Below are 56440 nucleotides of genomic sequence, written 5' to 3'. Positions count from 1 at the left end.
TTCTTGATCTCGGCGATCGCCTTGGCGGGGTTGAGGCCCTTGGGGCACGCGTTCGCGCAGTTCATGATGGTGTGGCAGCGGTACAGGCGGAACGGATCCTCGAGTTCGTCGAGGCGCTCGCCGGTCATCTCGTCGCGGCTGTCGGCGAGCCAGCGATAGGCCTGCAACAGGATCGCCGGCCCCAAGAACTTGTCGGCGTTCCACCAATAGCTCGGGCACGAGGTCGAGCAGCACGCGCACAGGATGCACTCGTACAGGCCGTCGAGCTTCGAGCGGTCTTCCGGCGACTGGAGGCGCTCCTTGCCCGAGGGCGGCGGGGTGACGGTCTGCAGCCACGGCTTGATCGACGAATATTGCGCGTAGAAATGCGTGAAATCGGGAACGAGGTCCTTGATCACGTCCATGTGCGGCAGCGGCGTGATCTGGACCTCGCCCTTGCAATCCTCGATCGCGGTGGTGCAGGCGAGGCCGTTCTTGCCGTTGATGTTCATCGAGCACGAGCCGCAGATGCCCTCGCGGCACGACCGGCGGAAGGTGAGCGAGGAGTCATGCTCGCTCTTCATCTTGATCAGCGCGTCGAGCACCATCGGGCCGGTGTCGTCGAGATCGAGCGCGAACGTGTCGTAGCGCGGGTTCTCGCCCGAGTCCGGATCGTAGCGATAGACCTTGAACGATTTCAGACGCTTGCTGTCCCCCGAACCCTGGCTCGTAGAGGCGTGCTTGACGCCCTTCTTGACGACGCTGTTTTTCGGGAGCGAGAATTCGGCCATTGCGAGCGGTCCGTCCGTGGTGTGATTATAGGTTATGGGAGCCGATACATGACAGCGGCCCTCCCCGCAAATGCTTAGCTTCGCGGGTGCAACATGGGTCACCACCGCTGTCGCGTCGCCTTTCGTGGCCTGTCAGATGATATCGAGGATGAGGCCGAGGTCGCGCGCCTCTTCCGCCTCGATGTACCAGTTGGAGGGGGCCTTCTTCTTCAACTCCTCGAGCGACACCTTCGAGCCTTCGACGATCGCGCGGAAGCCTTCCTCCTGGATTTTGATCGAGTCCTCGATCTCGTGGAGCTTGGCCTTGAGCGCGTAGGATAGCGTGTTGAGCGGGCCGTTGAGTTCGATCGTGCTCTGCATCTGGCGCTCGTGGATCATGATGCGGCTGCCGCGCGTCAGGAACCGGCTGTCGACCGGGAAGGCGGCCATGAACGTCGCGCCGGCGGAGTAGACCGCGACCTTGCCGAGGAAGAGCGTCTCGCGGCCGGTATATTCGCGGAGCAGGCGGATGTTGTCGCCCATTGCGCGCGCGACTTCGGGGTCGCCGCCGAGCGTGGTGATCGAGACGACGAGCGGGCCATCGGTGGGCGCGGCAACGAGTTGCGACTTGAAAGTGTCGTACATCGCGTCGTCGACGGGGCCGTGGAGGTGGATATGGGGGGGCGGCCAGCAGCGGGTAGTTGCGGGCGTTCGAAGCGGGGGATGTGTCGGTCATGCCGCGGCTAACTTTTGCGGGGGGAGTGGGTTCCGAGGTGGTTGCTGCATATCAACATCGTCAGAGCTGAGTTATAACATTGTTGGTACGGACTGTTCATGGTATCGGTCGGTAAAAGGAATTTACGATGCGGACGTCATTGCGGAAGATGGGCAATTCGACCGGGATGATCGTGCCGCGGTCGATCCTAGGGGCGATCGGTGTCACCACGGGGACGGCAATGGATTTGCGCGTGGAGGACGGCAAGCTGATCGCGACGCCGGCGGAGCGGATCGCGCGGGATGGTTGGGCCGAGGCTGCGGCCGGGCTTGCTGCGACCGGCGAGGAACAGGAATGGCTCGGCGTCGGCGTTGCTGACGACGCGACATTGACGTGGTGAGCGGCGCGTGAAGCGGGGTGAGATCTGGCTGGCGGCGCTCGATGCTACGGTTGGGAGCGAGATCCAGAAGACGCGGCCGTGCCTGGTCGTTTCGCCCGACGAGATGAACGATCATCTGCGGACGGCGATCGTCGCGCCGTTGACGACGGGGAGCCATCCGGCGCCGTTTCGGGTGGCTGTGACGTTCAAGGGGACGAGCGGGTTGGTGCTGCCGGATCAGATGCGGACGATCGACCGCGGGCGGTTGATCAAGCGGTTGGGGCGGATCGATGCGCGGACTCTCCGCGCGGTGTTGGACGTTTTGGGAGAGATGTTTGCGGTTTAGGCGCGCGACACTGCCGTTCTCCTGCGAACGCAGGAGTCCAGGGTTACGGAGCGCGGCGTTTGTGATCCTGGGCTCCTGCGTTCGCAGGAGAACAGCAACCGGTTAGCCAGCCTGCCTGGTGAGGCGCTTGTGCTGGAGGATCCAGCCTACCAGGCCGCCCGGTACTCCGCCTACGAGCGAGAATAGCGCGTAGAAGGTTATTGCGATCTTCTGGGGTTCTTCGCCGAGGGCGCGGGTTTCTATCCCGAAGACGTAGATCGCGGTCAGGATCGCGACGACCGCCGGCCACAAAAACCCGGCGATCATCGGTTGGAAGCGCGTCAGGAGCCCCACCGCGACGGGCACCAGGAACCCGATCGCGATGATGGCCCAAATCATCAGTGTAGCCGCTTCATCAATATACCCGCTTCTTGGGCTTGATGTAGTCGACGTCGTCGGTGAGCGTGTAGTCGTGGACCGGGCGGTAATCGATCTTGGTCTCGCCGCCCTTGCCGCCCCAGCCGTCGAAGGTGGTGATGGTGTGCTTCATCCAGTTCGCGTCGTCGCGCTCGGGGAAGTCCTCGTGCATGTGCGCGCCGCGCGACTCGGTGCGGTTGGCCGCCGAGTTCATCGTGACGACCGCCTGGCCGATCAGATTGTCGAGCTCCATCGTCTCGACCAGATCGGTGTTCCAGATCATGCTGCGATCCTTCACGCCGACGTCGGTCATCCGGTTGTAGATCCCGGCCATTTTCTCGACGCCCTGGTTCAGCAACTCGGTGTCGCGGAACACGGCGCAATGCTTCTGCATGGTCTGCTGCATGTCGAGACGGATCTGCGCGGTGGGCGAGCCGCCGGACGCATTGCGGAACGTGTCGAGACGCGTGAGCGCCAGTTCCTCGGAACCCTTGGGCAGCGGCGCGTGGGCCGTGCCGGGCTTCAGCGTGTCGCGGATGCGCAGGCCGGTCGCGCGGCCGAACACCACGAGATCGATCAGGCTGTTCGAGCCGAGGCGGTTGGCACCGTGGACCGACACGCAGGCCGCCTCGCCGACCGCGAACAGGCCGGGGACGACCGCGTCGGGGTTGCCGTCGACGAGGTTGACGACCTCGCCGTGGAAGTTGGTCGGGATGCCGCCCATGTTGTAATGCACCGTCGGCGTGACCGGCAGCGGCTGGCGCGTGAGATCGACGCCGGCGAAGACTTTCCCGGTCTCGGTGATGCCCGGCAGGCGCTCGGCGAGCACCTTGGGATCGATGTGATCGAGGTGCAGGAAGATGTGGTCGCCGTTCTTGCCGACGCCGCGGCCTTCGCGCATTTCGAGCGCCATCGAGCGGCTGACGACGTCGCGCGAGGCGAGGTCCTTCGCCGACGGGGCATAGCGCTCCATGAAGCGCTCGCCCTCGGAGTTGGTCAGGTAACCGCCCTCACCGCGCGCGCCCTCGGTGATGAGCACGCCCGCGCCGTAGATGCCGGTCGGGTGGAACTGGACGAACTCCATGTCCTGCAACGGAAGCCCGGCGCGGAGCACCATCGCATTGCCGTCGCCGGTGCAGGTGTGCGCAGACGTCGCCGAGAAATAGACGCGGCCGTAACCGCCGGTCGCGAGCACGGTCTGGTGGCTGCGGAAGCGGTGGATCGAGCCGTCCTCCATGCACAGCGCGATGACACCGCGGCAAACGCCGTTTTCCATGATCAGGTCGAGCGCGAAATACTCGACGAAGAAGTCCGTGTTGTACTTCAGGCTCTGCTGATACAGTGCGTGGAGCATGGCGTGACCCGTGCGGTCGGCGGCAGCGGCAGTGCGCTGGACCGGGGGGCCCTCGCCCATGTTCTGCATGTGGCCACCGAACGGACGCTGATAGATCGTGCCGTTTTCGTTACGGCTGAACGGCATGCCGGCGTGTTCCAGCTCGTAGACCGCCTGCGGGGCCTCGCGGCACAGATATTCGATCGCGTCCTGGTCGCCGAGCCAGTCCGAGCCCTTGACGGTGTCGAACATGTGCCAGGTCCAGTGATCCGGCGAGTTGTTGCCAAGCGACGCGGCGATGCCGCCCTGCGCGGCGACGGTGTGCGAGCGGGTCGGGAAGACCTTGGTGATGCACGCGGTCTTCAGGCCGCTCTCGGCGATGCCCATCGTGGCGCGCAGGCCGGAACCGCCGGCACCGACGACGACCGCATCATAGGTATGATCGATGATCTTGTAGGCAGCTGACATTACGCAGGGGCTCCGGAGAAGGCGACCTTCAGGATCGCGAACAGGGCGATGCCGCCCAGCGTGAAGGTGAACAGGTTGAGGAGGATCATCGACGCGACGCGGCTTTCGCCGTGCAGGTAATCCTCGATCGCGACCTGCAGACCGAGACGGAAGTGATAGAAGACCGACAGGATGAGCAGCGCCATCGGCACCGCAGCCCAGGCCGATTGCAGCCACAGATGGACCGCGGCGTAGTCATAGCCGGGCATCCGCGCGACCGAGATCATCAGCCACAGCATGAGGAACAGGTTCGCGCCCGCCGTCAGGCGTTGCTGCCACCAGTGATGCGCGCCGTGTTTCGCGCTGCCGAGGCCGCGGACGCGACCGATTGCCGTACCCGAACCCATTACTTGATCCCCATGTAGAGCCAGAACACGACCGTAAGAGCGACCGACACGACCATCGTCGCGATCGCGCCGACACGATTGCGCTTCAGTTCGTAGCCGGCGCCGATATCGAGCACGAAGTGGCGGATGCCGGTCATCATGTGCTGGAACAGCGACAGCGTCAGGCCAACGGCGATGACGTAGCCGAGGACGTTGAGGCCACCGGTGTCGGTGGTGAACACGTCGACGAAGGTCGCATAGGCCTGATCGCCCGACGCGATCGCGGCGAGCCACCAGACGAGCAGCAGGCTGCCGACGGTCGCCATCCCGCTGCCGGTCACGCGGTGCAGGATCGAGACCAGCATGTGCGGGCCCCATTTATAGACCTGCAGATGGGGAGAAAGCGGGCGTGCCGGGTTGCGCGATGCCAAGGGCGGAGTCCTCGAACCAGAAGATGACGAACCAAAATTATCTTGGTTCACAATATATAGATCGGGCGACCTATTAGCCACCGCGTGCTGCGATGCAACCCATTGGGAGCGGTCCGATAACCCATGACACCGCGAACCATGCCGCCGCCGGAGCCACGATGCCCGACGGAATTACCGGACGGGCCGGATGCGAAATGATTTTGCACGGAGGCCGCGGTGCGACCGATCCCTAACCCGGCCTTAAGACATACGCTGTAGCGCCAGATGCGCATACCCGATCCGGAGTCCATCGTCTTGACCACCACCGACCTGCCGGTTCCCGGCGCGATTGCGGCCTCTGTCGACCTCGCTGCACGGCTGCGGGTTTTCGACTTCGACGGATCGCTCAGCAGCGCGAGCCGCGAAGTCTGGGCGGCGCTGGCTCCCGAGATCACGCATGTCTCGAAGGCGTATTGGGAACAATGGCTGCGCTGTTTCTCCGACGAGCGGATCTGGGCACCGCACGAGACCGAGCAGATGATCGAGGTCGGCTGCACCTTCCTGCGCAATCGCTTCCTCGATACGAGCGGGCGCGCCTGGGTCGAGTCGGTCGAGCGCTCCGTCGCGGCGGCCTATGTCGCGGGTGTGTCGCCGATGGCGCTGCTGTCGATGATCAGCGCGAGTGACCGTGCCGCGCTGGAGGTGCTGATGCGGCGGGTCGACCGGTCGGACGCCAAGCTGCCGGTCTATATCGACACGCTGATGCGGCTGTCCGCGCTGGAAGGCGAGATTACCGTCGCGATCTATAATGCGTACAGCACGCACTCGGCGCGGGTCGCGCGCGACACGCTGGCGGCGGAATTTCGCGACGGGATCGCGGCGATGGTCGAGACCGCGACCGACGAGGGCCACATGCTCCGCGAACAGGCGATGCGGAGTTCGGCATCGACCCGCGCGGTGCTGGGCAAGGCGAGCGAAGTCGCCGCCGCCGCCGAGCAATCCGCGGTGGCGATGCGCGAGGCGGCACAGACCGCCGCCGGGCTGATCCGGGCGATCGAGGATGCGCGCACCGAAGTCGAAGCCGCCGCCGAGATCGCCAACCGCGCGTCGGCACAGGCGGGCCAGGCGGTCGGCATGTCCGAGACGCTCAGCGATCATGCGAAGTCGATCGAATCGATCCTGGGGCTGATCCGGGACATTGCCGGGCAGACCAACCTGCTCGCGCTGAACGCGACGATCGAGGCCGCGCGGGCGGGCGACGCCGGCCGCGGCTTCGCGGTGGTGGCGCAGGAGGTGAAGAGCCTCGCCAACCAGACCGCGCGGGCGACCGACGACATCGCCGCGAAGATCGCCGCGATCCAGTCCGCGACGCGATCGACCGTCGATACCAACGCCTCGATCAAGGCGACCGTGGCGGAGGTGCAGGAAAGCGCCGACCGTATCCGCTATGCGATGGAGGCACAGGCGCAGACGGTGACCGCGATCACCGCGGCGGTCGACGAGACCGCGCTGGCGGCGGACTCGATGTCGACCACGATCGCCGCGATCCGCGAGGATACCGAGACGGTCGCGACCGAGATCGACGGCGTCGGTCGCGGCTTCGACGTACTGGATACGCGGCTGGGCAACCTCAAGAACAGCGCAGGCGATTTCGTCGCGAAGGTCGCTGCATAACGGACCCTCAGGAGGGGGCGATGATCGAGCATCAGGAGAGGATTTCCAGCCCATCCGTCCAAGACGGGGGGCAGCCTGGCGGTTCCGAGGGGACACGTGAAGGCGCGCGCACGCCGGTCCGGAACTGGGGCGGCGACCAGCGGCCGCTGCGCGAACGCGTTCATGACTATGACTGGGACGGACTGATCGAGCCGGCCTGCGCGACGATCAGCGTATTGCTCGAACCGGCCGATCGCCGCGAAATCGCCGAGACCTTCTGGCGGCATTACCTGTCGCTGGAATCGGCGCGGCATATCCAGCAGCATTTCACGCCCGCGCTGCTCGAACAGCGGATCGCGTCGAGCGCGCAATATGTCCGGCTGAAATATATCTCGCCCAACGACGATGCGTGGAAGGCGATGGCGATCCGCCATGCCGAGGATTCGCATCGCTCCGGCATCCCCCTGCCCGCGCTGCTGTCGTCGCTGGCGTTTGCGCATAGCGTGACGCTGAACCTGCTCGCCGACCGATTGGGCGCGGACATGTCGGCGATGCGGACGCTCAGCGACGTGGTGCAGCGGCTGGCGCTGATCGAGGCGGACATCATGGCGTCGCATCTCGGCGCGAGCGATGCCGAGGCGGCGCGGGTCGAACGACAGACGCGCGCGACCGAGTTCCGGGGCAGCATCGCGGCGTCGATCGAGCACACCGCGGCGCTGGGGGCACGGATCCGGGTGCAGGCGGCGGGGGCATCGGCGTCGACCCGCGGCATGCTCTGCAAGGCGAGCGAGGTCGCGCAGACGGCGGAACAGTCCGCGGTGGCGATGCGCGAGGCGGCGCAGACCACCGCCGGGCTGATCCGCGCGATCGAGGATGCGCGCACCGAAGTCGAGGCGGCGGCGGCCATCGCCGACCGGGCCTGTACGCAGACCGGCGAGGCGGTCGGGGTGTCGGAGGCGCTGAGCGAGCATGCCAAGTCGATCGAATCGATCCTCGGGCTGATCCGCAGCATCGCCGGGCAGACCAACCTGCTGGCGCTGAACGCGACGATCGAGGCGGCGCGGGCGGGCGATGCCGGGCGCGGCTTCGCGGTGGTGGCGCAGGAGGTGAAATCGCTTGCCAGCCAGACCGCGCGGGCGACCGACGACATCGCCGCGAAGATCGCCGCGATCCAGTCGGCGACCGCGGCGACGGTCGCGACCAATGCGGGGATCAAGGCGACGGTGACCGAGGTGCAGCACAGCGCCGACCGGATCCGCCACGCGATGGAGGTGCAGGCGCACACCGTCACCGCGATCACCGCTGCGGTCGACGAGACGGCGCTGGCGGCGGATTCGATGTCGACGACGATCGCGACGATTCGAGCGGATACCGAGGCGGTGGCGGCGGAGATCGACCAGCTGGGGCACGCGTTCGGCGACGTCGACGACCAGCTTGGCGTGCTGCGCGGGGCGGCGGACGGGTTCTCGGCTAGTGTGGCTTGAGGGGGGGCCTTTAATCTGGGACGCGAGCGGAGAATGTTTCGCGCGGAGGCGCAGAGGACGCAGAGCATTGGGGGCTCGGAGAGGGAGCCACGGGTTCCGCAGTCAAGCCCGTCGCCCCAGCGAAAGCTGGGGTATCCATGTTTGAGCCGGGTGCCCGCCACGGGGATACCCCAGCTTTCGCTGGGGTGACGGACCGGGTTGGGTGACGGATACGGCCTGCGGCGCTAGAGCATTGGGATGACCATTCTTCTTACCGGCTCAAGCCGCGGTATCGGCGCGGCTATTCAGGCGGCGCTGACCGACGCGGGCGCTTCCGTTATCGGGCATGGGACCGCTAGCGGTATCCCGGCCGACTTCAGCGATCCCGCAGGACCGACTGCGTTGTGGAACGCGGCGCTGGAGCAGGCTGATGGCGCGATCGATGTGCTGATCAATAATGCGGGGGTGTTCGAGGCATCGCCCCTCGCCGACGACGACTGGACCGCGCAGTGGGAGCGGACGATGCGGATCAACCTGACCGCGTCCGCCGAGCTTTGCCGGTTGGCGGTGCTGCATTGGCAGGCGCGCGGGGTTGGTGGTCGGATCGTCAATATCGCGAGCCGGGCGGCGTATCGCGGGGATTCGCCGGCGCATTGGCATTATGCCGCGTCGAAGGCGGGGATGGTGGCGATGACCAAGACGATCGCTCGGGGGTATGCTCGGGAGGGGATTTTGGCGTTTGCGGTGTGCCCGGGGTTCACGATGACCGGGATGGCAGAGGACTACCTGTCGAGCAGGGGCGGCGATGCGCTGCTCGCCGACATTCCGCTCGGCAAGGTTGCCGATCCGGCGGAGGTCGCGTCGGTCGCACGCTATTGCGCGCTGGAGGCGCCGGCTTCGATGACGGGGTCGGTGATCGACGTGAACGGAGCGAGCTATGTCCGATAGTTGGAAACTCACCCTCCCCTGTACGCGGGCCGAGGCCGAGGCGATCGATGCGAGTGGCGAACTCACGATCGACGCAGTGTTGATGACGACCGAGGAGATCGAGGACGACGTCGAATCCTGGCGGCTCGACGCGTATTTCGAGCATGAGCCGGCGGCGGACACCGTGGCGGCGGTGCGCGCGCTGGTGCCGAGTGCGGCGGGGGCCGAGATCGCGGTCGAGCGGTTGGGCGATGCGGACTGGGTGACGATGAGCCAGGCTGGGCTCGAGCCTTTGTCGGTCGGGCGGTTCTTCGTGCATACGGGGGCGCATGCGGGCGCGGTGCCGGCGGACAAGCGGGCGTTCCTGATCGAGGCTAGCCGCGCGTTCGGGACGGGGCATCACGAGACGACCAGCGGGTGTCTGGCTATGCTCGACGGGTTGGCTGGCGAGACTTTCGCCAACGTGATCGATATCGGGACGGGGACCGGGCTGCTGGCGTTTGCGGCGGCGCATCTTTGGCCCGGGGCCAGGGTGATGGGGACGGATATCGATCCGGTCTCGATCGATGTTACGGCGGAGAATGCGGCGCTGAACGGGGTCTCGGGGATCGATCTGGTGGTCGCGGATGGGACGCTGGACGATGCGATCGTGGCGCGGGCGCCGTATGACCTGGTGATCGCGAATATTCTGGCGGGGCCGCTGGTGTCGATGGCGCCGGAGATCGCTTCGATTTCGGATGTGGGGGCGACGATCGTGCTGGCCGGGTTGCTGGAGACTCAGCGGGCTGGGGTTGTCGCGGCGTATGAGGCTTGCGGATGTTCGCTGGAGGCGGTCGATCGGCGGGGGGATTGGAGTGTGCTTCAGTTGCGGGCTGGGGCGGTGAGGTTCGTGGCGGAGGGGCCGTTCGATCCCAAGGGGCGCGATGGGTGGGCGCTGGATATCTAGTGTAGAAGTATGTTCCCCCGCGAAGGCGGGGGTCCAGTCTGGGCCCCCGCCTTCGCGGGGGAACAAGGTTGGAGGGGTTGCCCTCTACCCACTTCCGGCTCCACCCCGGCGGAGGCCGGGGCCCAGTTGGGTGAAGCCTTGAGATAGAACCGCGCCGCTATCCCAACTGGGCCCCGGCCTTCGCCGGGGTGGTAGCCTCTCGGGGGTGGCTTATGCGGGCTGGGCGGCCACCTTCGCGGTCGCATAGTCCTGCGTACCCTCAGTGATCACCACATCCCCCGGCTCGATCCGCGCCACCGGGATATCCGGGAGCGCCTTCAGTTCCTCGTAGAGCGGTGCGAAATCCGTCTCTACCGTCAGCCGCAGCAATTCGTCGAAGCTGGGGATCACGAAGTAGTTCTGCTGGAAATCGTCGATCCGGTACTCGGTCCGCATCACCCGGGCGAGGTCCAGCGCGATGCGGTTTGGGCTTGGATCGTCGAGCGCGAAGCGGGTCTCGGCGAAGCTGGAGACGATCCCGGAGCCGTAGATGCGCAGGCCTTCGGGTTCCGCGATCAGGCCGAACTCGACCGTGTACCAGTAGAGCCGGCCGAGATATTTCAGCGCGTCGAGCCCCAGCGCGCGCTGGCCGCCGCGACCGTACGCGGCGAGGTAATCCGCGAACACCGGGTCGGCGAGCATCGGCACGTGACCGAACACGTCGTGGAAGACGTCCGGCTCTTGCAGGTAGTCGAGCTGATCGGGCCGGCGGATGAAATTGCCGGCGACGAACCGGCGGTTGGCCATGTGGTCGAAGAACACGTCGTCGGGGACGAGGCCGGGGACCGCGACCACCGACCAGCCGGTCAGCTTCATGAGGCGCTCGGACAGTTCCTCGAAATCGGGGATGCCGGGCTTCGACAGCTTCAGCACGTCGAGCCCGCGCAGCCACGCGTTGGAGGCGCGGCCGGGGAGCAGTTTCGACTGGCGCGCGAACAGCGTGTCCCAGGTCGCGTGGTCCTCCGCGGTGTAGGCCGCCCAATTCTGCGGGATCGTCCAGTCGGGGGCGCCTTCGGGCGGGGTGCTCAGTACGTGCGTGTCATTGGCCATGCGGCTGGTCTAGCATGACGGCATGAAGACGGAAACGCGCTGGGTGCGGTGGATTTTAGGGGCCGTTACGGCGGTGTTCGGGGTGGTCGCGAGCTATGCGGTGGCGGGGCTGATCGGCGGGTCGATTCCCAGCAATCGCGACTGGCGGGCGCCTGCCGAGGGCGTGCATATCTTCGTCGAGAGCAACGGCGTGCATACCGGGATCATCGTGCCGAAGGTCGCCGCTGGGGTGGATTGGCGCGGGGTGGCTCGGGCGGAGGATCTAAGTGATCCGCGGTATGGCGCGTTCGATCATGTGTCGTTCGGATGGGGGGAGAAGGCGTTCTATCTGGAGACGCCGACCTGGGCGGACGTGAAGCTTCGGACGGTGGTTGCTTCGGCGGTGGGGAGCACGCGGACGTTGATGCATGTCGACCATCTGCCGAGGCCGCGGGCGGGGGATGGCGCTCGGGAGATCGTCGTGACGCCGGCGCAGTATCGGCGGCTGGCGGCGTATATCCGGGCGAGCTTTCGCGACGGGGGTGCGCGGTATCGGGGGTATGCCGGGTATGATGCGTTTTATGAGGCCAACGGGCGGTATAGCGCGGTTCGGACGTGTAATGCGTGGACGGGGGATGCGCTGCGGTTTGCCGGGGTGCGGGTTGGGTGGTGGACGCCGTTTCCGGTTACGGTGATGGGGTGGTTTTGAGGGCTGTTGCAAACCCCACGGCTTGTTCTCCTGCTTCCTTGTTCTCCCGCGAAGGCGGGAGTCCAGACTGGGCTCCCGCCTTCGCGGGAGAACAAGAAGGGGCGGGATTCGGTATCCCAATTCCTGAGCCTACCTCCCCGGCGGAGGCCGGGGTCCAGTTGGGGGACGTTGCTGACAGAGGGCAGCGCCCAGTTACTTCCGTTCGCCCAACTGGGCCCCGGCCTTCGGGGTGACGGTAGCTTGGTGGTTCGGAGGAGCCGCTCAGTTCCCCGCGCGATACCCTTGGTACTGCCCGCATTCCGGGCGCTGTGGGTCCTTCTTGCAGCGCTTCGCCAGTTCCTTGCGCTGCTTGCCCTCTTCGGCTTCCTGCTTGCGCATCTTCTTGCCGTAATTGCGGTCCGATTCTTCCTGGCTGGTGGTGGTCCAGTCGACCGCCTTGCCGGCGACCTGGAACGGCGCCTTCACGATCGAGGCCGCGGTGCTGATGCAGCCGCTTACGAGGAACGGCAGGACCGCGAGTACGGGAAGAACCTTACGCATTTACTTCACTCCTGCGCGCGACCGATCACGCGCCTGGGCCCCGTATAGCGGAAAATCGGTGAAGAAACCGTCGATACCTTGTGCAAGCCCTGCGTCGATCTCCGCGGCGATGTCGCCGTGGGCGGCGGGGTCGGTGCCGTGGCGGAAGCGGGTCGGTTCGAAATAGTTTTCGGCGCGGTAGGTCCAGGGGTGGACCCGCAGGCCTGCGGCGTGCGCGTCGGCGACCAGCGTCGTTGGGGTAGCGTCGGTCCAGAGCATCGCCTTGTCGGGGCCGATTCCGTAAGCGTAGGCGGCGACCGCCTTGAGGCCGGCGGGGGTGATCATAGCCGCATAGCTCGGCTCCGCACCATCGGCGGGGGCCCCCTCGCCGGCCATCAGCTGGATCAGGCGGACCTTCGTCAGCTTGTGGAGCCGCTGGAGGTTCTTCACCTCGAACGACTGGATGAACACCGGCGCTTTGGCCGAATCCCAGCCGGCTTCGCGCAGTTCGGCGACCAGTTTCGCGTCGGTCGGATGGCCGATCTTCGCGAAATAGGTCGGATGCTTGGTCTCGGGATAGATGCCGATCGTCCGGCCCGTGTCGGTCGTGCGGCGCTTGGCGAGCGCGATGATCTCGGCGAGCGTCGGGATCTGGAACTGGCCGTCATAGGCGGTGTTCGCCGGGCGGAGCTTGGGCAGGCGTTCCTTCGCGCGCAGCGTCTTCAGTTCGGCGAGCGTGAAGTCCTCGACGAACCAGCCGGTCATCGTCTGGCCGTCGATCGTCTTGGTGGTTTTCCGGCTGGCGAACTCGGGATGGTCGGCGACGTTGGTCGTGTCCGCGATGTTGTTCTCGTGGCGCGCGACGAGGACGTCGTCCTTGGTCGGCACCAGATCGGGCTCGATGAAGTCCGCGCCCTGGTCGATCGCGAGGGAGTAGGCCGCCAGCGTATGCTCGGGCCGGAGCCCGCTCGCACCGCGGTGCGCAATGACAATTGGAGGCGACAATCGGGGCGAAGCTGGGGTCATCGCGGCAGCTTGCCCGCTTGCTGCGACGAGCGCCAGCGCACCGATGTGTGAGAGCTTGTCGCAATAGGAAACGATCGGTCGCATCGGCGTTGAGTCCTCGAAATCCGTACATTCCCGGCACATTCAACCAGGGGCACCGCCATGCATTTCACGATCAATGGTCAATCATATGACGTCGAGCCCGATATTCGCACGTCGGTACTTGATCTATGTCGCGAACATCTTGGGCTGACAGGTTCGAAGAAGGGCTGCGATCATGGCCAGTGCGGGGCTTGCACGGTGCTGATCAATGGGCGGCGCGTCAATTCCTGCCTGACGCTCGCGGTGATGCATCAGGACGACGAGATCACGACGATCGAGGGGATCGGCCAGCCGGGCAATCTCCACGCGTTGCAGGAAGCATTCGTGCGGCATGACGGCTATCAGTGCGGATACTGCACGCCGGGGCAGATCTGCTCGGCAGTCGGCATGCTCGACGAGGTCAAGAAGGGCTGGGCCAGCCATGCGTCGGGCGACCTGACCGATCCGAAGTTCGACGATGCCGAGATTTCCGAGCGGATGAGCGGCAATCTGTGCCGCTGCGCCGCGTATCCGAACATCGTCGATGCGATCCGCGAAGTCGGTGGTGCCGAGCCCGCCGGCCGGACCGCGGACGAGAAGGACGCGGCGATGGAAGCCAATGCGCGTGGGGAGCTGGTGGCATGAAGACCTTCACCTATGAGAAGGCCGCGACCCCCGAGGCTGCGGTCAAGGATATCGATACGAGCGGCGCCAAGTTCATCGCTGGCGGCACCAATTTGCTCGACCTGATGAAGTTGCAGGTCGAGACGCCGGACAAGCTGGTCGACATCTCGCGGCTCGATCTGGCCAAGATCGAGGAGCGTGAGGATGGCGGGCTGACGATCGGTGCGCTCGTGCCGAACAGCGACCTCGCCGCCGATCGTCGTGTCGTCGCGAAGTACGAGGTGCTGAGCCGCGCATTACTCGCTGGCGCGTCGGGGCAGTTGCGCAACAAGGCGACTACCGGGGGCAATTTGCTCCAGCGGACGCGGTGCTATTATTTTTACGACACGGCGGCCGCGTGCAACAAGCGCGAGCCGGGTAGCGGCTGTTCGGCGATCGGCGGCTTCAACCGCATCCTCGCCGTGCTGGGGACGAGCGAGCATTGCATCGCGACGCACCCGAGCGACATGGCGGTGGCGATGCGCGCGCTCGACGCGACGATCGTGACCCTCAAGGCGGACGGCGATCGGCGGCGGATCTCGATCCACGATTTCTATCGCCTGCCGGGCGATACGCCGCAGATCGAGAACGCGCTCGAAGCGGGTGAACTGATCACGCACATCGAGTTGCCGGCGCCGCCGAAGGGCAAGCAGGAATACCGCAAGGTTCGCGATCGTGCGTCGTATGCGTTCGCGCTCGTGTCCGTCGCGGCCGTGGTCGACGTGCAGAATGGCGTGATCGCGTCGGCCTCGCTCGCGTTCGGTGGCCTTGGGCCGATGCCGTGGCGGAACCCCGCGGTCGAGGCCGCGCTGGTCGGCAAGGCGCCGTCCGATGCCGTGTTCGAAGCTGCGGCGACCGCGCTGCTGGCCGATGCCAAGGGCTATGGCTCGAACGACTTCAAGATCCCCCTCGCCCGTCGCACGCTGATCGCGACGCTGCGCAACGTTACGGGAGCGTGAGCATGTTTGGTCTTGGCACCACGAACAGCCTGACGATGGACAAGCCGCATCCGGACAGTCTTCTGGATACGGGCGTCCAGGGCGTCATCGGCAAGCCGCTCGACCGGATCGACGGGCCGCTCAAGGTTACCGGTACGGCGACTTACGCCGCGGAATACCAGTTCGCGAACATGGCGTATGGCGTACTGGTCGGCACGAAGATCTCGGCGGGGAAAGTCGTCTCGATCGACGTCGACGCGGTGAAATCGATCCCCGGCGTGATCGACGTCGTGACGGATTTCGACCGGTTCATCCGCGTCGCGGCGCAGGGTGGCGCGACCGATGCACCGACGCAGGGCGTAAAGGACATCGCGTTCTTCGGCCAGATCGTCGCGATCGTGCTCGCGGAAAGCTTCGAGGTCGCGCGCGATGCGGCGGCGCGGCTGCCGATCGTGTATGACGAGGCCAAGGGCCAGTACGACTTCGCCGCGCACCGCGACGAGACGCGGACGCCGCCGGACGACGCTACGCCCGCGCATTTCAAGCAGGGCGACGTCGACAAGGCTATGGCCGAGGCGGCGGTGACGATCGACTCGACCTATGTCACGCCGAGCCAGAACTCGGCGGCGATGGAGTCGCATGCTTCGACTGCGGTGTGGGAAGAGGACGGCTCGCTGTCGCTCTACGGCGCGTACCAGATGCCGACGTCGGATGCGCAGCAGCTCGCGAAGTCGCTGGGGCTGTCCGAGAAGAAGGTGCGGATCATCGCGCGGTATATCGGCGGCGGGTTCGGGTCGAAGCTCGGCATCGCGCCCGAGAGCGTCGCGGCGGCGATCGCGGCGAAGCAGCTTGGCCGGCCGGTCAAGGCGGTGATGTCGCGGCCGCAGGTGTTCGAGGCGACCGTGCGGCGGTCGAATACCGAGCAGCGCGTGCGGCTGGCGGCGGATGCGTCCGGCAAGCTGTCGGCGATCGGTCACGAGACGCTGGCGTCGAACCAGTCGACCGAGGATTATTTCGAGCCGGCCGGGATCGGCACGCACATGCTGTACGGCGGTGAGAACCGGCTGATCACGCATGAGCTGGTCGATATGAACTTCGTCGTGTCGGGCTCGATGCGCGCGCCGGGCGAGGCGGTCGGGATGCTCGCGCTCGAGGGCGCGATGGACGAGCTGGCCGAAAAGCTGGACATGGATCCGATCGAGCTGCGCAAGCGCAACGATCCGAAGATCGACCCCGAGAAGGACGTGCCCTATTCGTCGCGCAACCTGACGCGCGCGCTCGACGAGGGCGCGAAGAAGTTCGGATGGGACAAGCGGCAGAAGGCCGGGACGCGGCGCGAGGGCGAGTGGCTGATCGGCATGGGCGTCGCCGGTGCGGTGCGCGGCAACATGCTGATGGAATCGTCCGCCAAGGTCGAGATCCACCCGGATGGCTCCGCGACCGTATCGTCGGCGATGACCGATATCGGCACCGGCAGCTACACGATCCTGGCGCAGATCGCGTCGGAAATCCTGGGAATCCCGGTCGCGAACATCACGATGGCGCTGGGGGATACCAACGATCCTCCGGCGGCTGGGTCGGGCGGGTCCTGGGGTGCGGCGTCTTCGGGGACGGCCGTGTATCTGGCGTGCGAGATGCTGCGCGGGAAGCTGGCCAAGGCGATGGGCGTCGACGAGGGCAGCCTGACGCTGAAGGACGGCAAGGCGATCGGCGACAACCGCTCGACGCCGATCGGCGAGCTGGTCGGCCAGGGGCTGGAAGCGACCGGGCACGTCAAGCCGGGCAAGCAGGAGAAGGAAACGACGCAGGCCGGGTTCGGCGCGCATTTCGCGGAGGTCGCGGTCAACGTGGTCACCGGCGAGACGCGGGTGCGGCGGATGCTCGGGTCGTTCGCGGCGGGGCGTGTGCTCAACGCGAAGACCGCGCGGTCGCAGTGCCTTGGCGGGATGACCTTCGGGATCGGCACCGCGCTGACCGAGGACCTCGTCCACGACACGCGGACCGGCAAGCTGGTGAACCACGATCTCGGCGAATATCACGTGCCGGCCAATGCGGACGTGCCGCAGATGGACGTCCACTTCGTCGACGAGCGCGATATCCATGCGAACCCGATCCACGCCAAGGGGATCGGCGAGCTGGGGATCTCGGGAGCGGGCGCTGCGGTGGCGAACGCGGTGTATAATGCGACGGGGATCCGGGTGCGCGAGTTCCCGATCACGCTAGACAAGCTGCTGGATCAGTTGCCGGCTGTTTGAGGGGCTTAGGATACCATAATCGGCTACCTCCCCGGCGAAGGCCGGGGCCCAGTCGGGGGACGAAGATAACGAAGGATTGTCTTTCGTTATCAAGACCTTCCCAACTGGGCCCCGGCCTTCGCCGGGGTGGCGGCTAGGGTTGAGGTGAGTCAAGCTCCAACCCTCGTCAAACGTACCCGCCCTACCCATATCCTTCCCTCCACCCCGAGGACCGCAGAATGAACGAACACGTGATGGATGCGGCGTTTCGACCGGCTGGTCTTGATCGCGCGAAACAGGGCGTTCTCGGGCTCGGGCTGGACCGAATCGAGGGGCCGGCGAAGGTCACCGGCGTGGCAGACTATGCGTATGAAGGCACGCCCGACGGCATCGCCTACGCCGCGATCGTCGGCACGCCCGTAGGCAGCGGGCGCATCCTCGGTATCGACGTCAGCGCGGCCGAGGCTCTGCCCGGCGTCATCGCCGTCATCCACGACGATCCGCGCATACCCGCCGGCGAGTCCAATTCGCGGGCGATGCCAAAGTTGAACACCGACATCATCCTCCACCTCGGCCAGCCGGTCGCGATCGTCGTTGCGGAGGATCAGGCGATCGCGCGCGATGCCGCCGCGCTGGTCGTGGTCCGCACCGAAGCCGGCGAGGACCGGTTCGACGTCGACGCGCAGCCGGTCGATACCGCGCCGAAGATCGGCTTCCTGCCACCGATCGATAACGGCGATCTCGACGCAGTGATGGCGGATGCGGCGGTGACGCTCGACCGGACCTACACGACGCCGGTGCATTTCCCCGCCGCGCTGGAGCCGCACGCGACCACCGCGTGGTGGGACGGCGACAGGCTTACCGTCCGCACCAGCAACCAGGTGATCGGCGGCGCGCGGAAGACGATCGCCAAGGCGCTCAAGATCGATCCCGACAAGGTGCGCGCGCTCGCTCCGTATGTCGGCGGCGGGTTCGGCGGGAAGACCGGCGTCGGCGCGGAGGCGATGCTCGCGGCGATCGCGGCGGAGGTCGTCGGGCGGCCGGTGAAGATCGCGCTGCCCCGCCGCCAGACCGCGTACATGGTCCACCACCGCTCGCACACGACGCAGCGGATCCGCATCGCCGCCGACGAGCACGGCGTGATCCTCGGCATGGGGCATGAGAGCGTCGTCGCGCAGAACGACGATGGCGAATTTCTCGAGCCGGTGCCGTTCGGGACGTTGCCGCTGTACCGGTGCGATGCGCGGCGGTTCAAGACCGGCCTCGTCCGCGTCGACCTGCCCGAGACGGGCGCGGTGCGCGCGCCGGGCGAGGCGGTCGGCACGTTCGGGATCGAGTGCGCGATGGACGAACTGGCCGAGCAACTGGGGATCGACCCGATCGAACTGCGGCGGCGCAACGAGCCCGAGACCGATCCGGTGAGTGGCAAGCCGTTCTCCACGCGGCGGATGCTGGATTGCTACACGCAAGGGGCGGAGCGGTTCGGCTGGCCTGCGAAGGTGCCGACGCCGGGCTCGGTGCGCGAGGGCGAGTGGCTGGTCGGGATCGGGATGGCGGCGAGCCTGCGTGGCAACTTCACCGTCGAGGCGCAGGCGCGCGTGCGGCTGGAGGCGGACGGCCGCGCGACGGTCGAGTGCGACATGACGGATATCGGTACGGGGACGTACACTATTCTCGCGCAGACCGCGGGCGAGATGTTGGGGCTGCCGGTGGCGGACGTGACCGTGCGGCTCGGCGATAGCGACCTTCCGGCGAGTGCGGGGTCGGGCGGATCGTTCGGGGCTGGCAGCGCGTGTTCGGCGGTGGTGCTGGCGTGCGAGGATATCCTTGGCGAACTGGCGCTCAGGATGAACGCGGCGCCCGAGGATCTGAGCCTGCGCGACGGGTGCGTCAGCGCCGGTGGGCGATCGGTGAGGCTCGCCGATCTGGTCCGCGGCGAGGCGATCGTCGCGATGGGCAAGACCGGGCCGGGTGCCGAGAGCAAGCGCACCAGCCAGGCGAGCCACGGTGCGCACTTCGTCGAGGTCGCGGTGAACGCGGTGACGGGCGAGACGCGGGTGCGGCGGATGCTCGGGGTGTTCGACGTTGGCCGCGTGCTCAATCGCAAGACGGCGACCAGCCAGATCACCGGCGGGATGGCGTGGGGGATCGCCTATGCGTTGAGCGAGGAGGGCATCGTCGACACGCGGACGGGGGCGTTCGTGAACCCCGATTTCGGCGAGTATCATGTGGCGGTGAATGCCGACATTCCGCAGCTGGAGGTGCATTTCATCGAGGAGATCGACACGTCGGCGAACCCGGTGGGGGCGAAGGGCGTTGGTGAGCTTGGGATTTCCGGCGCGGGGGCTGCGGTGGCGAATGCTATCTATAATGCGACGGGGGTGAGGGTTCGGGACTTTCCGGTGACGCTCGACAAGCTGCTCGAAGGTTTGCCCGCCATCTAATCCTCCCCGGCACGGGGAGGGGGACCGCGCCTCTTGGCGTGGTGGAGGGGGCTCCCCCCAAGCGTAACGTTTGCGGCTGGCCCCCTCCACCAGCTGCGCTGGTCCCCCTCCCCGCATGCGGGGAGGATTAGAAAGAAAACGAAGACATGGCCGAAAACGACAGCGTGATTGCCGCCGCCAGGAGCTGGAAGGGTGAACCGATGGCGATCGCCACGGTCGTCTCGACCTGGGGATCCGCGCCGCGCCCAAAGGGGAGCCATATGCTCGTCCATGCCGATGGGCGGTTCGAAGGCTCCGTCTCCGGCGGGTGCGTCGAGAGCGACATCCTAGCCACCGCCGCGGAGGTGATCGCTGGTGCGCCGTTCCAGCTGCGCAACTACGGCGTGGCGGATGCGGCGGCCTGGGAAGTAGGCCTGCCGTGCGGCGGCGAGATCGCGGTGATGGTGCAGCCGGTGTCGGCCGAGGGGTTCGATCCCGAGCTGTTCGACCGGATCGCCGAGGCGCGCGACCAGGGCGATGCGCTGACCGTGACGACCGACCTCAAGACCGGGCACAGCGACGCGCGGCCGATCGAGACCGGCGAGGTGTTCGTCAATCGCTACGATCCGCCGCGCCGGTTGCTGATCGTCGGCGCGGTGCAGATCGCGCAGGCCTTGGCGGGCCTCGCGCGCGAACTCGGGATCGAGACGGTGGTGATCGATCCGCGCGCGCGCTTTCTCACCGAGGAACGCTTCCCCGGCGTGACGCTCGACGATCGCTGGCCGGACGAGGCGATTGCCGCTTATCGCCCTGGTCCGTCGACCGCGGTCGTGACGCTGAGCCACGACATCAAGATCGACGACCCCGCGCTGATCGCGGCGCTCGCGTCCGATGCCGCGTATGTCGGCGCGCTCGGCAGCCGCAAGAGCCACGCGGCGCGGAGGGAGCGGCTTGCCTCGGAGGGCGTTACGCCTGAGAACATCGACCGGATCGATGCGCCGGTCGGGCTCGACATCGGCGCGATCGGACCCTCGGAGATTGCGCTGTCGGTCGCGGCGGCGATGATAGGAGCGTTCAATGATCGCCGCTGAAGACGTCTTCCTCATCCTGCTCGCCGCGGGCCGTTCGGAGCGGTTCGGGATTCCGAACAAGCTCGAGGTGCCATTCCTCAACAAGCCGCTCGGGATGCACGTCGTCACCGCGTTCGAGAACATCCCGTTCAAGCGGCGGCTGGTGGTCACCGACGGATGCAAGCTCGACTTCCTCAGCCATCATTTCGAGGTGGTGCATAACGACGATCCGTCGTCGGGGATGTCGCAGTCGGTAAAACTGGGCGTGCAGCGCGCGAAGGACGAGGGGGCGCAGGCGGTACTGATCGCGCTTGCGGACATGCCGCGCGTAACCGCGGCGCATATCTACCGGATGCTAGATGCGGCCGACAGTGCCGATGCCGTCGTCGCGTCGAGCGATGGCGAGAAGCCGAGCCCCCCTGCCCTGTTCGGACGCGATCGGTTCGATTTCCTGCTGACGCTGGACGGCGATGCGGGCGCGCGCGACCTGGTGAAGGCGGGGCGGCACGTCGTGACCGCACCCGCCGAACTGATCGATATCGACACGCCCGAGGATCTGGACCGGCTGCAGGCGCTGGTCCACGATCCCAAGGCGGCGATCACTCGTGCCTTAACGCGTCGATAGGGTTCATTGCGGCGGCGCGGCGGGCGGGGAAATAGCCGAACACCACGCCGATCACCGCCGAGATGACGAACGCGAAGATGTTGATTTCGGGCACGAAGATCCACTGAACCTTGATCAATGGCGCGATGATCGCAATCGCCAACTGCGCGATGACGAGGCCGATGACGCCGCCGAGGCATGACAGCGCGATCGCCTCGACCAGAAACTGCATCAGCACCTCGCGCGCGACTGCGCCGATCGCGAGGCGGATGCCGATCTCGCGCGTGCGCTCGGTCACCGACACCAGCATGATGTTCATGATGCCGATCCCGCCGACCACCAGGCTGATCCCGGCGACCGCGGCAACGATGCCGGTCAGTCGCGTCGTGGTGCCGGTCAGCGTATCCGAGATCTGCTTGGTATCGAAGATGTTGAAGTCGTCTTCCTTGCCCGCGGTGATCGTGCGGCGTTCGCGGAGCAGGTCGGTGATCGAGGCCTGGACGGTCGCGGTCGAGAATTTCTGGTCGACGCCGACGAGCATCAGGCGGATATCGCGGCTCCCCGTGAAACGCCTTTGGACCGCCTTGATCGGCATGATGACGACATCGTCCTGATCGCCGCCGAACCCGGCCTGGCCGCGGGCGGAGAGGACGCCGACCACATCGCAGCTGATCGCGCCGATCCGCATCCGTAGGCCGACCGCGTCGCCGCCGCGGAAGAGGTTGGTGCGGACGGTGTTGCCGATGATGCAGACGGCCTTGCCCGCGGCTTCCTCGACCGGCGAGAAGATGCGGCCCGCGGCGAGCGGCCAGGGCTGGACCTGGAAATAGGCCGACGTGGTGCCGTTGATCGTGGTCGACCAGTTCGCGCCTTCGTAGATCGCGGTGGCGGTGGCCTGTGCCTGTGGTGCGACCGCGGTGACGCCGGCGATCTGGTTGGCGATCGCCTCGACGTCCTCGGGCTTGAAGTCGGGCGGACGCGGCCCGCCGCCGCCGCGGCCGAAGCCCTGGCCGGGGCGGACCTGGAGGATGTTGGTGCCCAGCGCGGAGATCGACTGCTGGACCGCCGCCGTCGTTGCCTTGCCGAGCGTGACCATCGTCACGACCGCGCCGACGCCGATGACGATGCCGAGGATGGTGAGGAACGACCGCAAGAGATGGCGGCGGATCGAGCGGAGCGCGAGGGATAGGGTGGTGCCGAACATTAGACTGGTTCCCCGCGCGAGACTTCTGCCCCCCCGCCCGCTTGCGGGAGGGGGTTGGGGGGTGGGCTCGCGGGTTCGGCCCATGCTGTCGTCGAGATGCGGGCGCGTGCTACGGCTGGCGTTGCGCTTGACGTGAGCGCGAGCCCACCCCCGGCCCCTCCCGCTTGCGGGAGGGGGGAAGAAAGCGCGCTCACGACTCCACCCTCTCGCCCTGACGGTGCTGGCTTTCGATGCGTTCGACCAGGCCGTCCTTGAAGTGGACCACCGTCCTAGCGAATGCGGCCATGTCGGGTTCGTGCGTGACCATCAGGACCGTGATGTTCTTCTCCGCATTCAATCGCGTGAGCAATTGCATGATCTCGACGGAACGTTCGCTGTCGAGGTTGCCGGTCGGTTCGTCGGCCAGCAGCACGTCCGGACTGGTCACCAGCGCGCGGGCGATCGCGACGCGCTGTTGCTGGCCACCGGAGAGTTCGGCGGGGGTGTGATCCCACCAGTCGGCGAGGCCTACGGTGTCGAGGCTCGCCATCGCCGCATCCCGGCGCGCGCGCTTCTCGTCACCGCGGTAGAGCAAGGGGAGTTCGACATTCTCCAGCGCGGAGGTGCGCGAAAGGAGGTTGAAGCCCTGGAACACGAAGCCGAGATATTTCCGCCGGAGCAGCGCGCGCTGGTCGCGGTCAAGCGTCTCGACATGGTAGCCGCGGAACAGGAAAGTGCCGTCGGTCGGCACGTCGAGGCAGCCGAGGATGTTCATCGTCGTCGACTTGCCCGACCCCGACGGCCCCATCACCGCGACGAAATCGCCCGCGGCGATGTCGAGGTCGACGCCCTTGAGCGCCTGGAACATCGTCGCGCCCTGCCCGTAGGTCTTGGTGACTCCCCTCAGGGAGATGAGGGGGTCGTTACTGGCCACCGCCCCCACCCTTGCTCGCGCCGCCCGAGCGGCGAGCGCCGCCGCCGCTGCGCTTGGTGTCGTCCGACCCGCTCGCCAGCTGTCCGGTGATGACCTGCGCGCCGGGCTGGAGATTGCCCGACAGGACTTCTGTCATCGTGCCGTTGGTGTCGCCGGTGGTGATCTGCACGGCTTGCGGCGTGCCGTCCGCACCCTTGACGTAGATCGTCTGCTGCGCGCCGCGGCCGAGCGTCGCGGTCCGCTCGGCCCCGCCGCCGCCACGACGTGGCCGGAAGGTCAGCGAGCCGGCGATGCCGCCACCCGCATCGCCGGTCGCCGCGGTCGGCTTGAAGCGCAGCGCGGCGTTGGGGACGAGCATCACGTTGCGCTTGTCCGACGTGACGATGTCCGCGGTCGCGGTCATGCCCGGACGCAGCGTCAGCGACGGGTTCGCGACGGTGAGGTCGGCCGCGTAGGACACGACCTGCCCAGTGGTCGACGTCGTGGTTGTGGTGCTCGACGAGGTCGCCGAACTGACCGTCAGGTTCGAGCCGAGATCGACGCGACTGATCGTCGCCGGGAAGGTCTGGCCGGGGAACGCGTCGACCGTGAAGCTGGCCTTCTGGCCGATCTTGACCTCGCCCACGTCCGCCTCGTCGATCGCGACCTCGAGCTTCATCTTGGTGAGGTCTTCGGCGATCACGAACAAAGTCGGCGTGTTGAACGACGAGGCGACGGTCTGGCCGGGATCGATCTGGCGCGCGAGCACCACGCCGGTGACGGGCGAGCGGATGATCGCGCGCGCACGTTGCGTCTGGTTCTGCGCGAGGAGCGCACGGCTGGCGGCTACGTTGGCCTCCGCGACCTTCTGAGCGGCGATGGCGCGCGCGTAGTCGGCGCGGCCGGTCTGGAGTTCGGTCTTCGAGGGGACACGACCACCCGAGAGGCGCGAGACTTCCTCGAGGCGGTTCAACTGCGCGCGCGCCTCGGCGACGGTGGCCTGTGCCTGCGCGACCTGCGCCTGGTTGGCGGCGAGCTGTGCGCTGGTCTGGCGGATCTGGTCGTCGAGCTGCTCGGGATCGATCAGCGCAAGCGGCTGGCCCGCGACGACGCGGTCGTTGACGTCGACGACGACCTTGGTGACGAGGCCCGACAGCTGCGAACCGACCGTGACCTGCGTGGTCGGCGCGAGCTTGCCGGTAGCCGAAACCGTGACCGTCAGATTGCCGCGCTGGGCGGCCTGCGTCGAATATTGCGTCTGCTCCTTCGCGCCGAAGCACTTGGCGAGCAGCAGGCAGAGCAGGACCACGCCGACCGCGATCACCACCCACTTTATGGAGCGTTTCCAGGGAGCCTGCGGCTTTACGCCGAGGAAGTCGTCGATCGATGCGTCGGCCATCAGCGTGCCTCTGGATTGGATATGGGCGCTTGCGGGATCACGGTGGAATCCCAGCCGCCGCCGAGCGCGGCATAAAGTGCGATCAACGCGGTCGCGGCATCGGCGCGCGCCTGCGTCGCCCCGTTGCGCGCGGACAGGAGCGCGGTTTCCTGCTGGTTGAGCGTGGTGAAATCGGTGAGGCCGGTGCGGTACTGGCTCCGGCTGAGGATCGCGGAATTGTTCGACGCGTCGAGCGCGATGGCGAACTGGCGCTCGCGTTCCTGCGCGGCCTGGAGCGCGACGACGGCGTTCTCGACGTCTTCGAGCGATGTGAGGACGGTCGACTTGTAGAGGGCCAGCGCACCGTCGGCGGCGGCTTCGCTGGCACGGACCTGCGAGCGCAGCCGGCCCCCGTTGAAGATCGCCTGCGTCAGGCCGGCGAACAGGCTGCCGGTGATCGCGTCGCCGATGCTGCCGATCGAGGTCGCGTTGGTGTTCAGGTTGCCGGTGATCGCGAGCGCCGGGTAAAGCTGCGCCTTGGCCACGCCGATCCGCGCGGTGGCGGCAGCGAGCGCGCGTTCGGCGGAGCGGATGTCGGGGCGCTGGCGCAGCGTGTCGGCGGGGATGCCGACGCCGACCGCGGCGGGGCCGGTCGGGATCGCCTTGACCGGCGCCATCAGCGGACGCAGCGCGCCGGGGGCCTGGCCGGTAAGGATGCCGATCCGCGCGACCGCGGCGGCATATTGCTGGTCGAGGCTGGGGATCGTCGCGGCGGTCTGCGCACGCTGGGCGCGGGCCTGTTCGGCGTCGACGCTGGAGACGAGCCCGGCCTGGACGCGGAAGCCGGCGATTTCGAGATTGTCGTCCTGGATCGCGAGCGACGCGCGGGCGTTGGCGAGCTGCTGCTGGTAGAGGCGCGCGAGGACGTAGTTGCGGGCGACCTCGCTTTCGACGGAAATGAGCACGGTGGCGTAGTCGTAGCCCGACGCGGCGTAATCCGCGCGGCTGGCCTCGACGGTGCGGCGGATCTCGCCGAACACGCCGACCTGGTAGCTGGCGCTGGCGCCAAGCGTGAAGCTGTTGGCGCCACCGCCGCCGGTGTCGACGACGGTGCCGTCGGGCAGCGTGAACGACCGCCCGCCGCCGCGAACGTTCTCGTTGCGCTGATAGCCGGCCGAACCGCTGAGCGTGGGGAGCAGCGACGCACGGTTCTGGAGAAGGCTCTCGCGGGCTTGGCGGAGGCGGGCGACGGATTGCGCGATGTCGAGGTTCGAGGCGGCAGCCTGCTCGACGAGCTGGCCGAGGACCGGGTCGTCGAACTTCTGCCACCAGCGGGTGAGGTCTTCGGGCTTGGTTTCGGGGGTGACCGAATAGGCGTCGGGAACGCCGAGTTCGGCCGCCGCCTTGGGGCGGTAGTCCGGGCCGACGGTGCAGCCGGCGAGCAGGACGCCTGCCGATAGGACGGGTGCGAGGAGGAAGGCGCTGACGCGGGACATGGGCGGCAGGCATGACCAACGGGCGTTTGCTAGTCCAGCGGTTTTGTGTCGCGAGGTGTCGCAGGTGGGGTGGATTGGAGGGGGTGTGGGGCGCCAAGCGATGCGTCGGCGTCGTTGGTTACTATCCTATCGCGGGGGTTGGAAGACGGGATCGGGGGAAGACGGGGCCCGTCTTTCTCCCCTCCCTGGAAGGGAGGGGCTGGGGGTGGGTCGGCCCGCTCGTGCCACTGGCGTTCCGTGACGCGGAAGCCGACCCACCCCCTACCCCTCCCTTCCAGGGAGGGGAGAAGATTCCCGAAGGTGGGCCGGCGCCGGATGTCGCTCCGCCCCAGTCATCCCGTCTACAGCCCCCCCGGCGAAGGTCGGGGTCCAGTTGGAACGTCTGGTGCAACGGGGCGCAGCGTGGATCATTAGCGCGCCCCAACTGGGCCCCGGCCTTCGCCGGGGTGGTGCCAGTGAGGTTGGTGGTGTCAGTGAGGTTGGTGAGGTTGGTGGGGTTGGTGGGGTTGGTGGGCTTGTCATGTCATTCATCCCATACACCGTTCTCCCGCGAAAGCGGGAGCCCAGGGTTAGGGGCGTATCGCTGCTTGATCCTGGGCTCCCGCCTTCGCGGGAGAACGGTAGAGGTGCGAGCCACGCCCTTTCCCCTTCCCCTTCCCCCCAAACCCCGACCAAAAATAATCGAACCGGCTCCGTTACAATTTTGCAGTGCAGCGGAACGTAGCGGCACCTCTGCGGGTTGGGGGTTCATGCTAGCCGAACGCCAGCCCGCGACTGATGTCCTCGCGCCGCCGCTTGCCGTGCTCGATCCGCCACCCGTGGCCCTCGACAATGTCAGTCTGTTCTTCGATTTCGACGGGACGCTCGTCGATCTCGCACCGACCCCCGATGCGGTCCTGGTCGATCAGCGCCTGCTCGACCGGCTCGATACGCTCGCCGAGCGCTTCCCCGGACGCGTCGCGATCATCAGCGGGCGCTCGATCGCACAGCTCGATGCGATGCTCGGCCGCCACGCACAGCTGTTCGCGGTCGCCGGGAGCCATGGCGCCGAACGTCGCACCCCCGACGACGGTCATGTCGCCGCCGACCGCCCCGCCTCGCTCGAAGCCGCCGCCGAGGCGTTGCGTGCCTTCGCCGACGCCAACGGCCTCGTCTACGAAGCCAAGAGCCTCGGCGCCGGGCTGCACTACCGCATGGCGCCCGCGTTCGAACCCGACGCCGTCCGCCTCGCCGAGGATCTTGCCGCCACCCACGGCCTCACGCTCCAGCGCGGCAAGATGATGGTCGAGCTGCGGACCCCCGGCGACAAGGGCGCGGCCTTGCGCGAATTGATCGCAGCGCCGACAATGACAGGAACCATGCCGTACTTCTTCGGCGACGACGTCACCGACGAAGACGGCTTCGAGGCCGCGCGCGCGCTTGGTGGCGCGGGCATTCTCATCGGCGAGCCGCGCGCGACTGCAGCCGCCTACCGCCTGAACGACGTTGCCGCGCTCCGTGACTGGATCGCCGCCATATTGGAAACACGATGACCGCACCCACGCTCAAAGCCGACATGAACCTTTGGCCGATCGGCAATTGTCAGGTCTCCGCGCTGATCGACAAGACCGGCACGTTCGTCTGGGGCTGCGTACCGCGCGTCGATGGCGACCCGGCATTCTGCGCGCTGCTCGGCGGCGATGCGCCCAAGACCGGGTTCTGGGCGATCGAACTCGAAGGCGGCGCGAAGACGACGCAGGCCTATATCCGCAACACGCCGATCCTCGTGACGCGGCACGAGGACGAGGCCGGCAACGCGGTCGAGGTGATCGATTTCTGCCCGCGCTTCGTCCGCGAAGGCCGCACCTATCGCCCGACCAGCTTCGTCCGGATCGTCAAGCCCGTCGCCGGATCGCCGCGCATTCGCATCCGGATGCGCGTCGCGACCAATTGGGGGAAGCCGACCGAGCATACGCAGGGGTCGAACCACATTCGCTTCCTGATGGACGACCAGACGCTGCGGCTCACCACCGATGCGCCGGTCGGGCATATCGTCGGCGAGAACTGGTTCCGGCTCGAGCGCCAGATGCACCTGTTCCTCGGGCCGGACGAGAGTTTCGCGGGCGTGCTGCACGAAGCTGCTGAAGCGATGCTGTCGCGGACCAAGGACGAGTGGCGGCACTGGGTGCGCGGGCTGGCGACTCCGGTCGAGTGGCAGGACGTCGTCATCCGTGCGGCGATCACGCTGAAGCTGTGCCAGCACGAGGAGACCGGCGCGATCGTCGCCGCGCTCACCACCTCGATCCCCGAGCATGAAGGGTCGGAGCGCAACTGGGACTATCGCTACTGCTGGATCCGCGACGCGTATTATACGGTGCAGGCGTTGAACCGCTTGGGTGCGCTTGACGTGCTGGAGGGCTATCTCGAATATCTGCGCAACATCGTCGATGCGTCGAAGGGTGGCCATGTCCAGCCGCTCTACGGCGTCGGCGGCGAGGCGACCCTGATCGAGCGGATCGAGAGCGACCTGCCCGGCTATCGCGGGATGGGCCCGGTACGCGTCGGCAACCAGGCATACGAGCAGATCCAGCACGACGCGTACGGCCAGATCATCCTGTCCGACGTGCAGGCGTTCTTCGACAAGCGGCTGTTCCGGATGTCGAGCGAGGAGGATTTCAAGAGCCTGGAACTGGTCGGCGACCGCGCGTGGGAGACGTACGATAAGCCCGACGCCGGGCTGTGGGAGCTGCGCACAAAGGCGCACGTCCACACCTATTCGGCGGCGATGTGCTGGGCCGCGTGCGATCGGCTGGCCAATGCCGCCGGAGTTCTCGGGCTCGAGGATCGCCGGACGTTCTGGGAAGAGCGCGCGAACACGATCCGCAACGTGATCGAGCAGTCGGCATGGCGCGAGGATACGCAGCGTATCTCGGCCACATTCGGCGGCGACGATCTCGATGCGAGCCTGATCCAGCTGCTCGACCTGCGATTCTTCGCGCCCGACGATCCGCGCTTCCAGTCGACGCTGAAGGCGGTCGAGGAAGGTCTGCGGCGCGGCAGCCACATGCTGCGCTATGCGACCGAGGATGATTTCGGCCTACCGCACACCGCGTTCAACGTGTGCACCTTCTGGTTGATCGAGGCGCTGCATGCGACCGGCCGGACCACGGACGCGCGCGAGCTGTTCTGCGAGATGGTCGCGCGGCGCACGCCGGCCGGGCTGCTGTCGGAGGATATCGATCCGAACACCGGCGAGCTGTGGGGAAATTATCCGCAGACCTATTCGCTGGTCGGGCTGATCAACTGCGCGGTCCTGCTCAGCAAGCCGTGGAGTGCCGTGCGATGAGCCGCCTCGTCGTCATCTCGAACCGAGTCCAGTCGGTCGATGCGCCTTCGGGCAACCAGGGCGGCCTTGCCGTCGCGCTGCTCGCCGCATTGCGAGAAAAGGGCGGCGTGTGGTTCGGCTGGTCGGGCGAGACCACCGAGACCTTCACCGGGCACATCAATTTCCAGCAGGGCAAGGGCGTTACCACCGCGACGATCGACCTCGAAGAGCAGGATTTCGACGAATATTATAACGGCTATGCGAACCGCACCTTGTGGCCGCTGTTCCATTACCGGATCGACCTGACCGAGTTCGAGCGCGATTTCTCCAGCGGCTACGCGCGCGTGAACAAGCGGTTCGCGGAGACGGTGCTGCCGTTGATCGAGCCCGACGATCTGGTGTGGGTCCACGATTATCACCACGTCCCGCTGGGACAGGAACTGCGCAAGCTCGGCGTCGAGAACAAGATCGGGTTCTTCCTGCACATTCCGTGGCCGCCGATGGCGATGCTGCTGTCGCTGCCGAGCCACCGCGCGCTGGTCGAATCGATGTTCGCGTACGACGTGATCGGCTTCCAGACGCAGGACTGGCTCGACAGCTTCCTGCATTACGTCACGAGCCAGCTCGACGGCGTGGTCGGCGAGGATGGCTGGGTGACGGTCGGCGACCGCACGATCAAGGCAATCACGACGCCGATCGGGATCGAGACTGCGGACTTCGAGAAGTCGGCGAACAGCGACGCGGCGCGGCATGCCAAGGAGCGGATGTACATGTCCGCGACCGGGCGCAGCCTGATCGTCGGGGTGGATCGTCTCGATTACTCGAAGGGTCTGGCCGAGCGGTTCGCGGGATACGAGCGCTTCCTCGGGTCGCATCCGGATCGGCGCGGGCTGGTCTACATGCTCCAGATCGCGCCGCCTTCGCGCGAGAAGGTCGATACGTATCAAGAGATCCGGGCGAACCTCGATTCGATGTCGGGACGGATCAACGGTGAGTATTCGGACATCGACTGGACGCCGATCCGCTACGTGAACCAGGGCTTTCCGCGGGATGTGCTGGCCGGGATTTATCGCGCCGCTCGCGTGGGCTTGGTGACGCCGTTGCGCGACGGGATGAACCTGGTCGCGAAGGAATATGTCGCGGCGCAGGATCCCGAGGATCCGGGCGTGCTGGTGCTGTCGCACTTTGCGGGCGCGGCGACGCAGCTGAAGGACGCGGTGCTGGTCAATCCGTACAGCCCCGAGGAAATGTCCGACGCGATCGACCGGGCGCTCAAGATGCCGCTGGCCGAGCGCAAGGCGCGCTGGGAGAAGCTGATCGACAACGTCCGGAAAGAGGACGTGATGTGGTGGTGCGAGCTGTTCATCACCGCGCTCGAGGCTGTGCCGGAGCATGTCGAGGCCTGACGTGATCCAACCCTGACTTCTTGCCCCCCTCCCTTCTTGCCCCCCTCCCTGGAAGGGAGGGGTTGGGGGTGGGTCGGTCTGGAACTGCCGGCTCGCTCGCCAAGCAGCCGACCCACCCCCGGCCCCTCCCTTTCAGGGAGGGGGGAAGTTAGGGGCGGCTTACCGGGTCGGGCGCCATCAGCAGGCGGTTGCGCGGGATGGCTTCGGGCATGTCCTCGCGAATATACTTCAGCAACGCCTCGCGCACATCGCAGCGCAGGTCGAACGCGATCGCCGCGTCCTTCGCGGTCATCAGCCCGCGCAGTTCGATGCAGTCGGTCTTCACGTCCGTCACCTGGAGGTTGTAGAACCGCTTGTCCCAGCGCGGGTTCGCGGTGACGATCTCGCCGAGTTTCTCGCGCAGCCGCGGCACGTCCGCCGACGGATCGAGATACCAGAACACCGACCCCATCAGCTGGCTCGTCTCGCGCGTCCAGTTCTGGAAACTCTGCTCGAGGAACTTGGACACCGGCACGACGAGGCGGCGCTCGTCCCAGATCTTGATGACCACGAACGTCAGGTTGATCTGCTCGACGCGGCCCCATTCGCCGTCGACGATCAGCACGTCGTCGATCCGGATCGGCTCGGTGAACGCCATCTGCACGCCGGCGATCAGGTTCTTGAGTGCAGGCTGCGCGGCGGCACCGACGACGAGGCCGGCGATACCCGCCGACGCCATCAGCGTAACGCCGATCGAGCGGATGCCGGGGACGCTCAGCAGCATCAGGCAGACGCTGATGAAGATGATGAAGAACGTCCCGATGCGGCCAAGGATCGCCGCCCGCGTACGCTTGCGGCGGGCGCGGAGGTTGTCCTCGACCGAGATGTCGGCGCGGATCTCGATCACGTCCTGGAATGCGCGCAACGCCGCGACCGCAAGCCAGCCGAGCAAGGCGGGTACGAGGAAACCGAGCAGCTGCTTCCACAGATCCTCGATGTCGTTGTCCATCGGCAGGATCCGCGCGACGAACGCGACCGACACCGAGACGAACACCGCGCGTAAGGGGCGGCGGACGCGAGCGAGGACGAGGCCGTCGGTCTTGGCGGTCGAGCGCCGCTGCGCATGGCCGCCGATCCGCATCGTCAGCCAATGCGCGACCAGCGCGACGAGGACGGCGGCCGAGACGACGGCGACACTCTCCAGCCAGACCCATTCGGGGGGTATGTGGAGCGATCTGAATATGCGCATACTGGCGCAACGGTCGGGGAAAGCGGGATGTTCCGCTGCAGTGCAGCATTTTGGTCGGGGCGGGCCTCGGGTTGAACGGGAAAGGCTAAATTTGGCGCAGCCACTCCGCGGCGAAGGCCACCACCCCGGCGAAGGCCGGGGCCCAATTGGAGGACGGCTATAACGATGCGCAGTCCGCCGTTACTGCGACCTTTCCAATTGGGCCCCGGCTTTCGCCGGGGTGGTGCGCGCTTTCGAATTCCGGTTGCGCATGATCGCCACTGTTAAGCCATGACGTCTCCCCCCGATCATGCCAGAACCACCCGACCATGATCGCCCAGAGAATCAGACATTTCCTGAGCGAAGAGGACTGGCAGTTCGCCGATCACGAACGCCCGATCCTCCCCGGCTCTCCGGGCTCCCCCGCGCATCCGAGGCACCGCCAGATCGCCTATGCGCTGATCGGCATATTGCTCGGGCTGACGGTCGGGTTCGGCAACGCGCTGATCAGCGCCAACACCTACACGCTCCAGGGCGCGCTCGGGCTCGATCCGGCGGAGATCGCGTGGCTGCCGACGGTCTATGTGATGACCAACGTCAGCATAAACCTGCTGATGATCAAGTTCCGCGCGCAATTCGGGCTGCGGCCGTTCGCGATGATCTTCCTGATCCTCTACGTGCTGATCACGCTCGCGCATCTGTTCGTCCACGGCTTCGCAACCGCGATCGCGGTGCGGGCGATCAGCGGGATGGCGGGCGCGGCGCTGAGCAGCCTGTGCCTCTATTACGTGATGCAGTCGCTGCCTGCGAAATGGCGATTGAAGGCGGTCGTGCTCGGCATCGGCATTCCGCAATGCGCGACGCCGCTGGCGCGGCTGTTCTCGCCGGACCTGCTGGCGATGTCGCAGTGGCGCACGCTCTATCTGTTCGAACTGGGGCTCGCCTTGCTGTCGCTCGCCGCGGTCGCCGCGCTGCGCCTGCCGCCGACGACGCGGAGCAAGGCGTTCGAGCCGCTCGATTTCCTGACGTTCGTGCTGTTCGCCGGATCGACCGCGCTGTTCGCGGCCGTACTCGGGCTCGGGCGGATCGTCTGGTGGACCAATGCGCCGTGGATCGGCTGGGCGCTGATCGTCGCGATCCCGATGTTCGCTGCGGCGATCGTCGTCGAGCACCATCGCGCCAACCCGCTGCTCAACACGCGCTGGCTGGGCAGCGCCGACATCGTCCGCTTCACGATCGTGATCGTCATGGCGCGGATCGTGCTGTCGGAGCAGACCTATGCGTCGGTCGGGCTGCTGACCGTGCTGGGCCAGAACAACGACCAGCTCGTGCCGTTCTTCCTGATCATCTTCGTCGCGTCGGTCGCGGGCGTGATCGCGAGCGCGGTGACCTTGGACGTCGAGCGGCTCGGGCATCCGATCATGCTCGCCATCGGGCTGGTCGCGGTGGCGGCGTGGTTCGATTCCTACGCAACCAGCCTGACACGCGCGCCACAGATGTACGTGACGCAGGCGATCATCGGCTTCTCCGCGACGTTCTTCCTCGGGCCGGCCCTGCTGTTCGGGATGACCCGCGCGCTGAAGGAAGGCGCGGGCCACATCATCAGCTTCATCGCGCTGTTCGGGATCATCAATTCGCTCGGCGGGCTCGGCGGCACCGCGTTGCTCGGGAGCTACCAGGTGATCCGCGAGAAGGCGAACAGTGCGGCGCTAGTCCAGCAGATCTCGCCGACCGACCCGATCGTGACCCAGCGCATCGCCGCGGGTGGCGCCGCGGTCGGCCGGGTGATCGTCGACCCGACCCTCCGCAACGCCGAGGGCGCCGCGATCCTGTCGCAAACCACGACGCGCGAGGCGAACGTGCTTGCGTATGCCGACGTCTTCCGGTTGATCGCCGTTCTTGCTGGCGCGACGTTCGGGTATCTGCTGTTCCTGCTGGCGAGACGGGCGCGACGCGAACGACGCGCGCGGCTGGAGGGCCCGGCTGAGGGGATGACATGAGCGACGCACGCAGCCCGGTGGCCGATGGGCCGGCAACCGAAGAGAAGCAGGCGGAGGCGACTGCGACGACCGCTGCACCCGCCGCCCCGGTCACGCCGGTCGGATCGGGCTGGCGTCCGCAACCACCCAGCCGCACCGTCATCGTCGTCATCGTGCTGTTGGCGATCGCCGGCGTGTGCGCAGTGCTGGCGGCGTGGCGGCTGCCTCCGTTCGCGACGAGCTATCAGTCGACCGACAACGCCTATGTTCGCGGGCGGACGACGGTGATCAGCCCGCAGGTCAGCGGCTATGTGACGCAGGTGCTGGTGCGCGATTTCGCCGATGTGAAGCAGGGCGATCCGCTGGTGAAGATCGACGATCGCATCTACCGCCAGCGCGTCGATCAGGCACAGGCGCAGGTCGATGCGCAGGCCGCGACGCTCGCCAACAGCCGGCAGACGGCGGCCAGCCGCCAGGCGACGTTCGCGGCGCAGGATGCGGCGGTCGCCAATGCCGAGGCGCAGCTGATGCGCGCGCAGGCCGACATGGCGCGCGTCAACGACCTGGTAGTCGACGGATCCGTGTCGTTGCGGGAGCGCGACCAGACGCTGGCGGCGTTGCGGCAGGCCCAGGCGCAGGTCCAGCAGGCGAAGGCGGCGCGGGAGATCGCCCGGCAGGATATCCGCACGGTGGAAGTCGGTCGTGGTGGCCAGCAGGCGGGGGTTTCCGGGGCGGAGGCCGCACGGCAACTCGCCCGGATCGACCTCGCCAACACCGTGATCCGCGCGCCCGAGACGGGGCGGTTGAGCGAAGTCGGCGTGCGGCTCGGGCAATATGTCACGGCGGGGTCGCAGTTGATGTTCCTGGTGCCGCCGGAGACGTGGGTGATCGCGAACTTCAAGGAGGCGCAGACCGCGCGGATGATGGTCGGCCAGCCTGCGTCGTTCACCGTCGACGGATTGGCGAACGCGCGGCTGACCGGGCGGGTCGAGCGGATCTCGCCGGCGGCGGGGTCGGAGTTCGCGGTCCTGAAGGCGGACAACGCGACGGGCAACTTCACCAAGGTTCCGCAGCGGATCGCGGTGCGGATCCGGGTGGACGCGGGGCAACCGCTGAGCGCGCGGTTGCGGCCGGGGATGTCGGTGCAGGCGCGGGTGGATACCGCCGGCGGGCCGAGGGTTCGGTGATGGGCCATGGTCGTCGCGGACTTCCCCCCTCCCTGGAAGGGAGGGGTTGGGGGTGGGTCGTGCTCGAGGGAGTGCTGTCTCCAACCCCAAGCCTAGCCACCCCCGACCCCTCCCTTTCAGGGAGGGGAGAAGTTCAGCAGATCGTGCACGCGAGCGCTCCGGCAAAAGCGTCCACCGTCGCAAATGGCGGTACGCCGGCAGATAGCGGTACGCTGTTAGAAAACGGTACGCTGTTAGAAAACGGTACGCTGTTAGAAAACGGTACGCTTACAAACCGGTCCACCCCGGCGAAGGCCGGGGCCCAATTGGGGGACGGTTATAACGGAGCGCAGTCCAGAATTATCGAGACCTTTCCAATTGGGCCCCGGCCTTCGCCGGGGTGGAAGCACTCTCCGGAATCTTCGTCTTCGCGAGAATGGTCGCCACCAATGGGAGCGCGATCAGCGAGGACTCTTGCCGCCCTCACCCTCGCCTTCCTAACCGCCGCCTGTATCGGCCCCCGCCCCGAAGCCCCCGTGACAACCGCCGTCGCCCCACCCCCCGCCTGGCGCACGGCACTCGGCACCGGCGCGCCGATCCGTGCGGACTGGTGGAGCGCGTTCGGCGATCCGGTCCTCACCGGCCTCGTCGCGCGCGCGCTCGCCAACAGCCCGGACCTCGGCTCAGCTGCCGCGCGCATTGACGAAGCGCGCGCCGCGGCCCGCCTCGCCCGCGCGCAACAGACGCCCCTCGTCAACGGCTCGGCGCCGAGTACCACCGGCCAGACCGTCAGCCCGTTCGGGACACCCTCCGATGCGATCGGCGCGCAGCCGGCGGTGTCGATCAGCTACGACCTCGACCTGTTCGGCCGCCTCCGCCTCGCAAGCCAAGCCGCCCGTGCGCAGTTGCTCGCCAGCGAAGCCGCGCGCGACACCGTCCGGCTCGGCATCGCGAGCAGCGTCGCAACCGGCTACATCACGCTCCGCGCACTCGACCAGCGCCTCGCCGTCGCGCGCCAGACGCTGGCGGCCCGTGCAGAAGGCCTGCGTATCGCACGCCGGCGCGCCGAGACCGGCTACACCTCGAACCTCGAACTGCGGCAGTCGGAGGCGGAATTCCACGCTACCGAACAGCTCGTCCCCGCCGCCCAGCTCGCGATCAGCCGGCAGGAGAATGCGCTGAGCCTGTTGCTCGGCGACAACCCCGGCCCGATTGCGCGCGGACGGACGCTCGACCAACTCGCCGCACCGGCGATCCCCGACGGCCTGCCCGCCGACCTGCTCCGCCGCCGCCCCGATCTCTATCAGGCCGAGCAGACCCTGGTCGCCACCGACCGCTCGCTCGACAGCGCGCGGGCGGCGATGCTGCCGAACCTCGCGCTGACCGGCTCGGCCGGCGTGGTGCTGTCGACTGCGCTGGCGAACCCGATCGCGGTGTTTTCGATCGGCGCCAGCGTGCTCAGCCCGATCTTCGATGGCGGGCGGCTGGGCGCGCAGGCCGATGCCGCGACCGCGCGCCGCGATCAGGCCGCGTTCGCGTATCGCCGGACTGCGCTCCAGGCGTTCCGCGAGGTCGACGACAGTCTGGCAGGGGTGCAGCGCTCGGGCCAGCAGGCGGTCGCGCTCGCCGGGCAACGCGATGCGCTGGCGGGGGCGCTGCGCAATGCCTCGAACCGGTACCGGGCGGGGTATTCGGCGTATATCGACCAGCTCGATGCGCAGCGCGGGTTGCTGACCGCGGAGCTGTCGCTGGTGCAGGCGCGGGCGGATCGGCTGACGGCATATGTGACGCTGTACCAGGCGATGGGCGGCGGCTGGTCTCGCGCGGATGCCGAGGCGGTGCAGCGATAGTGTTCCCCCGCGAAGGCGGGGGCCCAGGATCAAGCAGCGTAGCGTTCGTTACCCTGGGCTCCCGCCTCCGCGGGAGAACACGCAGCAGGTAGAAGGTCGCGCGACGATGCATTTTCCTGCCACACTTACCCCCTACAGCCTCACGCCATGAAGGCCATCATCCTTGCCGCGGGTCACGGATCGCGGTTGCTGCCGCTCACGCTCACCACGCCGAAGTGCCTGGTCGAGGTCGGCGGTCGCGCGATCCTCGATCACCAGCTCGACGCGGTCGCCGCGGCCGGGTTCGACGGTGCGGTGGTGGTCGGCGGCTACCGGATCGACCAGATCGCCGCGCATCTGAGCGCGCGCGACGGCGGTTTGCCGACCGAGCTCGTCTTCAACCCGTTCTGGTCAATCGCCAACAGCATCGGCAGCGTCTGGGCGGCGCGCGCGTATCTCGACGCGCCGTTCGCGCTGATGAACGGCGACACGGTGTTCGATGCACCGATCCTGCGCGCTGCAGTCGCCGATCCGGTCACGGGCGTGAAGCTGGTGATCGAGCCGCTCGTCGAACCCGGCCTCGACGACATGCTGGTCGAGGCGGACGGCGACCGGATCGTCGCGGTCGGCAAGCATCTGGTCGGACACAGCGCGACCGCGCGTTCGCTCGGGCTGATCGTGTCCACCGGCGGGACGACCTATGCCGATGCGTTGCGCGCGGTGATCGGCGAGGAGGACGGCATCCATGCCTATCACCACGCCGTCGTCCGCCGCGCCGCCGAGACGGTCGGCGTCCACGCACTGCGGATCGCCCCCGACGCGCGCTGGCAGGAGATCGACCGGCCCGAGGACATCGCGCAATGGCAGCACGATCATGATGCGCTCGCCGGAGACGGATCGGGCGCATGACGCGGAAGGTCGCGTTCCTGTTTCTCGGCGAGACGCTGCTGATCCCGCATCTGTATCCGATCGTCGAGGCGCTCGCCGCGACCTCCGACGTGCCGATCGAACTCTGGGTGAGCACGTCGGTGCACGAGACGTTGCTGGCGCGGTGGACGGCACCCTTCCCCACCGTCCGCATCCGGCGCGCGCCGGGGTTTCGCGCGGTTGCCGACGATGGCAGCGGGCGCAATCCGGTGCTGCCGGCGAAGATGCCGATGCTGCTCCGGCTGCTGCCGTATCTGCGCAGCGCCGCGGTCGTGGTGTGTGCGGAGCAGACGAGCCTGTGGCTCCCGCGGTTGTTTCCGATGCGCGCGAAGTTCGTGAAGACCTCGCACGGGGTGGGCTCGATGAGCGCGCGTGACGATCCGCGGCGGCGCGCGGCGGCGTTGACGCTGGTGCCGAGCGAGCTGGAGCGGCGGACGTATCTCGATCGCGGGTTCGCGCCCGAGCGGTTCGTCGCGACGGGCTATGTGAAGGCGGATTTCACGCACCGCACGCACGCCGCGCCGCCGTTCGCGGATACGCGGCCGGTCGTGCTGTACGCGCCGCATTGGCAGCAGCATCGCTCGTCGTGGTGGCGCTGGGGGGCGGACGTGGTGCGGCGGATCGTCGCGGACGGGTGCTACAACCTGATCTTCGCGCCGCATCAGCGACTGATCGAGAAGGCGCCGGAGGTCGCGGATCTGATGCGCGAGATCGGCGGGTTGCCGCATGTCCATTGCGACATCGACGGGTTCGCGATGGTCGACGGGAGCTATACCGGGGTGGCGGACGTGTATCTCGGCGATACGTCGAGCCAGGTGATCGAGTTCCTGATGCGGCCGCGGCCCTGCGTGTTCCTCAATGCCGGGGGTGCCGCGTGGGAGGGGGATCCGAACTACGCGATGTGGGTTTGCGGCGAGGTGGTCGAGGACGTTGCGGATGTGGTGACGGCGTTGGACCGGGCGGCGTTGGCGCATGGCGAGTATGCGGCGGTTCAGGCGGAGTTTGCTGGGCAGTCGCTCGGGGCGGTCGAGGGTGGTGCAGCGCGCGCGGCGCGGGAAGTCCTTCGACTGCTGAAAGCCACGCCGGTCTGACAAACAGCTGTTCCCCCGCGGAAGCGGGGGTCCAGGATACCAACCGCAGCGCTGCTTGATCCTGGGCCCCCGCCTTCGCGGGGGAACACGAAGCGATCTAGGACCGCTCGCCGTCGCCACCCCCTCTCGCTTTCACGACCAGATCGGGTAACGGGTGCGGGATGGTAGATTCGACAGCCCCTTCGCCAACGCTCCGGACCGTCCGGGCGAACGACACGCTGCTCTGGGGCATGACCAATGCCGAGCGGATCCGGCGGATCGGCGTCGCGCAGGGGTTGGCCCCGGATACCGACGACAGCACCGGCCCCGTCATCCTCGCCAACCTCGCCTACGCCTTCGATCCGGTATGGATCGCGCATCTTAAGTCACGGCCCGGGACCGTCGTCACGCGCACCGGCGTGCCCGTGCTGGCGCATGTCCGCGACGCCGGCGAACGCGATCGCATGACCGCGGCGATGCTCGGCGAAGCGCCGCTGGTGACTGGTCTCACCGTGATCGCCGCCGAGGCCGAGGAGGGCATCCTCAACGAAGCGCTCCGGAAGCGCGAACGGCCGTTCGCCGAACTGCTCACCCCCGCCGCGGTGCCGGCGATCGAGCGGGCGAGCTATGTCGGCGCGTACAAGGGCGTCACCGACCTGCTGACCAAATATCTGTGGCCGGAATGGGCGCTGGCGATCACGCGGGTCTGCGCGCGCGCCGGGATCACGCCGAACCAGGTGACGGCGCTCGGATCGGTGCTGTGCATCGTCGCGACGGTGGCGTTCTGGCATGGCTGGTTCTGGACGGGGCTTGCCACGGGCCTGTTCTTCATGGTGCTCGACACCGTCGACGGGAAGCTGGCGCGGTGTACGATCACGTCGTCGAAGCTCGGCAATGCGTGGGATCACGGGGTGGACCTGGTGCATCCGCCCTTCTGGTGGTGGGCCTGGGCGGCGGGGTGTGCGCCGTACGGGCGACCGCTGGAGGACCGTATGTTCTGGGCGGTGATCGGGACGATGCTGTTCGGCTATGTCGCGCAGCGGTTGATCGAGGGGGCGTTCATCGTCCGGTTCGGGATGCACATCCATGTGTGGGAGCGGTTCGACAGCTGGTTCCGGCTGATCACCGCGCGACGCAATCCGAACATGGTGATCCTGTTCGCGGGGCTGCTGGTGACGCGGCCGGACTGGGGGATCATCGGGGTTGCGGCGTGGACGGCGATCTCGCTGGTGGTGCATCTGGTGCGGCTGGTGCAGGCGATGCTGCGCAAGGCGCGGGGCGAGACGTTGGTGAGTTGGCTGGCGTAACAATCCTCCCCCGCCAGGGGGAGGTGGCACCGCAGGTGACGAAGGGGGAGGACACGCAACCCCGGTGATCGCCTGCCTCCCCCTCCGTCTGGCAAGGGCCAGCCACCTCCCCCTTGCGGGGGAGGATCAGGGGATGTGCAGCGCCTTGGGCCGGCCGATCCACCACAGGCAGTAGATCGCCAGCGCGTACAGGAACCGGCTGTAATCCCGCTTCCCCGCACGGTGATCGGCGAACACCTTGTCGACGGCGCCGGCGCGCCACATCCCCTGCTCGCGCACGCCACTGTCGCGCCAGAGCTGCTCCGCATACGCCCCGAAATCGCCCGCGAACCAAGCAGCGAGCGGCATCTGGAAGCCCTGTTTTCGCCGGTCGAGGATCCCCTCCGGCAGCCACGGTGCGATCGCCTGCCGGATCACGTATTTGCCGACCTTGCCGTGCAGCTTCATGTCGGCGGGCATCGACAGCGCGAGGTCGACCATGCCCTGCCCCAGCATCGGCACGCGCACTTCGAGCGAATGCGCCATGCTCGCGCGGTCGACCTTGGTCAGCATCGCGCCGGGCAGGTTGAGCGCGAGGTCGGCGAGCCCGAACTGCTCCAGCGTGTCGGTGGAGATCGCGTCGGGATCGGGGAAATATTCCGCGACCAGCGCGGCGATCCCGCCCTCCTCCTCGGCGATGAACTCGGCCGAGAATATCTCGCGGCGGAAGGCTTCGTTCGTGATCTGCGTCTTGGCGAAGAACCGCGCGATGCCGTTCGGGAGTGCGGCGCTGCCGGTGGTCTTCCGCCAGCGCTGCAACACCGCGTTCGCATGGCGCGACGGCAAGGTCGGCACCGCGTCCAGCGCGCGCGCGAGCCGGCGCAACGGGGCCGGCAGCGCGCCGATCCGCCGCTCGGTCGCATGGCGCTTATACCCGAAGAACAGTTCGTCGCCGCCATCGCCCGACAGCGCGACCTTCACCTCCTGCGCGGCGATCTGGCTGACATACCAGGTCGGCACTGCGGACGGATCGGCGAACGGCTCGTCATAACAATGCTGGACCTCGGGCAGCATCGCCTGCGCATCCGCGAGCTCCAGCGTGCGCGTGACGTGGTGGCAGCCGAGATGCCGCGCGATCGCCTCGGCGTGCGGCGATTCGTCGAAACGCGGGTCGGGAAAGCCGATCGTGAAGGTACGAACCGGGCGGTCCGACACCTGCGCCATCGCCGCGACCACCGCGGACGAATCGACGCCGCCCGACAGGAACGCGCCGACATCGACGTCCGCGACCATCTGCTGGCCGATCGTGTCGAGCCATTCGTCGCGGAACCGCTCGATCCACTGCGCTTCCGACAAGGGCTCGGCGGGACGATAGGCGGGCGTCCAATAGGCGCGCAGCGTCGGCGGTCCGCTCGCCTCGACGGTCATCACGTGACCCGGCGGCAGCGTCCTCACCTGCGCGTAGATCGATCGCGGGGTGCGGACATGGCCGAAGCTGAAATAATCGTGGAGCGCACGGCGGTCGACGTCGAACACCATGCCGGGCAACAGCGTCAGCGTCTTGAGTTCGGAGCCGAATGCGAAGCCGGCGGCCTGGTCGGTATAATATAGCGGCTTGATGCCGATCGGATCGCGCGCGAGGATCAGGCGCCGGGCGTGCGTATCCCACACCGCGACCGCGAACATCCCATCGAGCCGCGCCCAGACGTCGTCGCCCCAGCGTTCGTAGCCGGCCAGGATGACCTCGGTATCGCCCGCGCTGTCGAACACCCGCCCCAGCGCCTGCAATTCACGCCGCAATTCGCGGAAATTGTAGATCTCGCCATTGAAGACGAGCGCATAGCGGCCGTCGGGCGAATGGAACGGCTGGTGGCCACCCTCGATGTCGATGATGCTCAGTCGGCGCATGCCGAACCCGAAATCGCCATCGGTCATCACGCCCTGGTCGTCGGGCCCGCGGTGGAGGATCGCGTCGCACTGCGCCGTAATGAGGGGCGCGGTCACGAGGCGGGGCGAGGCCGCAGCGCCACCTCGCGCATAAAGGCCGGCAATTCCGCAGATGACGAACGATCCCTCGCATGACGGCAGCACCGCCGCCCGAACGCGCGCGGTCTAGGAGCCGCCCGGCGCTTTGTCACCTTTGGGCGCCCCGGCCCCTTCTTCACACCTCGCCGGCCCCCGAAACCTTGCCGCACCCGCCGTCGCGCTCTAGGGGCCGGTCGCAGATGGTTCAGGACCCCGCTCCTTCTCCGGCCCCGGCAGATGCGCCGGCACGCGCCGGCACGACCGGGATATTCCGGGCGGCGGCGCGCAACCTCGGCTGGCTGCTCGCCAGTCGCAGCGTGCTGGCGATCCTGTCGCTCTTCTATCTCGGGTTCGCGACGCGCACGCTGGGCGTGGTCGACTTCGGCCGGTTCGCGCTGATCTCGGGTGCGGCACAGGCGCTGGCGACCTTTGTCGGCTTCCAGACGTGGCAGATCATCGTCCAATACGGCGTCGAGCCGATCCAGCAGGGCGACACGCCGCGGCTTGCGCGCCTGCTCCGGCTGTCGGCGATCCTCGATTTGTGCAGTGCGCTGGTCGGTGCCGTGCTGACCGTGGCGATCCTGTTCGCGTGGAGCGACGGGTTCGGCATCCCGCCCGACCTGATGCGCGACACGCTGATGTTCGCGGTGGTGCAGCTGATCACGATCCGCTCGACCCCGCTCGGTATCCTGCGGCTGCGCGACAAATTCTCGTTGTCGGCGGTGGCGGACAGCATGACGCCGATCATGCGGTTCGTCGGTGCGGGCGCGGCGATGATCTTCGAACCGACGATCCGCGGCTTCATGCTCGCCTGGGCGGTCGCCGAGATCGTCACCGCCGCGACCTATTGGATCATGGTCGCGCGCAGTGGCGACCTGCGCCTGCTCGCGAGCGGCCGGGGGACGTGGCGGCAGGTCCGCGACGAGAATCCCGGCATCGTCCGCTTTTCGCTCAGCACCAACGCCAGCGCGACGCTGGGCCTGTCGAGCAAGCAGATCCCTCTGCTGCTGGTCGGCGCGTCCATCGGTCCGGCGGCGGCGGGTGCGTTCCGGCTGGCGACTCAGCTGGCACAGGCGCTCGCGAAACTGTCGCAGATGCTGTCGCGCGCCGCCTTCCCCGAGATCGTCCGCGCGGTCCGCACCGCCGAGCCCTCGCGCCTCCGCCGCATCCTCGTGCGGACGATGCTGGCCAGCACGGCGGCGGCGCTCGTCATCCTCGCGATCGTCGCGCTGGTCGGCGAGCCGATCCTGAAGCTGGTCGGCGGCAAGTCGTTCGTCGGCGCCTATCCGGTGCTGTTGTGGCTGGCTGCCGCCGGGTGCTTCGACCTCGCCACGGTCAGCCTCGACACGGTGATGACCGCACTGCACCGCGCCGGCACGGTGTTCGCGATCCGTGCGGTCGGCGTCGGCCTGCTGTTCGTCGCGGCATTCTTGCTGATGCCCGCTTATGGATCGGCGGGTATCGCCGCGGCGGTCGCCACCGGATCGGTCGCGGTGGCGATCCTGCTGGGGTTCGCGGCGGCCCGGATGACCCGCACGCCGGACGAAGCGCAGCCTGCATAGAGCCCCCGGCAAGCTCCGGGCGGGGGCGATAAACGCCCTGTTCACGTCGCAAATGTCATCTGCGCGCCGCTCTATCGCCACTATTTTCGGGTCTTAGTCTGCCGATGAACCATGTAATCCTTATGGCGCTGGGCGCGGCCGCCGCGCTTGCGCCGGTCCAGGCGCGCGCCGCCGAGACCTGCGAGGGCACGCCGGGCAATGGCAACGCCAAGCTGATCCTCGAGGCGACGACGATGCACAACCATGTCGGCGAAGTCGCCTTCACGGTCTATCCCGACGACAAGAAGCGGTTCCTGGCGAAGGGCGCGAAGCTGGCGCGCGCGCGCGTGTCGGCGGCGAACCCGCGCGCCTGTTTCTGGCTCAAGCCCGGTTATTACGCGATCGCGCAATATCACGACGAGAATAGCGATCATGATTTCAACCGGACGCTGTTCATGCCGAAGGAGGGCTTCGGCTTCTCCAATGACGCGCCGACCTCGATCGGGCTGCCGTCGTTCGAATCGGCCCGTACGGCCCTGCCCGCCTCCGGCACCGTCGTACGGATGAAGATGCGGTACCGCCGATAATATGCGTCCGGACTGCGCCTGACGCGGAACGGAAATCTTGCTGACACAAATTTGTAGCGGTTCTGTGCCGTGACGGGTATCTCTATATCGTGGCTGATGCTGTTTCGAACTTCGACGCCTTTGGCAGGCAATCGCTCTCCCCTCCAGTCGCGCCCGCGTGGCTGCCTGAGGGGATGTTCGATTCGGCTGCGTCCGAACGCGCCAGCGTGAACCCGCGCGAGGCAGCCGCGAAGATTCGCACCGGCATCATCTGCAACCCGAAGAGCCATCGCAACCGCAGCAGCGTCGAGGCGACCAAGCCGTTCCTGTCCGGCACCGTCCTCGCCGTCACGCCGCGCACCCAGGCCGAGCTGGCCGAGGTGCTGACCGATTTCGCACGTCACGGCATCGAACTGCTCGTGATCGACGGTGGCGACGGCACGATCCGCGACGTGATGACCGCCGCCGCGCGCGTCTGGACTGGCGCCGCACCCCGCGTCGCAATCGTCCCGTCGGGCAAGACCAACGCGCTCGCGCTCGATCTCGGCATCCCCGATACCTGGACGCTCGATCAGGCACTGACCGCGGCCCGCCATGGTCGCGTGAAGCTGCGCAGCCCGGTCGAGGTGATCCGCAAGGATAGCGGCGCGAAACTGTGCGGCTTCCTGTTCGGCGCGGGCGCGTTCGTCGATGCCACCGCTCTGGCGCAACGCACGCACCGCGCCGGCGCGTTCAACGGCGTCGCGGTCGGGCTCGCGCTGTGCTGGGCGATCCTGCAGACGCTGTTCGGTGGCGCCAACAGCGCGTGGCGCGCCGGCAACCGGATGCGGATCCGCTTCCAGTCGCGCGGTGACGAGGGCGTGCACGCCGCCGGCAAGCATGCCGACACCGATCGCGCGCGCTACATCCTGCTCGCCTCGACGCTGAAGCGCATGCCGATCGGCATCCGTCCGTTCGGCGTACCGCGCGCCGGGTTGAAGACGCTGGTGGTCGATGCGCCGCCGCGCTGGCTCGCCGCCGCGACGCCGCTGATCGTCGCCGGCTCGCCCGCCGCCTGGCTCGATCGCGCGGGCTATCACCGGATCGATACGCCGAGCTTCGACCTGTCGATCGACTCGGGCTTCATCCTCGACGGCGAAGTCTATCCCGGCGGCGACCTGACCGTCCGCGAAGCGCGCCAGCTCAGTTTCGTCGTCCCGTGATAACGCTCGGCGACGTCGTCCGCCGCCAGTTGCACGTCCCCACTATCCCCGCGGTCCGCGACGTCTCTGCGATACTCGCCGAGAGCGCGGCCGGGACCGTGGCGGTGCTATTCTACGGCTCGAACCTGCGCACCGGCGAAACCGAAGGCGTGCTCGATTTCTACGTGCTGACCGCAGGCCCGCCCGAGCGCGGCATGTGGCCGACCGTCAGCTACCGAGAGTTCGACCTGCACGGCGAGACGCTGCGCGCGAAGATCGCCACCATGCGGTTAGCGACCTTTGCCAAGGCGGCGGCGGCGCGGACGCTCGACACGACGATCTGGACCCGGTTCGTACAACCCTCCGCGCTGGTCTGGGTGCGCGATCCGGATACCGCGACGCAGGTCGCCGAGGCGATCGCCGACGCGGCCAAGTCCGCCGCGCGCTTTGCCGCTGCGCTCGGCCCCGAGACGGGCACCGCCGACGAGTATTGGCGCGCGCTGTTCCGCCAGACCTATGCCGCCGAACTCCGCGTCGAACGCAAAGGCCGCGAGGGGCATATCCTCGGCTTCGACCCAGGCCGGTATGCCGAACTCCTCCCGCTCGCCTGGACTGCGGACGGCATCGCCTTCCGCGACGAGGCCGGGATGCTGAAACCCGACCTGGCGCCGGCACGACGTGAGGTGCTGCTCAAGGCCTGGGCACGCCGCCGCCGCGCCGGCAAGCCGATCAACGTCGCCCGCCTGGTGCGCGCCGCCTTCACCTTCGAGGGCGCCGCCCGCTACGGCATCTGGAAGGTCGAGCGCCACACCGGCGTCGCCGTGCCGCTGACCCCGTGGCGCGAGAAGCATCCGATCCTCGCGGCCCCCGGCGTGTTCTGGCGGGTCTGGCGCGCGCGCACCGGAGCCAAGACGGTATGAGCGCCTCTGCTGACCAAGGTTTCAGCGCGCTGATCCTCGCCGGATCGCGCGGCGGCATCGACCCCGTCGCGGCCTATGCCGGCGTCTCGCACAAGGCGCTGATCGAACTCGACGGCCAGACCCTGCTCGCCCGCGTCGCCCAGGCGTTGCGCGAGGCCGGTGCGACGCGGATCGCGGTCTCGGTGTCCGACGATGCGGTCCGCGCTGCCGCCGTCGCGCTCGGCCTCACCGTCCTGACCGCCGCTTCCGGTCCCAGCCACAGCGTCCGCGACGGCATCGAGGCACTCGGCACGCCGCTGCTCGTGACCACCGCGGATCACGCGCTGCTCCGGCCCGAATGGATCACCCGCTTCCTCACCGATGCCCCCGCGCACGCCGACGTCGCCGCGTTGCTCGCACGCCAGGACGTGATCGAAGCCGCCGCGCCGGGCACGCGCCGCACCTATCTCCGCTTTGCCGATGGCGCCTGGTCGGGCTGCAACCTGTTCCACTTCGCCACCCCCCGATCGGTCGCCGCACTCGATCTATGGGCGCAGGTCGAGGCGGATCGCAAGCGGCCCTGGCGGATCGTCCGCCGGCTCGGGATCGGCACGCTGGTCCGGTACATGTCCGGTCGCCTGACGCTGGTCGCCGCGCTCGCGCATCTGGGACGTCTCGCCGGCCTCGACGCCGCCGCGGTCGCGACCCCGTTCGGCCTCGCGGCGGTCGATGTCGACAAGCCAGCCGACCTCGACCTCGTGCGGGACCTGATCGCCCGCCGCTGAGGTCCGTACACCGCGAACGGCAGCGCCGTCTTTCGCGGAGAAATTGCCTCAGGCTACCGCTCCCCCCTGTCCCCGCACCGCCGCTTGGTGCAAAGCGCGACGCATGCAGACGCTCGCGCCCCACCCCGCCCCGACCGCCACCAGTTCGCCCGCGATCGGCATCTACGGCAGCGCCGGACGCATGGGCCGCGCGATCGTCGATGCGATCGAGGCGGCGGGCGCGTCGCTCGCCGGCGGCGTCGATGCCGGCGAAGACCCCGCCCCGCTCGCACGGACCGCCAACGTGCTGGTCGATTTCTCGACGCCCTCCGCCGTCGAGGCCCATCTCGCCGCCGCGCGCGCCGCTGGTACCGCTATCGTGATCGGTACGACCGGCCTGTCGCCGCAGCACCAGTCGATGATCGACGCCGCAGCGGCCGACATCGCGATCCTCCAGACCGGCAACACCTCGCTCGGCGTGACCCTGCTCGGCATCCTCGTCCGCGAGGCCGCCGCGAGGCTCGGCGCCGACTGGGACGTCGAGATCGTCGAGATGCACCACAAGCACAAGGTCGACGCGCCGTCGGGCACCGCGCTCCTGCTCGGCGACGCCGCCGCCAAGGGTCGCGGATCGTCGCTCGCCGAACTCCGCGTCGACAGCCGCGCCGGCCTGGTCGGCGCGCGCACCGAAGGCACGATCGGTTTTGCCTCGTTGCGCGGCGGCTCGGTGATCGGCGACCACAGCGTGATCTTCGCAGGCGAAGGCGAGCGGATCGAGCTCAACCACCGCGGCGACGATCGCTCGATCTTCGCGCGCGGCGCGGTGCGGGCGGCGATCTGGCTCGCGGGGCAGCCTGCCGGGCGCTACCGGATGGGCGACGTGCTCGGACTGTGACGCGGTGAAAAAGGCCGACGTCATCGAGTTCTACGCGCGTCTCGCCGAAGCCGACCCGCACCCCGAGACCGAGCTGGAATTCGTCAATCCCTACACGCTCGTCGTGGCGGTCGCGCTGTCCGCGCAAGCCACCGACATCGGCGTCAACAAGGCGACGCGCGCCCTGTTCCGCGAGGTCGACACGCCCGAGAAGATGGTCGCGCTCGGGCTCGACGAACTGAAGCGCCACATCAAGACGATCGGGCTGTTCAACACCAAGGCGAAGAACGTCATCGCGCTCTCGCAGATGCTGATCGACGACTACGGCGGCGAAGTACCCAATGATCGCGCCGCACTGGAGCGACTGCCCGGCGTCGGCCGCAAGACCGCGAACGTGGTGCTCAACGTCGCGTTCGGCGCGGAGACGTTCGCGGTCGACACGCACATCTTCCGCGTCGGCAACCGCACCGGCCTCGCCCGCGGCAAGACCCCGCTCGCGGTCGAACTGAAACTCGACAAGGCCACCCCCCAGCCGTTCCGCCTGCACGCGCATCACTGGCTGATCCTGCACGGGCGTTACGTCTGCAAGGCGCGCACGCCCGAATGCTGGCGCTGCATCGTCAGCGATCTCTGCGCCTACAAGCCGAAGACCCCGCCGCCGAAGAGCAAATCGGCAGCGCCGGTATCACCGCCAGCGCTCGCCGATCCGACACCCGGGGAACCGTGAACACGAAAACGTCTGGCGCACCCCGTTTCGCTTTGCTAGGCGAGCCATCCGGCACCCGTAGCTCAGCTGGATAGAGCGCTGCCCTCCGAAGGCAGAGGCCACTGGTTCGAATCCAGTCGGGTGCACCAAAGTTTCCAGAATATGATTTAAGCCGATGATCTCGGCGGAGACTGGCTTGAAGTGGCAGTCGTTGAGCAATGTCGCATCGACGGCGCGGCTCGCGGTGGCGATTAGACAAGCGCTGCGATCAGCTAGCTTGACCGACCATCCACAGCGTCGGCTCGGAAAATTACCGGGGTGGCGCACGCGCGACACCCCGGTACGTCATTCAGTTGCTGTCCGAATCATCGTCCTCATGGTCGATGATGAGGTAGGTGACACCCGCCAGGATGCCAGCGCCGATCACGATCGGCGCGATGCTGGCACCAGCAAGCTTGCTCGACTTCTTCGTTGGCGTGCCCGCGCGCACCGACGGGGACAGCGAGAGCGACTGAGCCGAGGCTCCTGCTGCCGGTGCGGCATTTGCCGCGACTGGCAAGGCGGTCATCGCAAGCGCCGATGCGCCGAGGATCCATGTCTTAATCATAACTCACTCCCGTACATGTCAGCCGGTACGACTGCCCCGCCACAACGGATTTGGGCGGTTAGAGTTCCTCCCGGTGCATATCGAGGAACGGCAAGCCACCGGCAGAACCGGCATAATAGAACGGGCGCGCCGCTCGGTAAGGGCGCCCAGCCCCAGTGATCGCAACGCCGCTTTCGGCTGGTCCTGTCCGATCGGGCCCGCGCGCATACCCCATGCTGTTGGGCCCAATGCCGATCTGGTCGTGACGCGTCCCAGGATCGCGCGGCCTGCCGGCGCGACACAATGCCGCCATCGTTTAGCCGGTATATCCAGCGCGGAACCGGCTATGGCCCGGTCGCACGATTGACGGAGACCGACGATCTTTCACCTTATCTTCGCGACCCCCTGCCTGTTCGTCCTGGTGCGCTGGCTGTGGCCGCTGGCGTTGCCGTTCTGGGTGAAGGCCAGCGTGGGCGTGCTGCTGGTGGTGGCGTCGCAATTTCATTTCTGGAGCCGGCTGTCCTCGGGATCGGTGTTCGCGCCGGAAATGCCGCGCGCCGTCGTCATCCTCTTCAACTGGGCGTTCGGCGCGATCCTGCTGCTCGCCGTCCTGCAAATCCTGCTCGATGTCGGGACGGTGGCGACGCGGCTGGTCCTCCGCGGCGCCAGTGGTGACGGAAGCGGGGGCGTGCCGGACGGCGTGCGCTATGCGATCGGCGGGGTGGCCGCGATACTCGCCGCGATCGGCGTCGGCGCCGCGTTGCGCGTGCCGCCGGTCAAGGACGTCGCGGTGGCGATCCGCAACCTGCCGCCGGCGTTCGAGGGATACCGGGTCCTGCAACTCACCGACCTGCATATCAGCCGCCTTTTCCCCGCATGGTGGACCCGACACGTGGTCGACCGGGCCAACGCCTCCGGGGTCGATCTGGTGGTCGTCACCGGCGACTTCATCGACGGCTCGGTCGCGATGCGGCGCGACGACATCGCCCCCCTTCGCGATCTGCACGCGCCCGACGGGGTCTATGCCATTCCCGGCAACCACGAATATTTCTTCGAGTATCCGGCGTGGATGCAGCATCTGGAGGGTCTGGGCTTCCGGATGCTGCCGAATGCGCACGCCGTCCTGGCCCGCGGCAACGCCAAGGTGACGCTGGCCGGCGTCACCGATCTCTCCGCGCCACAGGTGGGACAGGCCGGACCGGACCTCGCCGCCGCACTGGCTGGCGCGCCGGAGGGGGCGCCGATCCTGCTGCTGGATCATCAGCCGAAGAACGCCGGGCGGTCCGCCGACCGCGGCGTCGCGCTGCAACTGTCGGGGCACACGCATGGCGGTATGATCGCCGGTCTCGACCGGCTGGTGGCGCGCGCCAATGCCGGGTTCGTCTCGGGGCGCTATGCGGTCGGCGACATGACCTTGTACGTCAGCAATGGAACGGGCTTGTGGCCCGGCTTCGCGCTGCGCCTCGGTCCTCAGTCGGAAATGACGCGGTTCACGCTGCACATGGCGCAATAGTCGTTCGGCCAAGCGGACATCAGGCGAAAGCAGAACGACGCGGACGTTGCCGCCCGCGTCGCCTCAGTTCAGCCTTGGGCTTCCAAAGCTAGGCGTTCAGCCCTTCAGCTTGGCCGCCGTCTCGGCGATCCGCTTGCCCTGATAGCGGGCGCCATCGAGTTCGTCCTTGCTCGGCTGGCGGCTGCCGTCGCCGTCCGACAGCGTCGTCGCGCCGTAAGGCGAGCCACCCTTGACCGCATCGACGCCCATCTGCGCCTGGAAGCCATAGTCGAGCCCGACGATCGTCAGTCCGTGATGCAGCAGGTTGGTGATGATCGAGAACAACGTGGTTTCCTGGCCGCCATGCTGGCTCGCGGTCGAGGTGAACGCACCGCCGACCTTGCCGATCAGCGCGCCGGAGAACCACTGGCCGCCGGTCGTGTCCCAGAACTGCGCCATCTGCGCGGGCATCCGGCCGAAGCGGGTCGGCGCACCGACGATGATCGCGTCATACTGTTCGAGCGCGGCGGGGCCTTCGATCTCGGCATGCGCGCTGTCGGTCTTGAAATGCGCGGCCTCGACGACCGATTGCGGCGCGGTCTCGGCGACGCGGCGGATATCGACCTCCGCACCACCGGCGCGCGCGCCCTCGGCGACGGCGTCCGCCATCTGCTCGATATGGCCGTAGGACGAGTAATAGAGCACGAGAACCTTGGTCATGGGTTGTTTCCTTCTTGGCTCCCCCTCCCGCAAGCGGGAGGGGGCGTTTCCTTGTTGGGCTCCCCCTCCCGCAAGCGGGAGGGGGCTGGGGGGTGGGCACCCGGCTGCGGCAAACGAGCCGGATCGAAGTGCGTATCTTCAACGATGGTCACGCCGGAGGTGAGCGCGAGCCCACCCCCTGCCCCCTCCCGCAAGCGGGAAGGGAAAGAAGTTTACTCCGAGTCCACCAGAACGATCTCGGCATCATCCTGTGCCGTAATCGTCACCGTCTGGCCGCCCAGCAGCGCCGCTCCGTCGCGCGCACCGAAGGCTTCGTCACCGATCGTGATCGCACCGGTCGCCGGCACCAGATACACGTGGCGGCCGTCGTCGATCGCATAGTCGACGCTGTCGCCGGCCTTAAGCGTCGCCGCCAGCACCCGCGCATTCGCACGGATCGGCAATGCATCGACGTCGCCCTCAAACCCGCTGGCCAGCGTCACGAACTGGCCGGAGCGCTCGCCCTTTGGAAACGGCTTGGCACCCCAACTCGGCGCACCACCCTTGCGCGAAGGCTCGATCCAGATCTGGAAGATCGTCGTCGTCTCCGGCTCCAGGTTATACTCGGCATGCCGAACCCCGGTCCCGGCGCTCATCACCTGGACGTCGCCCGCCTCGGTGCGGCCCTTGTTGCCGAGCGAATCCTGGTGCGTGATCGCGCCGCTGCGGACATAGGTGATGATCTCCATGTCCTGATGCGGATGCGGCGGGAAGCCCGAGTTCGCGGCGATCTGGTCGTCGTTCCACACGCGGATCGCGCCCCAGCCCATCCGGGCGGGATCGTAATAACTCGCGAACGAGAAATGATGCCGGGCTTTCAGCCAGCCATGATCGGCATGGCCGAGGCTTTCGAAGGGGCGGCGGTCAACTTTGGAAAGGGCAACTTTGGAAAGGGTCGTGGTCGTCATGAGATGTCTCCACTGGTTGGAGCCAAGATAAGCGCTACGATCACACCGTAAATAGAAACGCTGGAAACCGATCGTTTCGGTTGGTAACGTACGCCATCTTACCCCCCTCCCTGGAAGGGAGGGGTCGGGGGTGGGTCGGCCGCTTGGCGAACGCGACATTCCCTCGATAGCGACCCACCCCAGCCCCTCCCTTCCAGGGAGGGGAGAAGATCCGGAGTCCCCCATGCGCCTGCCCGATCTCGAAGCCTGGGCGATCTTCGCCAGCGTCGTCGAGCACCGCTCGTTCAGCGCCGCCGCCGACGCGGTCGGGCTCAGCAAGGCAACCGTGTCGAAGGCGATCACCCGCCTCGAAGCCCATCTCGGCCAGTCGCTCTTCCACCGCACCTCGCGCCGGCTCGCGCTCACCGAAGCCGGCAAGCCACTCGCCGAGCACGCCGCGCGCATCCTCGCCGAAGCCCGCGCCGCGGAAGAATCCGCGCACGACGCCGCCAGCGCGCATACCGGGCGCGTCCGCCTCGCCGCCCCGATGAGCTTCGGCATCACCAACGTCGCGCCGATCCTCGCCGAGTTCCTCGTCGCGCACCCGGGGATCGAGGTCGACTTCCACCTTTCCGATGCGCGCGTCGACATCGTCGCGGAAGGCTTCGACGTCGCGCTGCGGATCGCCGAGCTGCCCGACAGTTCGCTCCGCGCCCGCCGCTTGTGCAGCATCCAGGCGCACACCGTCGCCGCACCCAGCTACCTCGCGAAGCACGGCACGCCGACGCACCCGGCTCAGCTCGGCGAGCACCAATTGGTCGGCTATTCGAACGTCGTCGGCCCGTGGCGCTTCCACGGCCCCGGCGGCGCCGACGTCTCGGTGCGACTACAGGGCCAGCTCACCGCCAACAGCGGCGAGGCGATCGTACCCGCGTTGATCGCCGGCCTCGGGATCGCGCGCCTGCCCGACTTCATCGTCGACCGGCACATCGCCTCGGGCGCGCTGGTCACCATCCTCGACGATTGGGCGCCCGCGAAGATCGGGCTCCACCTGCTCACGCCGCCCAGCCCGCTCCGCCCGGCCCGGGTCGAGGCACTGATCGAGTTCCTCGCCAACCGGCTGCGTGACCCGAGCTGAAGGCCCAAGCTGACTGCCCTAGCTGACGGCCAACCAGAACGCGCCCCGTTCAAGGGGTTGCGGGCTGCGACCTTGCATCCGCAGCGTCCGGATGCCATGTACGGGGTGGATTAAGCGCCTGCCCGAGCGGTGGCCTTGTCCCAACAAACACCCGATATCTTGGGACGAGGACTTTGAGCAGCGGCCGCGCTCAGTCGGTAGTTCGAGCATCGATCCCGTCATTTCCGCGTGGCTGAAACCGATAATCCGGTCATGGATTCTCGTCGTCATCGGCCTTTGTCGGGACAGCGGGCCATGCCGAAACGAAAAGGCATGACCATGCGGTTTGACGCTAACGACGAGGTGAATTCCCCAACTTCGCGCACTCCAGAACCGCGTACCGGAGAATCGCGTACAGGCGTGACCCGCCGCAACCTGCTCGGCTCGGCGATCGTCGCCGGCGGTGCAGCGGCGCTCCCGCTCGCACACGCCGATGCGGCGACGACCGAGCGGACCGTCGACGTCCTGCTGATCGGCGGCGGCATCATGAGCGCCACACTCGCCGTCCTGCTCCGCGAACTCGAGCCGACCTGGACGATCGAGATGGTCGAGCGCCTCGACAAGGTCGCGGACGAAAGCTCCAACGGCTGGAACAACGCCGGCACCGGCCACTCCGCGCTGTGCGAGCTGAACTACACGCCGGTCAACAAAGCCGACGGCAAGGTCGAGATCGCCAAGGCGGTGGAGATCAACGAGCAGTTCCAGGTCACCCGCCAGTTCCTGAGCCACCAGGTCGATTCCGGCATCCTCGGCAATCCACGCTCGTTCATCAATTCGACGCCGCACATGAATCTGGTCTGGGGCGATGCCAACGTCGCCTTCCTGCAAAAGCGCCATGCCGCGCTCCAGGCGAGCCCGCTCTTCTCGGGCATGGAATTCACCACCGACCCGAAGCAGATCGCACAATGGGTGCCGGTGATGATGGAGGGCCGCGCGCCCGGCACGAAGCTCGCCGCGACGCGCTCGCCGCTCGGCACCGATTGCGACTGGGGCGAAGTCACGCGCCAGTACATCGCCTCGCTCGCCAAGCAGGACAATTTCACGCTGACCACCGGGCATGAGGTCCGCTCACTCGAACGCGAGACGATCGGCGGCAAGAAGGCGCGCTGGCGCGTCACCGCGCGCGACATGAAGACCGACGAGAAGCAGGTCATCAAGGCGCGCTTCGTGTTCGCAGGTGCAGGCGGCGGCGCGCTGCCTATCCTGCAAAAGTCCGGCATCCCCGAGGCCGACGATTATGCCGGTTTCCCGGTCGGCGGCTCGTTCCTGGTCGCGGACAAGCCCGAGATCACGCATCGTCATCTCGCCAAGGTCTACGGCAAGGCAGCCGTCGGCTCGCCGCCTATGTCGGTGCCGCATCTCGATACGCGCTTCCTCGACGGCAAGCAGGCGCTGCTGTTCGGCCCGTTCGCGACCTTCTCGACCAAGTTCCTGAAGGAAGGCTCGTATTTCGATCTTCCGGCGTCGGTCACGCTCGACAATTTCCGGCCGATGCTCGCGGTCGGCTGGGACGATTTCGACCTCGTCGAATATCTCGCAGGCCAGCTCATCATGTCCGACAGCGACCGGATGGATGCCCTGCGCGAGTATTTCCCGGGCGCGAAGGACGGCGACTGGCGCCTGTGGCAGGCGGGCCAGCGCGTCCAGATCATCAAGCGCGATCCTGAAAAGGGCGGCGTACTGCGGCTCGGCACCGAGATCGTCGCGTCGAAGGACGGCTCGATCGCCGCGCTGCTGGGCGCTTCGCCGGGTGCCTCGACCGCGCCGTCGATCATGCTCAACCTGCTGAAGAAAGTGTTCCCGAACCACCTCGCCACCGCCGGGTGGCAGGCCAAGATCCGGGAGATCGTGCCGACCTACGGCGTGATGCTCAACGAGACCCCCGACGTCCTCGCCGAACATTGGGCCTCGACCGCGGACACGCTGCAACTCGCGATCCCCTCGCCCACGGTACAGGTATCGACTGGACCGCGTCCGGCCGCGATGCGCGTAAAGCCCAACCGCAGCCCCGACCTCGCGCTGTAATCCATACCAAACATCACCGCACGATCCTCCCCCGCCAGGGGGAGGTGTCGCCGAAGGTGACGGAGGGGGAGGATACGAAACGACGGTTGGCGCGTGCCTCCCCCTCCGTCTGGCAAGCGCCAGCCACCTCCCCCTGGCGGGGGAGGATTTACGGGCGCCACGTCCGACCATACCTCAGTCCTTGGCCCGGCTGTCCTACATCACGACGATCTGCCACGGTCGATCGATGAGCGATCCGCCCTTCCAAACCCTGCAATTCCAAACCGACCGCAAACTCCCCGCATCGAGCGATCGAACGGCGCCTGCAAATACTCTCCCAGCGTCTATACTTTCTATACTTCACTCGGTTT

General features: G+C 67.4%; 50 protein-coding genes and 1 tRNA gene (1 of these 51 cut by a window edge). 33 read left to right on the top strand and 18 right to left on the bottom strand.

Annotation, left to right across the window (positions count from 1 at the left end; translation table 11 throughout):
* Positions 1–770, bottom strand: the 5' portion of a protein-coding gene (locus tag NLI89_RS14570) for a succinate dehydrogenase iron-sulfur subunit (RefSeq protein WP_254687679.1). It extends 25 nt beyond the left edge of the window; only the first 770 of its 795 coding nucleotides appear in the window; it begins with the start codon at positions 768–770; its stop codon lies off the left edge, out of view.
* 132 nt (positions 771–902) lie between these two features.
* The gene (locus NLI89_RS14565; protein ID WP_439144520.1) at positions 903–1394 is read right to left on the bottom strand and encodes an ATP-dependent Clp protease proteolytic subunit; all 492 of its coding nucleotides are present in this window, start codon (positions 1392–1394) and stop codon (positions 903–905) included.
* Positions 1395–1612: 218 nt separating this feature from the next.
* Between NLI89_RS14565 and NLI89_RS14560 the strand changes: the two genes are divergently transcribed.
* Entirely contained in the window at positions 1613–1864 is a 252-nt protein-coding gene (locus NLI89_RS14560) for an AbrB/MazE/SpoVT family DNA-binding domain-containing protein (protein ID WP_254687678.1), read from the top strand.
* Between the two features lie 7 nt (positions 1865–1871).
* Entirely contained in the window at positions 1872–2189 is a 318-nt protein-coding gene (locus NLI89_RS14555) for a type II toxin-antitoxin system PemK/MazF family toxin (RefSeq protein WP_254687677.1), read from the top strand.
* A 102-nt stretch (positions 2190–2291) separates the two neighbouring features.
* Here NLI89_RS14555 and NLI89_RS14550 read toward each other — a convergent pair whose 3' ends face one another.
* From NLI89_RS14550 to sdhC, 4 genes are read right to left on the bottom strand one after another with little or no spacing between them, the layout of a single operon-like run.
* The gene (locus NLI89_RS14550; protein WP_254687676.1) at positions 2292–2567 is read right to left on the bottom strand and encodes a hypothetical protein; all 276 of its coding nucleotides are present in this window, start codon (positions 2565–2567) and stop codon (positions 2292–2294) included.
* A 16-nt stretch (positions 2568–2583) separates the two neighbouring features.
* A complete protein-coding gene (gene sdhA, locus NLI89_RS14545; protein ID WP_254687675.1) occupies positions 2584–4386 on the bottom strand; it encodes a succinate dehydrogenase flavoprotein subunit in 1803 nt (600 codons plus the stop codon).
* Positions 4386–4772 carry a succinate dehydrogenase, hydrophobic membrane anchor protein gene (gene sdhD, locus NLI89_RS14540; protein ID WP_254687674.1) on the bottom strand — a complete coding sequence of 129 codons (387 nt, stop codon included), beginning with the start codon at positions 4770–4772 and terminating at the stop codon, positions 4386–4388. Before sdhD ends, sdhA begins: the two co-directional genes overlap by 1 nt.
* Positions 4772–5116 (bottom strand): succinate dehydrogenase, cytochrome b556 subunit, encoded by a 345-nt coding sequence (gene sdhC / locus NLI89_RS14535; protein WP_439144521.1) that lies wholly within the window; start codon positions 5114–5116, stop codon positions 4772–4774. Before sdhC ends, sdhD begins: the two co-directional genes overlap by 1 nt.
* Before the next feature lie 375 nt (positions 5117–5491).
* Here sdhC and NLI89_RS14530 point away from each other — a divergent pair, with 375 nt between their 5' ends.
* The 4 genes from NLI89_RS14530 to NLI89_RS14515 all read left to right on the top strand — a co-directional run bounded on the left by NLI89_RS14530 (position 5492) and on the right by NLI89_RS14515 (position 10150).
* Positions 5492–6835, top strand: coding sequence for a methyl-accepting chemotaxis protein (locus NLI89_RS14530; protein ID WP_254687688.1), 1344 nt, complete (start codon positions 5492–5494; stop codon positions 6833–6835).
* Positions 6836–6855: 20 nt separating this feature from the next.
* Positions 6856–8298 carry a methyl-accepting chemotaxis protein gene (locus tag NLI89_RS14525; protein ID WP_254687672.1) on the top strand — a complete coding sequence of 481 codons (1443 nt, stop codon included), beginning with the start codon at positions 6856–6858 and terminating at the stop codon, positions 8296–8298.
* A gap of 237 nt (positions 8299–8535) precedes the next feature.
* Positions 8536–9225 carry an SDR family NAD(P)-dependent oxidoreductase gene (locus NLI89_RS14520; RefSeq protein WP_254687671.1) on the top strand — a complete coding sequence of 230 codons (690 nt, stop codon included), beginning with the start codon at positions 8536–8538 and terminating at the stop codon, positions 9223–9225.
* Positions 9215–10150 (top strand): 50S ribosomal protein L11 methyltransferase, encoded by a 936-nt coding sequence (locus NLI89_RS14515; RefSeq protein WP_254687670.1) that lies wholly within the window; start codon positions 9215–9217, stop codon positions 10148–10150. Before NLI89_RS14520 ends, NLI89_RS14515 begins: the two co-directional genes overlap by 11 nt.
* A gap of 210 nt (positions 10151–10360) precedes the next feature.
* Here NLI89_RS14515 and phhA read toward each other — a convergent pair whose 3' ends face one another.
* A complete protein-coding gene (phhA, locus tag NLI89_RS14510; protein WP_254687669.1) occupies positions 10361–11239 on the bottom strand; it encodes a phenylalanine 4-monooxygenase in 879 nt (292 codons plus the stop codon).
* 22 nt (positions 11240–11261) lie between these two features.
* On the opposite strand from phhA, the gene NLI89_RS14505 reads away from it, so the two are divergent.
* The gene (locus NLI89_RS14505; RefSeq protein ID WP_254687668.1) at positions 11262–11927 is read left to right on the top strand and encodes a TIGR02117 family protein; all 666 of its coding nucleotides are present in this window, start codon (positions 11262–11264) and stop codon (positions 11925–11927) included.
* A 261-nt stretch (positions 11928–12188) separates the two neighbouring features.
* Here NLI89_RS14505 and NLI89_RS14500 read toward each other — a convergent pair whose 3' ends face one another.
* Positions 12189–12467 carry a hypothetical protein gene (locus NLI89_RS14500; protein ID WP_254687667.1) on the bottom strand — a complete coding sequence of 93 codons (279 nt, stop codon included), beginning with the start codon at positions 12465–12467 and terminating at the stop codon, positions 12189–12191.
* Positions 12468–13472 carry a glycerophosphodiester phosphodiesterase gene (locus tag NLI89_RS14495; RefSeq protein ID WP_254687687.1) on the bottom strand — a complete coding sequence of 335 codons (1005 nt, stop codon included), beginning with the start codon at positions 13470–13472 and terminating at the stop codon, positions 12468–12470. It abuts the gene before it with no gap.
* A 141-nt stretch (positions 13473–13613) separates the two neighbouring features.
* Here NLI89_RS14495 and NLI89_RS14490 point away from each other — a divergent pair, with 141 nt between their 5' ends.
* From NLI89_RS14490 to NLI89_RS14465, 6 genes are all read left to right on the top strand, one after another.
* Positions 13614–14177 carry a 2Fe-2S iron-sulfur cluster-binding protein gene (locus NLI89_RS14490; RefSeq protein ID WP_254687666.1) on the top strand — a complete coding sequence of 188 codons (564 nt, stop codon included), beginning with the start codon at positions 13614–13616 and terminating at the stop codon, positions 14175–14177.
* Positions 14174–15154 carry an FAD binding domain-containing protein gene (locus NLI89_RS14485; protein WP_254687665.1) on the top strand — a complete coding sequence of 327 codons (981 nt, stop codon included), beginning with the start codon at positions 14174–14176 and terminating at the stop codon, positions 15152–15154. The genes NLI89_RS14490 and NLI89_RS14485 overlap by 4 nt, the downstream gene beginning before the upstream one ends.
* A 2-nt stretch (positions 15155–15156) precedes the next feature.
* The gene (locus tag NLI89_RS14480; protein WP_254687664.1) at positions 15157–17388 is read left to right on the top strand and encodes a xanthine dehydrogenase family protein molybdopterin-binding subunit; all 2232 of its coding nucleotides are present in this window, start codon (positions 15157–15159) and stop codon (positions 17386–17388) included.
* A gap of 218 nt (positions 17389–17606) precedes the next feature.
* On the top strand, positions 17607–19811 hold the full coding sequence (locus NLI89_RS14475; protein WP_254687663.1) for a xanthine dehydrogenase family protein molybdopterin-binding subunit: 2205 nt from the start codon (positions 17607–17609) through the stop codon (positions 19809–19811).
* Positions 19812–19957: 146 nt separating this feature from the next.
* Positions 19958–20881, top strand: coding sequence for an XdhC family protein (locus NLI89_RS14470; RefSeq protein WP_254687662.1), 924 nt, complete (start codon positions 19958–19960; stop codon positions 20879–20881).
* Positions 20868–21485 carry a nucleotidyltransferase family protein gene (locus NLI89_RS14465; RefSeq protein WP_254687661.1) on the top strand — a complete coding sequence of 206 codons (618 nt, stop codon included), beginning with the start codon at positions 20868–20870 and terminating at the stop codon, positions 21483–21485. Before NLI89_RS14470 ends, NLI89_RS14465 begins: the two co-directional genes overlap by 14 nt.
* Here the strand turns inward: NLI89_RS14465 and NLI89_RS14460 are convergent.
* The 4 genes from NLI89_RS14460 to NLI89_RS14445 all read right to left on the bottom strand — a co-directional run bounded on the left by NLI89_RS14460 (position 21460) and on the right by NLI89_RS14445 (position 26434).
* Positions 21460–22668 (bottom strand): ABC transporter permease, encoded by a 1209-nt coding sequence (locus tag NLI89_RS14460; protein ID WP_254687660.1) that lies wholly within the window; start codon positions 22666–22668, stop codon positions 21460–21462. The two genes, NLI89_RS14465 and NLI89_RS14460, sit on opposite strands and share 26 nt — an antisense overlap.
* Before the next feature lie 190 nt (positions 22669–22858).
* On the bottom strand, positions 22859–23515 hold the full coding sequence (locus NLI89_RS14455; RefSeq protein ID WP_254687686.1) for an ABC transporter ATP-binding protein: 657 nt from the start codon (positions 23513–23515) through the stop codon (positions 22859–22861).
* A 55-nt stretch (positions 23516–23570) separates the two neighbouring features.
* Complete coding sequence (locus NLI89_RS14450) at positions 23571–24959, bottom strand: efflux RND transporter periplasmic adaptor subunit (protein ID WP_254687659.1); 1389 nt, start codon at positions 24957–24959, stop codon at positions 23571–23573.
* A complete protein-coding gene (locus NLI89_RS14445) occupies positions 24959–26434 on the bottom strand; it encodes an efflux transporter outer membrane subunit (protein ID WP_254687658.1) in 1476 nt (491 codons plus the stop codon). The genes NLI89_RS14450 and NLI89_RS14445 overlap by 1 nt, the downstream gene beginning before the upstream one ends.
* A 749-nt stretch (positions 26435–27183) precedes the next feature.
* Here NLI89_RS14445 and otsB point away from each other — a divergent pair.
* From otsB to NLI89_RS14430, 3 genes are read left to right on the top strand one after another with little or no spacing between them, the layout of a single operon-like run.
* Complete coding sequence (otsB, locus tag NLI89_RS14440) at positions 27184–27966, top strand: trehalose-phosphatase (RefSeq protein WP_254687657.1); 783 nt, start codon at positions 27184–27186, stop codon at positions 27964–27966.
* A complete protein-coding gene (locus NLI89_RS14435) occupies positions 27963–29759 on the top strand; it encodes a glycoside hydrolase family 15 protein (RefSeq protein WP_254687656.1) in 1797 nt (598 codons plus the stop codon). The genes otsB and NLI89_RS14435 overlap by 4 nt, the downstream gene beginning before the upstream one ends.
* Entirely contained in the window at positions 29756–31144 is a 1389-nt protein-coding gene (locus NLI89_RS14430) for an alpha,alpha-trehalose-phosphate synthase (UDP-forming) (RefSeq protein ID WP_254687655.1), read from the top strand. The genes NLI89_RS14435 and NLI89_RS14430 overlap by 4 nt, the downstream gene beginning before the upstream one ends.
* 148 nt (positions 31145–31292) lie before the next feature.
* On the opposite strand, the gene NLI89_RS14425 is transcribed toward NLI89_RS14430, so the two are convergent.
* Entirely contained in the window at positions 31293–32372 is a 1080-nt protein-coding gene (locus NLI89_RS14425; RefSeq protein ID WP_254687654.1) for a mechanosensitive ion channel family protein, read from the bottom strand.
* A 308-nt stretch (positions 32373–32680) separates the two neighbouring features.
* Between NLI89_RS14425 and NLI89_RS14420 the strand changes: the two genes are divergently transcribed.
* The 6 genes from NLI89_RS14420 to NLI89_RS14395 all read left to right on the top strand — a co-directional run bounded on the left by NLI89_RS14420 (position 32681) and on the right by NLI89_RS14395 (position 40629).
* Positions 32681–34351, top strand: a complete 1671-nt coding sequence (locus NLI89_RS14420; protein ID WP_254687653.1) for an MFS transporter — start codon at positions 32681–32683, stop codon at positions 34349–34351.
* Entirely contained in the window at positions 34348–35517 is a 1170-nt protein-coding gene (locus NLI89_RS14415) for an HlyD family secretion protein (RefSeq protein ID WP_254687652.1), read from the top strand. The genes NLI89_RS14420 and NLI89_RS14415 overlap by 4 nt, the downstream gene beginning before the upstream one ends.
* A 428-nt stretch (positions 35518–35945) precedes the next feature.
* On the top strand, positions 35946–37346 hold the full coding sequence (locus NLI89_RS14410; RefSeq protein ID WP_254687651.1) for an efflux transporter outer membrane subunit: 1401 nt from the start codon (positions 35946–35948) through the stop codon (positions 37344–37346).
* A 147-nt stretch (positions 37347–37493) separates the two neighbouring features.
* Positions 37494–38234, top strand: coding sequence for an NTP transferase domain-containing protein (locus tag NLI89_RS14405; protein WP_254687650.1), 741 nt, complete (start codon positions 37494–37496; stop codon positions 38232–38234).
* Positions 38231–39343 (top strand): hypothetical protein, encoded by a 1113-nt coding sequence (locus NLI89_RS14400; protein ID WP_254687649.1) that lies wholly within the window; start codon positions 38231–38233, stop codon positions 39341–39343. The genes NLI89_RS14405 and NLI89_RS14400 overlap by 4 nt, the downstream gene beginning before the upstream one ends.
* Positions 39344–39504: 161 nt before the next feature.
* The gene (locus tag NLI89_RS14395; RefSeq protein WP_254687648.1) at positions 39505–40629 is read left to right on the top strand and encodes a CDP-alcohol phosphatidyltransferase family protein; all 1125 of its coding nucleotides are present in this window, start codon (positions 39505–39507) and stop codon (positions 40627–40629) included.
* A gap of 126 nt (positions 40630–40755) precedes the next feature.
* On the opposite strand, the gene asnB is transcribed toward NLI89_RS14395, so the two are convergent.
* The gene (gene asnB / locus NLI89_RS14390; RefSeq protein WP_368077285.1) at positions 40756–42699 is read right to left on the bottom strand and encodes an asparagine synthase (glutamine-hydrolyzing); all 1944 of its coding nucleotides are present in this window, start codon (positions 42697–42699) and stop codon (positions 40756–40758) included.
* Between the two features lie 134 nt (positions 42700–42833).
* Here asnB and NLI89_RS14385 point away from each other — a divergent pair, with 134 nt between their 5' ends.
* From NLI89_RS14385 to NLI89_RS14350, 8 genes are all read left to right on the top strand, one after another.
* Positions 42834–44195 carry a lipopolysaccharide biosynthesis protein gene (locus NLI89_RS14385; protein WP_254687646.1) on the top strand — a complete coding sequence of 454 codons (1362 nt, stop codon included), beginning with the start codon at positions 42834–42836 and terminating at the stop codon, positions 44193–44195.
* A gap of 104 nt (positions 44196–44299) precedes the next feature.
* A complete protein-coding gene (locus NLI89_RS14380) occupies positions 44300–44761 on the top strand; it encodes a DUF2141 domain-containing protein (protein ID WP_254687645.1) in 462 nt (153 codons plus the stop codon).
* 89 nt (positions 44762–44850) lie between these two features.
* Positions 44851–45942: a diacylglycerol/lipid kinase family protein gene (locus NLI89_RS14375; RefSeq protein WP_254687644.1), complete on the top strand. Its 1092-nt coding sequence runs from the start codon at positions 44851–44853 to the stop codon at positions 45940–45942.
* Positions 45939–46841: a hypothetical protein gene (locus NLI89_RS14370; protein ID WP_254687643.1), complete on the top strand. Its 903-nt coding sequence runs from the start codon at positions 45939–45941 to the stop codon at positions 46839–46841. Before NLI89_RS14375 ends, NLI89_RS14370 begins: the two co-directional genes overlap by 4 nt.
* A complete protein-coding gene (locus NLI89_RS14365) occupies positions 46838–47605 on the top strand; it encodes a nucleotidyltransferase family protein (protein WP_254687642.1) in 768 nt (255 codons plus the stop codon). Before NLI89_RS14370 ends, NLI89_RS14365 begins: the two co-directional genes overlap by 4 nt.
* Before the next feature lie 103 nt (positions 47606–47708).
* A complete protein-coding gene (dapB, locus tag NLI89_RS14360; RefSeq protein WP_187502701.1) occupies positions 47709–48479 on the top strand; it encodes a 4-hydroxy-tetrahydrodipicolinate reductase in 771 nt (256 codons plus the stop codon).
* 4 nt (positions 48480–48483) lie between these two features.
* Complete coding sequence (gene nth / locus NLI89_RS14355) at positions 48484–49185, top strand: endonuclease III (RefSeq protein WP_254687641.1); 702 nt, start codon at positions 48484–48486, stop codon at positions 49183–49185.
* A gap of 51 nt (positions 49186–49236) precedes the next feature.
* Positions 49237–49313, top strand: a tRNA-Arg gene (locus NLI89_RS14350).
* Between the two features lie 200 nt (positions 49314–49513).
* On the opposite strand, the gene NLI89_RS14345 is transcribed toward NLI89_RS14350, so the two are convergent.
* Positions 49514–49771 (bottom strand): hypothetical protein, encoded by a 258-nt coding sequence (locus NLI89_RS14345; RefSeq protein ID WP_254687640.1) that lies wholly within the window; start codon positions 49769–49771, stop codon positions 49514–49516.
* A 400-nt stretch (positions 49772–50171) separates the two neighbouring features.
* Here NLI89_RS14345 and NLI89_RS14340 point away from each other — a divergent pair, with 400 nt between their 5' ends.
* A complete protein-coding gene (locus tag NLI89_RS14340; RefSeq protein WP_254687639.1) occupies positions 50172–51263 on the top strand; it encodes a metallophosphoesterase in 1092 nt (363 codons plus the stop codon).
* A 96-nt stretch (positions 51264–51359) separates the two neighbouring features.
* Here the strand turns inward: NLI89_RS14340 and wrbA are convergent, their stop codons facing one another.
* Positions 51360–51962: an NAD(P)H:quinone oxidoreductase gene (gene wrbA, locus NLI89_RS14335; protein ID WP_254687638.1), complete on the bottom strand. Its 603-nt coding sequence runs from the start codon at positions 51960–51962 to the stop codon at positions 51360–51362.
* Between the two features lie 212 nt (positions 51963–52174).
* Positions 52175–52909 carry a pirin family protein gene (locus NLI89_RS14330; RefSeq protein WP_254687637.1) on the bottom strand — a complete coding sequence of 245 codons (735 nt, stop codon included), beginning with the start codon at positions 52907–52909 and terminating at the stop codon, positions 52175–52177.
* Between the two features lie 223 nt (positions 52910–53132).
* Between NLI89_RS14330 and NLI89_RS14325 the strand changes: the two genes are divergently transcribed.
* Positions 53133–54026: a LysR family transcriptional regulator gene (locus NLI89_RS14325; RefSeq protein ID WP_254687636.1), complete on the top strand. Its 894-nt coding sequence runs from the start codon at positions 53133–53135 to the stop codon at positions 54024–54026.
* A 399-nt stretch (positions 54027–54425) separates the two neighbouring features.
* Entirely contained in the window at positions 54426–56090 is a 1665-nt protein-coding gene (mqo, locus tag NLI89_RS14320; RefSeq protein ID WP_254687635.1) for a malate dehydrogenase (quinone), read from the top strand.
* The last annotated feature ends 350 nt before the right edge of the window (positions 56091–56440 follow it).

Source organism: Sphingomonas faeni (genome assembly GCF_024273235.1).
In the GTDB taxonomy this organism is placed as follows: domain Bacteria; phylum Pseudomonadota; class Alphaproteobacteria; order Sphingomonadales; family Sphingomonadaceae; genus Sphingomonas; species Sphingomonas faeni_A.
The sequence above is the reverse complement of the archived record's forward strand: the minus strand, read 5'-3'. Positions and strand labels throughout refer to the sequence as shown.

Excerpts from the sequence above, each read along its gene's own strand:
- NLI89_RS14515 (WP_254687670.1), top strand. The coding sequence starts at position 9,215 with ATGTCCGATAGTTGGAAACTCACCCTCCCCTGTACGCGGGCCGAGGCC.
- NLI89_RS14330 (WP_254687637.1), bottom strand. The coding sequence starts at position 52,909 with ATGACGACCACGACCCTTTCCAAAGTTGCCCTTTCCAAAGTTGACCGC.
- phhA (WP_254687669.1), bottom strand. The coding sequence starts at position 11,239 with ATGGCCAATGACACGCACGTACTGAGCACCCCGCCCGAAGGCGCCCCC.
- NLI89_RS14520 (WP_254687671.1), top strand. The coding sequence starts at position 8,536 with ATGACCATTCTTCTTACCGGCTCAAGCCGCGGTATCGGCGCGGCTATT.
- NLI89_RS14495 (WP_254687687.1), bottom strand. The coding sequence starts at position 13,472 with ATGACCCCAGCTTCGCCCCGATTGTCGCCTCCAATTGTCATTGCGCAC.
- NLI89_RS14480 (WP_254687664.1), top strand. The coding sequence starts at position 15,157 with ATGTTTGGTCTTGGCACCACGAACAGCCTGACGATGGACAAGCCGCAT.
- NLI89_RS14410 (WP_254687651.1), top strand. The coding sequence starts at position 35,946 with ATGGGAGCGCGATCAGCGAGGACTCTTGCCGCCCTCACCCTCGCCTTC.
- sdhA (WP_254687675.1), bottom strand. The coding sequence starts at position 4,386 with ATGTCAGCTGCCTACAAGATCATCGATCATACCTATGATGCGGTCGTC.
- sdhC (WP_439144521.1), bottom strand. The coding sequence starts at position 5,116 with ATGCTGGTCTCGATCCTGCACCGCGTGACCGGCAGCGGGATGGCGACC.
- NLI89_RS14405 (WP_254687650.1), top strand. The coding sequence starts at position 37,494 with ATGAAGGCCATCATCCTTGCCGCGGGTCACGGATCGCGGTTGCTGCCG.
- NLI89_RS14550 (WP_254687676.1), bottom strand. The coding sequence starts at position 2,567 with ATGATTTGGGCCATCATCGCGATCGGGTTCCTGGTGCCCGTCGCGGTG.
- NLI89_RS14435 (WP_254687656.1), top strand. The coding sequence starts at position 27,963 with ATGACCGCACCCACGCTCAAAGCCGACATGAACCTTTGGCCGATCGGC.
- NLI89_RS14525 (WP_254687672.1), top strand. The coding sequence starts at position 6,856 with ATGATCGAGCATCAGGAGAGGATTTCCAGCCCATCCGTCCAAGACGGG.
- NLI89_RS14385 (WP_254687646.1), top strand. The coding sequence starts at position 42,834 with ATGGTTCAGGACCCCGCTCCTTCTCCGGCCCCGGCAGATGCGCCGGCA.
- NLI89_RS14475 (WP_254687663.1), top strand. The coding sequence starts at position 17,607 with ATGAACGAACACGTGATGGATGCGGCGTTTCGACCGGCTGGTCTTGAT.
- NLI89_RS14345 (WP_254687640.1), bottom strand. The coding sequence starts at position 49,771 with ATGATTAAGACATGGATCCTCGGCGCATCGGCGCTTGCGATGACCGCC.
- NLI89_RS14465 (WP_254687661.1), top strand. The coding sequence starts at position 20,868 with ATGATCGCCGCTGAAGACGTCTTCCTCATCCTGCTCGCCGCGGGCCGT.
- NLI89_RS14500 (WP_254687667.1), bottom strand. The coding sequence starts at position 12,467 with ATGCGTAAGGTTCTTCCCGTACTCGCGGTCCTGCCGTTCCTCGTAAGC.
- NLI89_RS14460 (WP_254687660.1), bottom strand. The coding sequence starts at position 22,668 with ATGTTCGGCACCACCCTATCCCTCGCGCTCCGCTCGATCCGCCGCCAT.
- NLI89_RS14560 (WP_254687678.1), top strand. The coding sequence starts at position 1,613 with ATGCGGACGTCATTGCGGAAGATGGGCAATTCGACCGGGATGATCGTG.
- NLI89_RS14470 (WP_254687662.1), top strand. The coding sequence starts at position 19,958 with ATGGCCGAAAACGACAGCGTGATTGCCGCCGCCAGGAGCTGGAAGGGT.
- NLI89_RS14445 (WP_254687658.1), bottom strand. The coding sequence starts at position 26,434 with ATGTCCCGCGTCAGCGCCTTCCTCCTCGCACCCGTCCTATCGGCAGGC.
- NLI89_RS14325 (WP_254687636.1), top strand. The coding sequence starts at position 53,133 with ATGCGCCTGCCCGATCTCGAAGCCTGGGCGATCTTCGCCAGCGTCGTC.
- NLI89_RS14420 (WP_254687653.1), top strand. The coding sequence starts at position 32,681 with ATGATCGCCCAGAGAATCAGACATTTCCTGAGCGAAGAGGACTGGCAG.
- NLI89_RS14380 (WP_254687645.1), top strand. The coding sequence starts at position 44,300 with ATGAACCATGTAATCCTTATGGCGCTGGGCGCGGCCGCCGCGCTTGCG.
- NLI89_RS14565 (WP_439144520.1), bottom strand. The coding sequence starts at position 1,394 with ATGTACGACACTTTCAAGTCGCAACTCGTTGCCGCGCCCACCGATGGC.
- NLI89_RS14415 (WP_254687652.1), top strand. The coding sequence starts at position 34,348 with ATGAGCGACGCACGCAGCCCGGTGGCCGATGGGCCGGCAACCGAAGAG.
- NLI89_RS14425 (WP_254687654.1), bottom strand. The coding sequence starts at position 32,372 with ATGCGCATATTCAGATCGCTCCACATACCCCCCGAATGGGTCTGGCTG.
- NLI89_RS14490 (WP_254687666.1), top strand. The coding sequence starts at position 13,614 with ATGCATTTCACGATCAATGGTCAATCATATGACGTCGAGCCCGATATT.
- otsB (WP_254687657.1), top strand. The coding sequence starts at position 27,184 with ATGCTAGCCGAACGCCAGCCCGCGACTGATGTCCTCGCGCCGCCGCTT.
- NLI89_RS14365 (WP_254687642.1), top strand. The coding sequence starts at position 46,838 with ATGAGCGCCTCTGCTGACCAAGGTTTCAGCGCGCTGATCCTCGCCGGA.
- NLI89_RS14450 (WP_254687659.1), bottom strand. The coding sequence starts at position 24,959 with ATGGCCGACGCATCGATCGACGACTTCCTCGGCGTAAAGCCGCAGGCT.
- dapB (WP_187502701.1), top strand. The coding sequence starts at position 47,709 with ATGCAGACGCTCGCGCCCCACCCCGCCCCGACCGCCACCAGTTCGCCC.
- wrbA (WP_254687638.1), bottom strand. The coding sequence starts at position 51,962 with ATGACCAAGGTTCTCGTGCTCTATTACTCGTCCTACGGCCATATCGAG.
- NLI89_RS14455 (WP_254687686.1), bottom strand. The coding sequence starts at position 23,515 with ATGTTCCAGGCGCTCAAGGGCGTCGACCTCGACATCGCCGCGGGCGAT.
- NLI89_RS14395 (WP_254687648.1), top strand. The coding sequence starts at position 39,505 with ATGGTAGATTCGACAGCCCCTTCGCCAACGCTCCGGACCGTCCGGGCG.
- NLI89_RS14485 (WP_254687665.1), top strand. The coding sequence starts at position 14,174 with ATGAAGACCTTCACCTATGAGAAGGCCGCGACCCCCGAGGCTGCGGTC.
- NLI89_RS14505 (WP_254687668.1), top strand. The coding sequence starts at position 11,262 with ATGAAGACGGAAACGCGCTGGGTGCGGTGGATTTTAGGGGCCGTTACG.
- sdhD (WP_254687674.1), bottom strand. The coding sequence starts at position 4,772 with ATGGGTTCGGGTACGGCAATCGGTCGCGTCCGCGGCCTCGGCAGCGCG.
- NLI89_RS14400 (WP_254687649.1), top strand. The coding sequence starts at position 38,231 with ATGACGCGGAAGGTCGCGTTCCTGTTTCTCGGCGAGACGCTGCTGATC.
- NLI89_RS14430 (WP_254687655.1), top strand. The coding sequence starts at position 29,756 with ATGAGCCGCCTCGTCGTCATCTCGAACCGAGTCCAGTCGGTCGATGCG.